45 protein-coding genes (2 of these 45 running past the window's edge) are annotated in these 57,671 nt (G+C 41.2%); 5 read left to right on the plus strand and 40 right to left on the minus strand.

Translation table 11 applies throughout. The features are described from left to right. The 5 genes from AC0NJP_RS11005 to AC0NJP_RS11025 all read right to left on the minus strand — a co-directional run. Window positions 1-969, minus strand: the 5' portion of a protein-coding gene (locus AC0NJP_RS11005) for a LytS/YhcK type 5TM receptor domain-containing protein (protein ID WP_474699805.1). 732 nt of this gene lie to the left of the window's left edge; the window shows 969 of its 1,701 coding nt (coding positions 1-969); its start codon is at window positions 967-969; its stop codon lies off the left edge, out of view. A 240-nt stretch (window positions 970-1,209) separates the two neighbouring features. Next, window positions 1,210-1,947, minus strand: coding sequence for an L-2-amino-thiazoline-4-carboxylic acid hydrolase (locus tag AC0NJP_RS11010; protein WP_474699806.1), 738 nt, complete (start codon window positions 1,945-1,947; stop codon window positions 1,210-1,212). Window positions 1,948-2,009: 62 nt separating this feature from the next. Further along, window positions 2,010-3,686, minus strand: a complete 1,677-nt coding sequence (locus AC0NJP_RS11015; RefSeq protein WP_474699807.1) for a methyl-accepting chemotaxis protein — start codon at window positions 3,684-3,686, stop codon at window positions 2,010-2,012. 229 nt (window positions 3,687-3,915) lie between these two features. Then, on the minus strand, window positions 3,916-4,233 hold the full coding sequence (locus AC0NJP_RS11020; protein ID WP_474699808.1) for an AzlD domain-containing protein: 318 nt from the start codon (window positions 4,231-4,233) through the stop codon (window positions 3,916-3,918). Further along, window positions 4,223-4,954, minus strand: a complete 732-nt coding sequence (locus AC0NJP_RS11025) for an AzlC family ABC transporter permease (protein ID WP_474699809.1) — start codon at window positions 4,952-4,954, stop codon at window positions 4,223-4,225. Before AC0NJP_RS11025 ends, AC0NJP_RS11020 begins: the two co-directional genes overlap by 11 nt. A 106-nt stretch (window positions 4,955-5,060) precedes the next feature. Here AC0NJP_RS11025 and AC0NJP_RS11030 point away from each other — a divergent pair, with 106 nt between their 5' ends. Beyond that, a complete protein-coding gene (locus tag AC0NJP_RS11030; protein ID WP_474699810.1) occupies window positions 5,061-6,455 on the plus strand; it encodes an aminotransferase-like domain-containing protein in 1,395 nt (464 codons plus the stop codon). A 90-nt stretch (window positions 6,456-6,545) separates the two neighbouring features. Here the strand turns inward: AC0NJP_RS11030 and AC0NJP_RS11035 are convergent, their stop codons facing one another. From AC0NJP_RS11035 to AC0NJP_RS11060, 6 genes are all read right to left on the minus strand, one after another. After that, window positions 6,546-6,947: a pyridoxamine 5'-phosphate oxidase family protein gene (locus tag AC0NJP_RS11035; RefSeq protein ID WP_474699811.1), complete on the minus strand. Its 402-nt coding sequence runs from the start codon at window positions 6,945-6,947 to the stop codon at window positions 6,546-6,548. 211 nt (window positions 6,948-7,158) lie between these two features. Continuing rightward, a complete protein-coding gene (locus tag AC0NJP_RS11040) occupies window positions 7,159-7,581 on the minus strand; it encodes a MarR family winged helix-turn-helix transcriptional regulator (RefSeq protein WP_474699812.1) in 423 nt (140 codons plus the stop codon). A 144-nt stretch (window positions 7,582-7,725) separates the two neighbouring features. Beyond that, window positions 7,726-8,664 (minus strand): carbamate kinase, encoded by a 939-nt coding sequence (gene arcC / locus AC0NJP_RS11045; RefSeq protein WP_474039910.1) that lies wholly within the window; start codon window positions 8,662-8,664, stop codon window positions 7,726-7,728. A gap of 14 nt (window positions 8,665-8,678) precedes the next feature. Then, window positions 8,679-9,464 carry a (S)-ureidoglycine aminohydrolase gene (gene allE, locus AC0NJP_RS11050; protein WP_474039911.1) on the minus strand — a complete coding sequence of 262 codons (786 nt, stop codon included), beginning with the start codon at window positions 9,462-9,464 and terminating at the stop codon, window positions 8,679-8,681. 23 nt (window positions 9,465-9,487) lie between these two features. Continuing rightward, entirely contained in the window at window positions 9,488-10,360 is an 873-nt protein-coding gene (locus tag AC0NJP_RS11055; protein ID WP_474039912.1) for an oxamate carbamoyltransferase subunit AllH family protein, read from the minus strand. Further along, complete coding sequence (locus AC0NJP_RS11060) at window positions 10,353-13,352, minus strand: bifunctional FdrA/YlbE family protein (RefSeq protein WP_474039913.1); 3,000 nt, start codon at window positions 13,350-13,352, stop codon at window positions 10,353-10,355. Before AC0NJP_RS11060 ends, AC0NJP_RS11055 begins: the two co-directional genes overlap by 8 nt. A gap of 148 nt (window positions 13,353-13,500) precedes the next feature. Here AC0NJP_RS11060 and AC0NJP_RS11065 point away from each other — a divergent pair, with 148 nt between their 5' ends. Then, window positions 13,501-15,129 carry a PucR family transcriptional regulator gene (locus AC0NJP_RS11065; protein ID WP_474039914.1) on the plus strand — a complete coding sequence of 543 codons (1,629 nt, stop codon included), beginning with the start codon at window positions 13,501-13,503 and terminating at the stop codon, window positions 15,127-15,129. After that, the gene (locus AC0NJP_RS11070) at window positions 15,122-15,985 is read left to right on the plus strand and encodes an alpha/beta hydrolase (RefSeq protein ID WP_474699813.1); all 864 of its coding nucleotides are present in this window, start codon (window positions 15,122-15,124) and stop codon (window positions 15,983-15,985) included. Before AC0NJP_RS11065 ends, AC0NJP_RS11070 begins: the two co-directional genes overlap by 8 nt. Window positions 15,986-16,035: 50 nt before the next feature. On the opposite strand, the gene allD is transcribed toward AC0NJP_RS11070, so the two are convergent. The 6 genes from allD to allC form a co-directional block, all read right to left on the minus strand. Further along, window positions 16,036-17,115: an ureidoglycolate dehydrogenase gene (gene allD, locus AC0NJP_RS11075; protein ID WP_474039916.1), complete on the minus strand. Its 1,080-nt coding sequence runs from the start codon at window positions 17,113-17,115 to the stop codon at window positions 16,036-16,038. Between the two features lie 246 nt (window positions 17,116-17,361). After that, a complete protein-coding gene (locus AC0NJP_RS11080; RefSeq protein WP_474039917.1) occupies window positions 17,362-18,759 on the minus strand; it encodes an NCS1 family transporter in 1,398 nt (465 codons plus the stop codon). 52 nt (window positions 18,760-18,811) lie between these two features. Further along, window positions 18,812-20,164, minus strand: coding sequence for an allantoinase AllB (gene allB / locus AC0NJP_RS11085; RefSeq protein WP_474039918.1), 1,353 nt, complete (start codon window positions 20,162-20,164; stop codon window positions 18,812-18,814). A gap of 75 nt (window positions 20,165-20,239) precedes the next feature. After that, a complete protein-coding gene (gene allB / locus AC0NJP_RS11090) occupies window positions 20,240-21,616 on the minus strand; it encodes an allantoinase AllB (protein WP_474699814.1) in 1,377 nt (458 codons plus the stop codon). Window positions 21,617-22,191: 575 nt separating this feature from the next. Then, on the minus strand, window positions 22,192-23,787 hold the full coding sequence (locus AC0NJP_RS11095) for an L-lactate permease (protein ID WP_474699815.1): 1,596 nt from the start codon (window positions 23,785-23,787) through the stop codon (window positions 22,192-22,194). A gap of 279 nt (window positions 23,788-24,066) precedes the next feature. After that, window positions 24,067-25,305 carry an allantoate deiminase gene (allC, locus tag AC0NJP_RS11100; RefSeq protein WP_474039923.1) on the minus strand — a complete coding sequence of 413 codons (1,239 nt, stop codon included), beginning with the start codon at window positions 25,303-25,305 and terminating at the stop codon, window positions 24,067-24,069. Between the two features lie 402 nt (window positions 25,306-25,707). Here allC and AC0NJP_RS11105 point away from each other — a divergent pair, with 402 nt between their 5' ends. Continuing rightward, window positions 25,708-27,387, plus strand: a complete 1,680-nt coding sequence (locus AC0NJP_RS11105) for a PucR family transcriptional regulator (protein ID WP_474039924.1) — start codon at window positions 25,708-25,710, stop codon at window positions 27,385-27,387. A 126-nt stretch (window positions 27,388-27,513) separates the two neighbouring features. On the opposite strand, the gene AC0NJP_RS11110 is transcribed toward AC0NJP_RS11105, so the two are convergent. The 20 genes from AC0NJP_RS11110 to AC0NJP_RS11205 form a co-directional block, all read right to left on the minus strand. Next, window positions 27,514-28,743: a pyridoxal-phosphate-dependent aminotransferase family protein gene (locus AC0NJP_RS11110; RefSeq protein ID WP_474699816.1), complete on the minus strand. Its 1,230-nt coding sequence runs from the start codon at window positions 28,741-28,743 to the stop codon at window positions 27,514-27,516. A gap of 263 nt (window positions 28,744-29,006) precedes the next feature. Continuing rightward, on the minus strand, window positions 29,007-30,164 hold the full coding sequence (locus tag AC0NJP_RS11115; RefSeq protein ID WP_474699817.1) for a helix-turn-helix domain-containing protein: 1,158 nt from the start codon (window positions 30,162-30,164) through the stop codon (window positions 29,007-29,009). 125 nt (window positions 30,165-30,289) lie between these two features. Continuing rightward, on the minus strand, window positions 30,290-30,595 hold the full coding sequence (locus AC0NJP_RS11120) for a BMC domain-containing protein (RefSeq protein ID WP_474040071.1): 306 nt from the start codon (window positions 30,593-30,595) through the stop codon (window positions 30,290-30,292). Window positions 30,596-30,617: 22 nt separating this feature from the next. Continuing rightward, window positions 30,618-31,406 carry a glycyl-radical enzyme activating protein gene (locus tag AC0NJP_RS11125; RefSeq protein ID WP_474039927.1) on the minus strand — a complete coding sequence of 263 codons (789 nt, stop codon included), beginning with the start codon at window positions 31,404-31,406 and terminating at the stop codon, window positions 30,618-30,620. Window positions 31,407-31,449: 43 nt separating this feature from the next. After that, window positions 31,450-33,984: a glycyl radical protein gene (locus AC0NJP_RS11130; protein WP_474699818.1), complete on the minus strand. Its 2,535-nt coding sequence runs from the start codon at window positions 33,982-33,984 to the stop codon at window positions 31,450-31,452. A 20-nt stretch (window positions 33,985-34,004) separates the two neighbouring features. Then, window positions 34,005-35,126 carry a 1-propanol dehydrogenase PduQ gene (locus AC0NJP_RS11135; RefSeq protein ID WP_474699819.1) on the minus strand — a complete coding sequence of 374 codons (1,122 nt, stop codon included), beginning with the start codon at window positions 35,124-35,126 and terminating at the stop codon, window positions 34,005-34,007. Window positions 35,127-35,138: 12 nt separating this feature from the next. After that, window positions 35,139-35,402, minus strand: a complete 264-nt coding sequence (locus tag AC0NJP_RS11140; RefSeq protein WP_474039930.1) for a EutN/CcmL family microcompartment protein — start codon at window positions 35,400-35,402, stop codon at window positions 35,139-35,141. Between the two features lie 14 nt (window positions 35,403-35,416). Further along, window positions 35,417-36,871, minus strand: a complete 1,455-nt coding sequence (locus AC0NJP_RS11145; RefSeq protein WP_474699820.1) for an acetaldehyde dehydrogenase (acetylating) — start codon at window positions 36,869-36,871, stop codon at window positions 35,417-35,419. 33 nt (window positions 36,872-36,904) lie between these two features. Next, window positions 36,905-37,672, minus strand: a complete 768-nt coding sequence (locus AC0NJP_RS11150) for a hypothetical protein (RefSeq protein ID WP_474699821.1) — start codon at window positions 37,670-37,672, stop codon at window positions 36,905-36,907. A gap of 79 nt (window positions 37,673-37,751) precedes the next feature. Then, on the minus strand, window positions 37,752-38,381 hold the full coding sequence (locus AC0NJP_RS11155) for a phosphate propanoyltransferase (RefSeq protein WP_474699822.1): 630 nt from the start codon (window positions 38,379-38,381) through the stop codon (window positions 37,752-37,754). Between the two features lie 36 nt (window positions 38,382-38,417). Then, window positions 38,418-39,038, minus strand: a complete 621-nt coding sequence (locus tag AC0NJP_RS11160) for a BMC domain-containing protein (protein WP_474699823.1) — start codon at window positions 39,036-39,038, stop codon at window positions 38,418-38,420. A gap of 30 nt (window positions 39,039-39,068) precedes the next feature. Then, complete coding sequence (gene pduB, locus AC0NJP_RS11165; protein ID WP_474039935.1) at window positions 39,069-39,860, minus strand: propanediol utilization microcompartment protein PduB; 792 nt, start codon at window positions 39,858-39,860, stop codon at window positions 39,069-39,071. Between the two features lie 18 nt (window positions 39,861-39,878). Continuing rightward, window positions 39,879-40,163 (minus strand): ethanolamine utilization microcompartment protein EutM, encoded by a 285-nt coding sequence (gene eutM / locus AC0NJP_RS11170; protein ID WP_474039936.1) that lies wholly within the window; start codon window positions 40,161-40,163, stop codon window positions 39,879-39,881. Window positions 40,164-40,429: 266 nt separating this feature from the next. Further along, the gene (locus AC0NJP_RS11175; RefSeq protein WP_474699847.1) at window positions 40,430-41,167 is read right to left on the minus strand and encodes a response regulator transcription factor; all 738 of its coding nucleotides are present in this window, start codon (window positions 41,165-41,167) and stop codon (window positions 40,430-40,432) included. 13 nt (window positions 41,168-41,180) lie between these two features. Further along, window positions 41,181-42,389, minus strand: coding sequence for a sensor histidine kinase (locus AC0NJP_RS11180; RefSeq protein WP_474699824.1), 1,209 nt, complete (start codon window positions 42,387-42,389; stop codon window positions 41,181-41,183). 273 nt (window positions 42,390-42,662) lie between these two features. Then, window positions 42,663-46,169: a pyruvate:ferredoxin (flavodoxin) oxidoreductase gene (nifJ, locus tag AC0NJP_RS11185; RefSeq protein ID WP_474699825.1), complete on the minus strand. Its 3,507-nt coding sequence runs from the start codon at window positions 46,167-46,169 to the stop codon at window positions 42,663-42,665. Between the two features lie 31 nt (window positions 46,170-46,200). After that, window positions 46,201-47,409: a threonine ammonia-lyase gene (ilvA, locus tag AC0NJP_RS11190; protein WP_474699826.1), complete on the minus strand. Its 1,209-nt coding sequence runs from the start codon at window positions 47,407-47,409 to the stop codon at window positions 46,201-46,203. Window positions 47,410-47,421: 12 nt separating this feature from the next. After that, window positions 47,422-47,808, minus strand: coding sequence for a RidA family protein (locus AC0NJP_RS11195; RefSeq protein WP_474039940.1), 387 nt, complete (start codon window positions 47,806-47,808; stop codon window positions 47,422-47,424). A 166-nt stretch (window positions 47,809-47,974) separates the two neighbouring features. Beyond that, window positions 47,975-48,661 (minus strand): helix-turn-helix transcriptional regulator, encoded by a 687-nt coding sequence (locus tag AC0NJP_RS11200; protein ID WP_474039941.1) that lies wholly within the window; start codon window positions 48,659-48,661, stop codon window positions 47,975-47,977. A 256-nt stretch (window positions 48,662-48,917) separates the two neighbouring features. Then, the gene (locus tag AC0NJP_RS11205; protein ID WP_474039942.1) at window positions 48,918-50,315 is read right to left on the minus strand and encodes an amino acid permease; all 1,398 of its coding nucleotides are present in this window, start codon (window positions 50,313-50,315) and stop codon (window positions 48,918-48,920) included. Window positions 50,316-50,913: 598 nt separating this feature from the next. Between AC0NJP_RS11205 and AC0NJP_RS11210 the strand changes: the two genes are divergently transcribed. Then, a complete protein-coding gene (locus AC0NJP_RS11210; protein ID WP_474039943.1) occupies window positions 50,914-51,678 on the plus strand; it encodes a GntR family transcriptional regulator in 765 nt (254 codons plus the stop codon). A gap of 130 nt (window positions 51,679-51,808) precedes the next feature. Here the strand turns inward: AC0NJP_RS11210 and AC0NJP_RS11215 are convergent, their stop codons facing one another. From AC0NJP_RS11215 to AC0NJP_RS11225, 3 genes are all read right to left on the minus strand, one after another. Beyond that, window positions 51,809-52,642 (minus strand): nitroreductase family protein, encoded by an 834-nt coding sequence (locus AC0NJP_RS11215; RefSeq protein ID WP_474039944.1) that lies wholly within the window; start codon window positions 52,640-52,642, stop codon window positions 51,809-51,811. Further along, window positions 52,614-55,082, minus strand: a complete 2,469-nt coding sequence (locus AC0NJP_RS11220; protein ID WP_474039945.1) for an HD domain-containing phosphohydrolase — start codon at window positions 55,080-55,082, stop codon at window positions 52,614-52,616. Before AC0NJP_RS11220 ends, AC0NJP_RS11215 begins: the two co-directional genes overlap by 29 nt. Before the next feature lie 470 nt (window positions 55,083-55,552). Continuing rightward, a protein-coding gene (locus tag AC0NJP_RS11225) for a hypothetical protein (RefSeq protein ID WP_474699827.1) crosses the window boundary here: on the minus strand, window positions 55,553-57,671 show its 3' portion. Its footprint extends 461 nt past the window's final position; only the last 2,119 of its 2,580 coding nucleotides appear in the window; its start codon lies off the right edge, out of view — the gene reads right to left on this strand; the stop codon is at window positions 55,553-55,555.

A 57,671-nucleotide genomic window follows, 5' to 3' on the forward strand; every position in this document is an offset into this window, starting at 1 on the left:
AGTTACTTTGTAAAAGCCCAAAGAACCGACTATATTTCCTCGTTCAACTAAAGCTACAACGATTTTCGATTGTAGTACACATTGAGGATCCTGGCAGCCAATTTCCTCCTTGCTTACAGCTAATTCATAGTTTCCTTGATTTAATACCTGCATCGTACTCGTCGTCTGAATGACGCCTTTATGATGATCCGCTCCCTCGCCGATAAAAGCTAATACACGGTCTAGCGACGTTATCACTACAGCATCTAACGTCCCAACGACTTCATAAATCGTAAGAACGGTATCCTCAGCACTTTTTTCATTTAAGCCTTTCTTCAGAAAAACCAGCGTTTTCTCAGCAATTTGCAAGGCAAGCTGGGCGGCTTTCCCCTCCACTTTTTCCCGTTCATCGTAAATCGTATCTAAAATTGCGATGATCATCGCAATGCCCAAAGGGTTCACAATAAGCATAGAGGTGCTAATCGTCTGCACGAGTTGCAAGGCCCAACTGAAAGGAGAAGAGAAAAACAATAAAATAAGCATATGCAGAGATTCGAGAAAAAAACCTAGCCCCAAAGCAACCGGCCAGCGATTATGCATACTGCTAAATCGCTGATAAAACAGCCCGGCAATAATTCCTTGTATAATCGTAGAAGCGGCACTGGCTGAAGCGCTGATTCCACCTAAAAAGTAGCGCTCCACACCTACAATAATTCCTGAGCCAATGCCAACCCAAGGTCCGCCGATTAGCCCAGCTGTAATAACAGCCACAGCCCTTGTATTGGCAATTGCATAGGTAGTTTGAAACCCAGCATGAGTTCCAGCGATACCAATTACCCCAAAGAATATGATATAGCCAATCTTGCCCCAAAAAGACGATCCTTTTTGCAAAATGGCAGCGCGAAAAACTTGGGCCTTTGAAAGTAGAAAAATACAGCTTAGTATCACAATCAGAATCATAAACAAATGTTGAAAAACATACCCTTGCAAAGGCTCCGCTCCTTATTTTACGGCAAAAAAAACAGGAGGAATCCGTTTGACAGACTCCCCCTAGTAAAATGCCCCAAATATTTATTTGTTAGTTTGCTACAATAATCTACTGAAAATATTATAGGGGATGAAATACTATAAGTAAAGAAATTTTTATTACCCTTTATTGGGATTTTATAAACTATCTACAACCCATTATTGAAGAGCTATTTCCTACTGCCGCAGGCCTAATTACAAGCGTTATGCAGGAATGATATGGTGTGATTGGGGCAGATCGTTAAAGTCTTGATTCATGAGTTCTAATATCTGCCCTACTGCTCCTTCTCCATACCTTTTAGCAAATAAATCAAGTGATTCCTGCATTGCCTGAAGTCCGCTATAGCCAAATCTGGCAATAACGACTTCCCACAAAGCTTTAAATAAGTGCCCACAATGATAGTTCCAGGGCATCTTGGCTTTATTGCCTAAAAGTCGTACTCGTTCGGCAAATTGCTCTTTTTCCATGCTCGATACGTTTGCCTGCAACAGCCGCATATCACAGACCGCATCCCCTAAGCCACGACATTCTACAATATCAAAAACAAGGTCTGAATTATAACCTGCCGCAATGGCTACATCTACATACTTACAATATAAATAGCCGTATGCTTCTAGCCAGCCTTCTTCTTGCCATAGATCGTGCCAAGGACATTTCTTAATAAAAAACTGAATATCGGGGTCCTTAGTTGGAACAGAAAAGTCCATCTCTCCTTCTCTAGCGCTCCATTCCCCATAGGCAATATAGTTTAAAGCGGTAAGTTCAACACCATCGGCCTGGGCTCGTAAAGCCATCCGTTTGCCTCGCTGTCTGCCATAATGAACAACGCCATTGCCGACTGCTTCAATTCCCGCCTCACCAAACGTGTCAATCACAGTCTTGGCAATAGCGCCAAATAAATAGGCATGACTGCGCGCATCTAACTGCTGCTCTTCAATCATTGTTTCACTCCCTTACGATATCATGATCGCCTCAGATAAAATAATATCTATATTTTAACTCGTTACATTTTAAAAGCACTGACCACCTCGGTTAAATCCATTGCCATATCAGCAAGTTTCTGACTGGACGTAGCAATTTCTTCATTCGTTGCAGAATGTTCTTGCGTAGCAGCAGATACATTCTGAGCCTGGCTTGCCGCTTCTTTGCTAATTCCATTAATTGCGTCCACTGACGCCACGACTTGCTGACTTCCTTTTGCCATCTGCTCAATAGCTGCTGTAATTTCACGCATTCGCGAAGCCGCATCATTAACAGTCCTGTGAATATCTGCAAATGACTGCCCTGCAGCATCTACTGCTTCAACCCCAGCAAGAACTTCTTTGGAACCTTCAACGATTGCCGTCATTGCAGTGCCTGTATCATACTGCACTTCTGAAATTAGACCTGTAATTCTTTTAGCCGACTCTTGCGCTTGTTCCGCTAATTTACGCACTTCCTCGGCAACTACAGCAAAACCACGGCCATGCTCACCAGATCGAGCCGCCTCAATCGCCGCATTCAATGCTAATAAATTTGTCTGACTGGCAATGCCAGATATGTCATCAACAATATAGCCAATCGCCTTTGATCGTTCCTCCAAGGTTGTCATCACCTGTGCCGATCGCGCTACGGCACTTTGAGCACTTTCCATTTGCGCGATTGCTTTCTCTATGGCCTGGCTTCCTTTTTGGGCCGTCGCCGACGATTGATCTGAAGTATCTGAAGCATCCTTAGCGTTAGTTGCAATATTTTGTATTCCTGCTGACATCTGAGCAATAACAGCAACTGTATTTTCAATAGCTATCATTTGTTTTTCCGTACCGCCAGCCATACCAGCAACAGTTTGCGCCACTTGATTCGCTGCTTGCGCGGACTGTGCTGCGCCGGCAGTAAGCTCTTCCGAAGAAGCAGAAAGATCACTCGCAAAGCTTGTTACCTGCTTAATAAATTCTTTCACTTGATAAACAAGTGTATTAATAGAATCTGCAATTGTTCCGAATTCATCTTTCGAATATAGCGGGATTTCCTGAATAGTAATATACCCGTCCTTATCTTTTTGAATTCCCTTTGTAATCATATTAAGAGAGGTAATGATTTTTTTAGCAACAAAAGCACAAACTACTATACTGACTATACCGCTAATCAAACTTATAACAAAAATCATCTTAATTAAAGAGTCTACTTTTCCTAAATCAAAGGCAATATCATTTTCGCTGGCTTTTTTTATCTCTTCCGTAAAATCAGCAAGCTTCTCTGCCTTATCATCAAAGTCCGTCATTAATTTATTGCCGCCAGCGGGTCCAAAATTTACGTATTGTTCAGCCATTTTTTTGCCCAATTGATAGTATTCATCAAAGGCTCGCTCATACTCACGAAGTTCCTGTTCCTTCTCCGGTTTAAGTAGTTTATACTTCGTTAAAGCTTCTTTGAACATTACAGCGCTCTCTTCAGCATTTTTAAAGCCGTCATCTTTGCCATCTTGTGCCCTCGTTGCACTTATGTCGCTTAAATATTGCTGAACTTGAACAATAGACAATTCCATCTGATTCGCCAACGATGTTACAGGATATGTCACACTATTTACCCGTGTATTAAATTGAACTGCTTGAGAAATAATAACTAAATTAATAATTACCGTAATACCTATTATCATGCCTAATAAAACTATTTTGCCGCGAGAAGAATATAAATAGTTCATGCTTACCACTCTCACTTTACAATAAAATAGGTATTTTTACATCAAATTCCAATTAACCTAAATATTTATATTTTTACTATCATCTTATAGAATTGGTGATTCTGCGTCAAGATAAAAGATCTGAGTCATTAAATAGAAGTAACGTAAACAAGAACAAGCCAATTAAGGTCCTTTCTGCTGTGACCTCAATTGACTTGTTCCTATTTACGTTTTAGAGGCTTTAAGCATCTTACAACAGCCCTAAGCTTAACATAGTTCCCATCCCCAAAACCAGAGTAACAACTATATTACGACTTTTGTAGGCCGCAGCGGCAGCTACTAATCCTGCTAATAAATAATGATTTTGCAATGAAATATCAACTTCGCCTTTTGGCAAAATTAAAGCTGGCACAATCAAAGCAGTAAGAATCGCCGTCGGAATATGTTTTAACCAGCGCTCTAGCCAAGTCGGCATTCCGGTTTGACGAAATAGAGCCGCACAACTAAACCGCGTGGCAAATGTTACGGCCATCATACAGAAAATAATAAAAAGAATTTCACTGCGCATGCTTCTTCGCCCCTTCCAATAAACCACCAACAAGTACTGCGCCAAAGCAAGCGGCTATCATATACCACTTTCCCGGAAGATAGACAGCGCCAAGCACGGCAATTATAGCTGATACAACACATACAATAAGGCTGATTCGATCTGTTAGCCGTGGGAAAAGCAACACCAAAAAAGTAGCAGGCATGGCAAAATCAAGACCCCACACTAACGGATCAGGAATATATCCTCCAACTAAGACCCCAGTCAAGGTAGACAAGCCCCACGTCACATACATACTAAGGCTGGCGCCCAGATGATACGCCGAGCTATAGCCACTTTGATAGATACGGCTGATCGTTACTGCATAAGCTTCATCGGTCAGCAAAAAAGATAATATAAGCTGCCGTGAAAGCGGCTGTTTCACTAGATATTTTGCCAAAGAAGCGCCCATTAGCATATGGCGTAAATTGACTAGCAATGTGGTTAAGGTAATCACGCTCCAACTAGATAATCCCGCCCCTAGCATGGTGATTGCAATAAACTGACTAGCGCCGGCAAATACCAAGAGCGACATCAAAACTGTTTCTACTGGCGTAAGCCCTGCTGTGAGTCCCATAATCCCGCAGGTAATACCAAAAGGAATTACGCCAAGTAAAATAGGGCCACTAGCAATAACGCCGCGACGAAAATCAGGATCAAGGATTAGATAGTTAGATGGCAATACGGCGTTTTTACTATTCATTTGGTCACCCTCGCTTTTTGCTTTCTTTTACAGAATTGTAACATTGTAAGACGATACATACAATGTTATAATTGTATGCAAAACAATTTAAAAGCGAGTGAATAATATGCCAGTGAATTCTTTTGATAATTATCCCATGAGCTGGAAGCCGGAATTCAATGAAAAAACAGGCCCACTCTATAAAGCAATTGCCGAAAAATTAGAAGCTGATATTAGAAGCGGGCTACTGACGCCGGGAACAAAATTGCCGCCGCAACGTGAACTAGCTGATTTTCTCGATATTAATGTAAGCACCATTTCGCGCGCCTTCAAACTTTGCGAACAAAAGGGAATCATTTGTTCTACTATTGGTAACGGAACCTTTGTTTCTTCTGATGCTGCGGCGAATCCTTTTTTGCTACACGACGAAGACTCTTTAGAGGTTATTGAAATGGGTCCGGTCTTCCCTGCAAAAAGTGCCAACCGACCGATTGTAACCCAGCTGAAAAAAATGATTACAGAACCGGATTTTGGCGAACTGTTTCAATATGGTAAATCAGGTGGAACACTCTGGCAAAAAGAAACAGCAGCCAAACTGATAGGAAAAGCAGGCTATAAGGTACCTTCTGAACAACTGCTATTATCGAATGGCGGGCAAAATGCAATCACTGCCGTATTAGCAGGTCTCTTTCAACCAGGAGATCGCATTGGCACAAATGAATTTACCTATCCTGGCATTAAAACAGCCGCCAATATGCTGGGAATCCGCTTAATCCCCATTCAACAAAAAAATAATGAAATGACAGCTGACGGAATTTTATATGCTTGCAAAAATGAAAATATTAAAGGTCTCTATATCATACCTGATTTTCATAACCCAACAACTCATACCTTGTCAGACACAGGTCGAAAAACTATAGCCGCCCTCGCCAAACAAGAGGACCTCATTATCATTGAAGATGCCATTCATAGTCTCCTGACAGAAAAGTCTTGTCCCCCCGTTGCCGCTTATGCTCCTGAACACGTCATTTATATTTCCAGTCTTGCCAAAGTCGTTTCACCAGGACTCAGAATCGCGTTTCTTGCTGTACCAGAAGTGTATAAGCAAAAACTAACCGAAGCGCTCTATAATATGAATATCTCTGTAGCTCCCATGATAGCCGAACTCGTCTGCCGTATGATCATTTCCGGCGATTTAGAAAAAATCATCGAAAAACATCGCTTAGTAAATAAGCAAAGAAATGAAATTGTTGATACCTATTTAAAAAATCATAAAGTTTGGGGAAGTCCCGAGGGCATTATGCGCTGGCTTCTTTTGCCGAAAAAGATGACCGGCGAAGAATTTGCCGCCAATGCCTATCAGTTAGGAGTCCGAGTCTACGGCGCTGAGCGCTTTGCCGTAGGAAATCCAAAAGCCGTAAATGCGGTGAGACTTGCCATTGCCGCCCCAGAGAATGATGCCCAGTTAGAGAAGGCTATAAAAATCATTAAGAATCTATTAGAACAAAAAAGCAGCCACTAATCTATATTCAAAGTTTGAATAACAAATCAGCAGCTGCTATTTTACGATAAGATTATTACGATGCGGTTACGATACAATCAATCTTAGCCATTAAAAAGTAAATGTTTTAGGCGGCTCTCCTGAAAAATCAGCAAGAATGGCTGTTCCATGTTCGACATAAAATACTTCAAAAATGGGATTATCGGCACTTTGATAAATTGATTTTACCAAGCCGCTAGTAGTTAATACTTTCTCTTTATCAGACAAGCTGCTGCTAAATTTAACTTGACCAGCCAAACGAACCCAAGCAAATTTCGGCGAGGTACTAGAGAACTCTATATATGGATTTGCTTGTAATTGCTTAAAGACGTCCTTGGTATTATTTGTACAAAAGAAAAACTTCCCATCTGCTTCATACATGAATTGAAAGGGCCTGGCCTTTGGTTTTCCTTCTGCCACAGTGGCTAATACCCCTGTAACATTCTCTTGTAAAAATTTAATAACCTCTTTCATTTTCTGTTGTCCCTCCAACTTTTATTTATAGTGCATCAGCACACTACAGGCAATGACTAGGCCCTATGCAAATACAAATTATATGCCCTATGCAAATACAATTTAATTGATTTTAGCGCTTCAATATAATTCTACCCCAAGAGCCCCATCAAAATTAGATATCTAACTATTATCCGAAAAAAATTTCAATTTTAATTCGCCTGCAACAAATTTATGAAGTATATTCTCTAAGATTGCCAATCACTTTGGCTAATAGCCTTTCAACATTCTCAGCTTCCTCTTCCGCCAGATCTTTATAAACAATTGAATTAACGTAAGCTGAAATTTCAGCTAAACTCGGCTTTAAGTCTTCGCCTTTCTGGGTAAGTCGAATCCAAGTAACCCGACTATCTTTACTGCATTTTTCTTTTGTCACATAACCCAAGCTAATCAGCTTATCTACCAAGACCGTTACGGTTGGTTTCGTACGATGAATTCTTTCGGCTAATTCCTTCATTGTAAATGTATTTCCATGACAAAGCTGCATGAGAATCCCGCCATGCGACGGAACAATTCCCTCGATTCCACGCGCTCTTAATTCACTAACAATTAATTTGTGGGCTTCTTCTGCTAATCTGCTTGATAAGGCAATCATATTATTTCTTCTCATGGTTTTTATTATAGTTAGATATCTAACTTTCGTCAATAGTAAATTTTCTCTCACATACAAATCTTACACCAAAAAGCCATCGCACTAATTTCTTGATGCGATGGCCTTCTCTAGTAATATTTACTTAGCTCATTTCCGGCAGATAATTGTACCATTATTTTCAGTGACTGCCTGGTAGGCATTCTCTAACGATGTGATAATAGCTTCCCTGCCTGATCCAGATTTAACAAATTTAATAGCCGCCTCAACTTTAGGCAACATAGACCCAGGAGCAAAGTGTCCTTCTCCCATATATTTTTCGGCTTCTTCCACAGTAATACGTTCTAGCCACTTTTGATCAGGCTTGCCAAAGTTAACAGCAACACGGGGCACTGCCGTTAGAATAATGAGTGTATCGGCATAAATAACATCTGCCAACTTTGCTGCCGCTTTATCTTTGTCAATCACTGCATCAACACTATGAAGCAGGCCATTTTCCCGATATACAGGGATACCGCCGCCACCACAGGCAATCACAACATCGCCATTTTCCATGAGACAACGAATCGTTCCCTTTTCTTTAATATCAACAGGATCAGGTGAAGGAACAACGCGCCGAAAACCTCTGCCTGAATCTTCAACAAAGGTGTAACCACGTTCTTCGCCGATCTCTTTTGCTGCCTCTTCTGAGTAAAACAGTCCAACGGGCTTAGTTGGGCACTGAAACGCTGAATCTTTGGGATCGACAATAACCTGGGTAATCGCTGTAGATACGTGTGTTGCCATGCCCTGCTGCACAAAGGTATTCTGCAAAGCATTTTGCAAATGAAATCCAATATATCCCTGACTCATAGCATTACATTCAGCAAAAGGCATGGCGGAAACATTGGAATTTTGCGTATAGGCCAGTTCAAAAGCCAAATTAATCATACCGACTTGCGGCCCATTCCCATGAACAATAACGATTTTATAGCCATCCTTGACGAGGTTCACAATGTGACTGGCGGCAACCAGAACGGCTTGTTTCTGTTCTTCAGGAGTATTGCCTAGAGCATTCCCGCCTAAAGCGATAACTAATTGTTTGTCCATTTTTATTCTCCTCTTTACAGTATCACATCACGATTGCAATCTTTGGAATAAACATAGGCAAAGTTCTCGTCGCGCCCCACAGCATAGCAGGCTTGCAAACAATAGGCGCCCATAAAAATATAATCTCCTTTTTGAACAGGAATCCAGTCATTATTCAGATTATACATTCCCTGTCCGCTCAAACAATAGGCACCATGTTCCTGCACATGTGTTTCCACATAGCCATGGGAAGCGCCAGGTTTGAAACTAAGAATATGGAAATTACAATCAAAGGCCAAATCTTTTGGCAAGAAGTCTTTCACTAAAACATCTTCCATGCCTTCATAATTAACCCATTCCATAGATTCCGTATTGCCTGTAACGATATAAGGCTCATAACCATCTAGTGGCGTATAAACACGTTTATACATGAATGCTTTTACTACTTCACCGCTTTTGTTCTGAAAATAGAGTTTCGTTCCGGGAGGACAATAAACAAATCCACCCTTTGTTAAAGAATAAGCTTCTTCTCCAGCTTTAACAGCTAGGCTGCCTTCTAACACATAAAATAAAGTTTCAATTCCCGCTTCGCCAAAACCGAGTTCATTTTTGCCATCAGCGCAAATCGTAACAAGATAGTCAACAAAACTAGCACCTAGCTTGGGAGAGCTAAGAATCGTGATATCGCAATTTTCAAAACCTGGAAGAGTATTTTTAACTAAACCATCCGGTTCAATCAGTGCATAGTTGTCTTTCTTGATCACTGATCGATTTATTAAAAGGTCTTTTCTGTATCCTGTAACATTATTAAGATAGCTCATAACGAATCTCCTTATCTATTTTTTTACTTTTTACACGGTAGTACTGGCAACTGATGAATTAAAAATTTCAGTCCTACGAAGAAGCCAAACAATGTATCATTGCCTGAAGTATGACCAAATGACTGTACTGCTTTGACTGCTTTTTCTATCTCAGCAGACGCTGCATCATCAAGCATTTCTACCAGTTTTATAAAGTACTCGCTTACATACCCTTGCAGTAACGCGTTAAGATAAGCCACGCTGACCAGCGTTGTTCTTTCCTTAGTAACCTCTGCTGCAAGAACTTGTTGCCATTCCTGGTAATGATCAAAGTTTAGAAGCGCCAATGTAAAACCGAGAAGGATATCATCACCGCTTGGCGTCAATCCTTTCCCCCTGCCAACAAAAAATTTTATAATTGTAGAATTTAATTTCATATCAGTTTTATCGGAATATAACAACAATTCTACTTGCTTGCGAGTTCTTTCATCTAAATAGAGCCCTATATTTTTCTCTAAATCCATATTTGTCAAATACTTATACAGCTTAGTATCAACAAGTTCTTTTATCGTACATTTTACTTTTGGAAGCCTTAGATCTATTTCTTCTAGATCTTTATAATCAATCACGATTACGCCATCAACGCTATAAAAAAGTAATCGATTCCCTTTGTTTACGACCATATCATCACTTTTTACAGAGTTGAGTATATTTTTAAGCTGCCCCTCATCTACATTCAGCCCAAGAACAGATAGAGGGGTGCCAGTGCAGCCAACATATAGTAAAAAGTCATCAAATTGTACGTTGAGACCCTGATTAAATTTGCTATGCACCTTACCCACTCTATGTGTTTTCAGATAGAGTGGCAAAAGATTGCTCCTCGCCGCTCTATCTTTTTTACATTGTTCTTTACTCAATTTCTATCCCTAGTTTTTTCGCATAAGCAACGATCGCTTTTTCAAAGCAGGCCAGCGGCGCACGCACTGTTCCAGCTCCAATCTGACCGACTCCTGCGTTTTTATGAGCGATGCCCGTATTGATTAGCGGCGTAATATTGGTTTCCACTACTTTTCTAGCATCAATTCCCAGACATGCCCCCTTGAAATCCCAAGTAGGAATACTCCAGTTGGAGTTATGGGAAATGCAGATTTTTTCCATTTCATTGGAAACTTTAAGTGCATCATGGAAACCGCCTGCTCCGACAAATCTAGTAACGCCAGGAGCAGCAATCATAGCCATGCCGCCAACCCCCACTGTTTCAGTGATGGCACTGTCGCCAATATCGGGATTTGCGTCAGCTTCTGAATAGCCGGTAAAGTACAGCCCATTTGGTGTATTTACTGGTGCAGTAAACCATTCGTCACCCATACCACTTATTTTTACGCCGAAATCCTGACCGTTTCTAGCCATTGTGGTAACGACTGTTCCACTCGTAGTTTTTCTAGCACAATCTACAATGGATTTACTTGCTGCCATCATGATGTTTAAGAAAAACTGATCCGTATCTGCTAAAAACTTAATTACGGTATATTTTTCTTTTTGGTCAATGTCAAGCTCCGTAATCAGCGGTGCTAGTTCTTTTTGGAAGATCAGAGAAGCCGCAATATTTCTTTGGTGGAACTCATCTCCCATAGTAATAGCCTTCGCAATAAGTACATTTAGGTTTAAGCCTTCTTCTTTTTGCCGCAAAGCTTTCGATAATACAGGTCCTAAAGAATCACGCATCCATCTTAATCTTGTTAAAACTTCTTCGGAATAAGCGCCAAAACGAAGTACTTTTCCGATGCCTTCATTCATAATGCAGTAACCAATCGATCCATCCAGTTTATTTTTGACGACCAATACAGGCATGTTGCCTGATGTAATTCCGCCCATAGGACCGACTGCATTTACATGATGACAAGGTGTGAATTTCACGCCACCCTGTTCTAGTAGCTCTCTGGCGCTCGTTTCGTCAGCTGCCCAGCCTTCGAATAATACCGCCCCAATACAAGACCCCTGCATTGGACCTGTCATGTTTTTATATTCAATCGGCGGCCCTGCATGCAGTAATACTTTATCGTTTAAGATTTCAATCACTGATTTTGCTGGCACTACATCTACCAAAAAGGGCTGTGAGTTTTTCATCTTGCCAATGACTTCCTGATTGGCTGTTTCAATTTCCTCAATTTTGGCAAGCTGATTTAATATTTTGATCAACTTTTTATTACCGCCTGCCGCCGGTCTCCAATCATACTGCACGGAACTGCCGCCATAGGCCATAATTGATTCGGTAAAGCTGGCAAGGCCGATATTGATAATCCGCGGTTTAGAATTTAAAAGATCGATAATACTATCGCTGATTTCAGGTAGTGCTTTTTTGGCAACGGTACTTGCTACTACGTGCTTATCCGCTTCTTTCAAATCAATTCCTTTTAATTTAAGCGCAAGTCTTATGGCCTTGGCATTGCTCTCTTCTACTAGTACACCGCAGCCCTTCAAAGTATCGATAGCGTCCTGATAGCTTTGAGGATCCTGCTGTGTGCCGCAGACAGAACCGACGAAGTAGAGCTCCCGACCATCTGCTTTTGCTGTTGCAATGGCTGCTTTGATCGCCTCTGATAACGCTCCAGCCATATCAGGATGTGAACCATACCCTAACACGCAGTCAAGCAGTATAATCCCAGTATTTTTACCGGCTGCATATTCTCTGATTTTATTAATTCTAACCTCTGGGTCGATCATCGGATGCGGTTTCCCTTGTGTGTAGATATCATCGCCCAAATCCATCACTTCGTAGCCATTAGCATTAAGGATATATCCCTCTTTTTTGATCAATTTACCAAGTCCTAAAGCCTCAGTAATCAGCATTGCTGCTTCAGCCGCCAGTGTGCCGCCGGAATATAAACCTTTTACTGTCTTATCATTTGCCAGCGGCGTTTTCACTTCATATTTTATGTCTTCCATATAATTCGGCTTCACCGGTCTGTTCTTAGCAAGATCTACAGCAATCATCGCCGTTTCTTCCAGCGTATGAGCCAAATATACATTGCCCTCATAGTGGTCTGGTTTTTCGCCTAAGAAAATAGCGACTACAGGTTTTGTAAGACTATGTAGCAATTCTACAATCTCATCTCTAACTTTCGGCGCTGGCGGTTTGGAAATAACCACAATAACATCGGTAGGATCATGAAGTTCCAGTCCAAGTATTGCATCGCGAACAGTTACCGCATTAACCTCTTCACTCAAATCTCGTCCACCTGTGCCAATAGCATGTACGACACCACCGCCAAGACGGTCAATAATAGTCGTCACTTCCTGTATCCCCGTTCCAGAAGCTCCTACTATACCAATATTTCCAGGTCTTACCACATTCGTAAAAGCGATAGGAATACTAGAAATAATTCCGGTACCGCAGTCAGGCCCCATCAATAAAAGGCCTTTTTCATGAGCTTTATTTTTAAGTCGCACTTCATCTTCTAATGAAATATTATCAGTGAACGAAAAAACATTCAGCCCCTTATCAAGTGCTTTTTCGATTTCATCAGCCGCATATTCCCCTGGAATAGAAAAGAGAGCTAAGTTTGCGTCAGGCATTTCTTCTAGTGCTGCATCAATGCTTGTTACGCTTACAGCCGTATTGGCTTTGCGTTTAACAGCAAGATCATTTAAAAATTTATCGGTTTCACTCAGAACACGATCAACAATCGTTTCGTCTTCTGTCTCGACGGCAATAATCATATCACTGGGAGCTGCACTTTCCGCTTCAACGGTAAGAAGTCCACTATTTCTAAGGATATCTTTATTGGCATCAGTCCCCATCATAATTGAGCATTTTGTGATACCATCAAGAGTATTTATCGAATTCGTGAGTAACATAAGATTGATAGAATCTTGATAACTATTTTTCTTAATTACTGTATATAGCATTTCCAATTCTCCTTTACTGTGTTAATATTGTGTTAATATTTTGTCAAATGAATTACCGTTATTATATCATTATTTTTTTGGATTATCATTGGTATAAAATCGTAAAAATCACGTTTTTTTTATACTTGGAGGATAAAGGAGTAGCAAATTGAATATCAAAGACATATTAAGAGTAAAATCGCTTTGTGGCGCACAATTAATAGCTGGCAAAAACGGAATTTCCAACGAAATAAATGGCGTCAATATCTTAGAGGCAACCGACATCGCCAATTGGGGACGTGCCGGTGAGGTAATTCTTACTAGTTTTTTTGCCCTGCAAAATTTGAACGATAGTGAATTAGACGTATTCTTTGAAAAACTCCATAATATCGGCATCAGCGCAATCATCATGAAAATTGATCGACTCGTTCCGCAAATCCCCAATAAAATCATTGAACTTTGCGACAAACATTTAATCCCCTTAATCCAAATTGGCAAAAATGTGAAGTATGACACTATCATCCTTGAGATATTAGGTCCCATTGTAAACAAGAACTTAAATTTGTTAAATAAGTATTATGAGGTACATAGCGAGCTCACTAGTCTTGCGCTGAAAATGCCTTCCATGGATAAGATTCTCTGTGAATTTAAAAAAATGATCTTACGCGATGTGAGTCTCATTGATTCTACCAAGGGAACTGAAATCAGTACAAATCCCAAACTTTGCAATGTAACAGTTATTGGCACAAGTGAGGTTTCCACAGAAAAATACGTCCATTTTAAATATGAGCGCAAAGAAGTAGTCTATAATAACTTGGAGCCTAAGTTAGTAGGTAAACAAATTCGTGTCCGTATACCCTATCTCGGCTATGATGACTACGAACTAGTGATTCACGAGCTACTCGATCAAATCAGTTCAGAAGATTTTATGATCATCGAAAATGGCGTAAAGTTTCTACAAATGGAATTACTAAAGAATTATGTAATCTCACAAAATCTCTTTCAGCAAAAAAACAATATCCTAAGCGACTTACTCAATGATAGACTCTATGAAGAAAAAGCAATTGATGAGGTATTAGAGTCCCTTAATATACATAAACACCCATACTATCAAGTAATTCTCATAAAACTCTATCAGCAAGATGAAACCAAAAATATAAACAAGCCGCTCATGGCGCAAACCTTACGAAAGATCCGCCTCAAATTCAAAGCCAGTTTTAAAGATATTGTTTTTCTAGAAAAGCAAGATCGAGTCGTTTTTATTCTCAATTTTAGTAGTTCGCATTCTGGTCTTACTGCGGCTGTCATCGAAAAGATTATGGATTCTTTCGTTGAAAATAATCTATTTAAAGAATTTCATTACTACGCAAGTATCAGCTCTAAAGTAGAAAAATCCGGAATTCCCAAGGCCAATAGAGAGGTTGTCGATACCCAAAAGGTGCTGCGCCTATTCCATAATTCCAATAAAATACTCCCCTATGAAGAACTGGGAATTTACAAGTTATTTTTGGACTCTAATAATTTAGGCGATCTGAAAAAGTTTATTTCTCCTCGAATCGCTAATTTCAGATCTGAATCCCCCCTGCTGTTCGAGACTTTAAAGACCTTTCTGGACACTAACCAAAGCTATAACCTCACTGCTGAAAAGCTGTTTCTTCATCCCAAAACAGTGCGGTATCGAATTGACAAAATAAAAAATGTGTTGGGAATCGACTTTGCAAATCCAGAGGAACTACTGCAAATTCAAATCGCTTCAAGATTATTTAAACTGATTGATGGGAGAAAAACGGATGAGTAAACCAGAAATATTTAACTTTACAACCAAGCAAAATATTAAATTAGCGATAAATCTCTATCGAGCCAAAAACGATAGAAAAAACATAACCATATTATATTTTCATGGTGGCGGCCTGCTTTACGGTGTAAGAGATGATCTACCGCAAATATATATCGATAAATTTCTAAATTCAGGCTATGATTTGTTAACCTTTGATTATCCCTTAGCCCCAGAATCAAAATTAGATATCATTTTAAATTCCACTTTCGAACTGCTCGACTTTTATCTAAATAACCGTGATGAAGTATTCGATTTGAAAAATAATCAATACGTGCTATTTGGTCGATCTGCCGGAGCATATCTCGCTTTTATGATGTGTGATCGTTTAATAAAAACTAACGTCTTACGTCCCTGCGCTCTTATCAGCCTATACGGTTATGCCCGCCTTGACGAAGCCGCTTTCGCCACCCCCAGCAAATATTACAATAAACTGGCAGCCATCTCAGACGAAAGCATCGAAAAAATCATTTCGGACACCCCGGTGGTCTATGGACCTATGAATGTAAGATTTTCTCTTTATATAAAAGCAAGACAAGATGGAACGTGGATAAAATCTCTTTGCGGCGAAGAAAATCCAGCTGCCTATTCTTTAACTGAAGAAATTCTGCAAGAATTCCCACCGACAATCTTGGCGGCAGCAACCCTAGACCCTGACGTTCCCTATCGAATGACAAAGACATTAAGCAGGCAAATTCCCCAGTCCCAGCTCATAACCGTCTACCAAGAAGCTCACGATTTCGATCGAGATATAAGTGACCCATCAGGAAAAACAACTTATGACTCAATCCTTGAATGGTTACATAATCAAATCGGATAACCCAAAAGGGTCTGTCACACTACATAGCGCGGCAGACCCTTCATTCCTGTTTAGTCTAACGTGTCAGAAGCAAAAGCGCTTTTTCCTTCATAACGGTTGTAATGAATATCATCACTGACAAGATAATCGTAAATTTCCTTTACTATAGGAATTCCATTGCGTTCATAGTTCTGGGCCTTCTTTTCTGAAGACTCGCCAGGAACCAGCACTTGATCAAAACCAGCAGCTGGACGAAGCACATGAAGCTCATCTACCATTTTACTTACATTATTTTTAAAGGTATCAATGGACGAAAAGTAGTCCGGATTGATTACCAAATGGATTTGTCCCAATTCCCGACCGGCAGAAAGATCAGCATACATAGAGCTTACATGCTGTCCGAAGGGAACGCCCAGTAAGGAACCGCACAAAATATCAACCATCATCATCAAGCCATAGCCTTTAGAACCAGCAATAGCTAAAAGACCGCCAACAGCAAAAGGATCTGTCGTAGGATGTCCTTTCGTATCTACCGCCCACGTATTAGGGATCGGATTGTTTTTGGCCCTAGCATCTAATATTTTGCCCCAAGCGCCTACAGTAGTAGCCATATCAAATACAATCGGAGGACGGCCCGCACAAGGAGCGGCAAAGCCAATAGGGTTTGTCCCAAAGTATGGATCGGCCGAGCCATAGGGCACTACCATCGGGTCGGACTGACACATCGATAGGGCAATCATATTTTCATCAGTTGCCATTCTCAGAAAATAAGAAAGAGTACCACAATGTCCGAGTTCACGCATGCCGACAAAACCAATACCATTTTCTTTAGCCATTTTTATGGCTTCAAGCATACCATTTCTGGCCACAACCATTCCTATGGCATTATCCCCTTCATAGATCCCAGTGCAAGGACCGGTTTTTCGGAAGGAAAATTTAGGATTTGTATTGCTGCCGCCTTTGGCGATTCGCTCTGAATAGTATTCAACGCGCACAGCGCCATGAGAATGTACCCCGCGGCTATCGGCATAGGTCAAATGATTCGCTAACTCCTGAGCATGGTCTTCAGGCAAACCAGCTTTCATCACTTTATTCTTGATCAACTGGTGCAATTCCGTTTTACTTACTAATACCATTTCTTGATCACTCACAATAAAACACTCCTTTTAGTCTGATTACGTCAGAATTTTCAGGATCCTTTACATTCATTGTACTTTTCTTTCTTTCCTTTTTCATCATCCATACAGGATAAATTGTCCAGTAAATTTTATCATTTTTTAGCAAATAAGTAGTAAACATCATACAATACTCCCCTAAAAGGGCCAAACAAAAACAGAAGTAACTGTAAACTGAATCAGTTAACTTCTGTTTTTTGCTGTTTTATTGAAACCTAATAATTATTTTTCAAAGATTGTACCATGTTTGAATTTCGAATCTTTAAAGGCAGTCTTCATTAGAATGTAATAAGAAATGCCTGCCACAACAAAACCAATGATCCAGGCTAGCTCCACTTTCATGAAAGCAGCACCGGCGCCAATAAGCATGGCAATGATCGCACAAGGATTATAGCCGGCAAAAGAGCCTTCTTCCTTATACAAATCGATAATGTCGATTTTTTGCTTTCTCAAAATATAGTATTCAACTAATAAAATAGACACAATCGGCCCTAAAAAAGCTGAATAGATAAGGATAAACATGCCAAGCCCTTCTGCCGAAGAATCCTTTACAAGAATCCACGGGCATGTAGCTAAAGCAAGTAGTCCCGTTATGGTAACTGCAGCTTTATATTTTAATTTTGTAATCAATGTAATGACATAGGTTGGCGGAATAATATTAGCAACCATATTTACAGCAACAGCGCCCATAACTATAAAGGACGATACAAAGAATGTAATATACGAGTTATTTATCACGATGGCAAAGGCTTTTACAGGATTAGAAATTCCTGTTGTTGCAGCAAGCATTGCACCAATGCACAGTACAAAGCCGTAGGCTAATACAATTGGTAAGAAGTACAAAAAGCCACGTTTGGTGCTTGAAATTCCGGTCTTTAGTTCTCTTGAGTAATCTGCAGCGCTTAAAAAAATAGCTGCATAATTTCCCATAAACATCATAATAAAAGCAAAGAACGGTAAGCCCCACGTGCCACTTGCATGAACCCACTTTTCTGCAATCACATCACTATGAGAGGTAATCAAGATGCTAAATACATAGAGCAGCGCCAGCATAATAACGGTAGATATAATAGACTCTACCCATTTAATCGCATGGAAGCCATACATAGAAAGCACGATCTGCACCAATTGCAGCACGATAAAACAAATCGCTATATTGTCAAAGCTACCGCCTGTAACAATTTTGGCAATTTCATTTAAGGCCGTACCACCAATCCAACTCTGAAATCCATACCAAATAATAGCAGGAATACCACGTAAAAGTGATGATACAATGCAACCTTTAATCCCAAAAGACATTCTAAGCTGTACAACATAAGGTATGCCGGTTTTGTAACCCAGCCGATCGTTTAAGGTAAACACCGTAGAAATAATGCCAATTGCTATAATGGCTGCCGCAAAGGTTTGAAAAATATTTAATGTTGCTACGCCTGCTACAACCAAACTAGATCCAAGCGTCATATTGCCTAAATTGACGCCGTCACCAAGCCACATAAACATATAGTCTATGGGACCTACTGTCCTATTTGCATCCGCTTTCGGATTTAGTGACTCATCCACGCCCATATTGGCTTGAACCGGCGTCGTTTCCGTGCCACTTTTTTCTAATATAGTAGACATACGCACCCCAACTCCTTTTTAATGTTTGCCCTATTTCTAATAATATATTGGGTTATAAGTTAGGTCTTAAATGTTTACCCATCGGTTTTGCTACAATTTTTCCATCTTTAAAGATTGTTGTCCCTCTAAGAATGGTTTGTGTCACTGTAGCCAAGAAGGTATCGCCAACATACGGACTTACCTTGTGTTTATAGAAAAGATCCTCTGCCTTTAATGTCACTTGTTTATTCAAGTCTACTAAAGCAAAATCTGCATCGTAGCCGACTGCAATTTTGCCTTTCCCGGAAATTTTAAAGATCTCATTGACATTTTGCGAAGTCAATTTGGCAATAGCGTCAAGCGAAACTTTTCTACCATAATAAGCATGCGTAAGCATTGCGGAAAGAGTCGTCTGACAAGCTGAGATGCCGCCCCAAACTTTTAAAAATTCTCCATCCTTTAACTTAGGATCACAGGGAGAATGGTCAGAAGAGACAAAATCAATTTCGCTATTTAACAGTTTTGCCCACATTTTCGCTTGATTTTTAGCATCACGAATCGGCGGCGAACATTTTGCCACGGTTCCCATCCGTTCTACATCATCATCGGTAAGAATTAAATAATGGCCAATTGTTTCGCAGTATACGTCAACCCCTCTATTTCTTGCCTGAGTAACAAGCTCAACAGCTTTTGCTGTGCTAATATGGGCAATAATGAGTTTACAACCGGTCTCTTCGGCAAAAGAAATCATACGCGAAACATTTTCAATTTCCGTAATTGGCGGACGAGCGGCAAAATAATCTCTCACGGTCGTCTGATCATTTGCAAGCGCCAGGGCTGTTAAATCTCTCGTAATTTCAGCATTCTCACAATGCACCATCAGCGGTAGCCCTAGCTTCGCTAATTTTTCCATGCCGACAAGGGCCGTATAATCATCGGCTCTCTCAAATTCATCAATACCGCTAAAGCAAGAGAATGCTTTAAATCCAATTACGCCGCACTCGGCAAGCTCTTCAAATTTATTTAAATTTTTAGGAGTAAAGCCACCCCAAAAACCATAGTCAACTAACGAGTCTCTTTGCGCCACAGCAAGCTTTGCATTAAAGTTTTTCGCGTCAAGTGTACAGGGACTACAATTAAGCGGCATATCAAAATAGGCAACACCGCCGCCTGCTGCAAGAGCACTACTGCCTGTTGCGATTGTTTCCCACTCTGTTCTGCCGGGATCATTAAAATGTACATGTCCATCAGTCGTTCCAGGGAATACATATTTTCCGGCTGCATCAATAATTTCTGTTGCATCACCAGCGATCTCTTCGGCAATTTCTACAATCTTCTCATCACAAACAGCAATATCGGCTTTTTTTACCTGATCAGGACAAACAATATTTCCATTTCGAATGATTACATCATAACGCTTACTCAAGAGAATCCTCTCCTCATCTACTAATATTTGCATTCTTAATCATAAACTTATCACTTATGATAAATAAGCTGCTTCTTAGCTAGAACGCGTACTTTTCTGTAATTTTTTCACGAAACTTCCAAAGCCTTTCTGACCAACGACTTTGCCATTTTCGGCCACAACCTGTCCTCTAACCAACGTGCATACAGGAAGTCCGACCCCTTTCAAGCCGACAAATGCAGAAATTTGATTCACATAATAAAGTGATTCGGGTGTAATTTCCCATTCCTTTTTCGGGTCGAGAATTACTAAATCCGCATCAAAGCCAACTTCAATTGCGCCCTTCTTACCGTATATTCCGAATGCCTTTGCCGGTCCTTCACTTAGCGCTCTGGCAAGTATGGTCGGACTATAGCCGCGCTTGGCGACACCTTCACTAAATACGACCTGCATGGTATTTTGAATGCCGCTAATTCCGCCCCAGGCACCAAATACGCCATGCTTTTCTTCGCTTTTTTCACTGAGTTCGCAAGGCGAATGATCCGAACCAATACAACTCAATGTGCCATTATCTACATATTCCCACATTTCTTCTATCGCTGCAGTTTCTCTCAGTGGCGGTGCGCATTTAAATAAGCTGCCATTTTTAATCACATCGTCTTCCGAAAAAGTAAGATAATGACCACAAGTTTCACCAGTAACGTCAACACCGTCAAGTTGGGCATCTCTGATAATCTTCGCCACTTGCGGATGACTTACATGACAAATATGAACCTTAGCGCCAATCTCCTTGGCAAGACTGATAATATTTTGAGTTGCAATGAGCTCCGCTATAACGGGTCTTGAATTCAAAAAATCTCTCCAGTCATTTTTCGCCTTCCGTTTTGCTCTTTCCTCTTCCCATTTAATAATTGAGTAATCTTCACAATGAAAACCGGCACGAGCATCAACGCTTTTTAAAATCTCCAAAGCTTCTTTTGCTTGGCCAATAGAAAGAGATACATAATCAGGCGAAACGGGACCAATGAATGACTTGAAAGCAACACAGCCTTTAGCATCAAGTTCTTTTAAGCTTGCAAAATTATAATCTACAAGTCCGCCCCAAAAGCAATAGTCCACATAAGCATTGGAAGAAACATGGGCAAGCTTCTTTGCTAGAATCTTTTCATCAGTAAGTGCAGGTTCATTCTGCAGCGGCATATCTACAATGGTAGTAAACCCGCCCACTCCCGCAGCGGCTGTACCATGGGCATAATCTTCCCGCCAGTTGTACCCTGGATCGTTCAGATGTGCATGACTGTCGATGGCGCCAGGGAATACATAATTCCCCTTAGCGTCAATTACATCAGTTGCTTCGACAGCAACACTTGGTTCAACGATTGCGGCTATTTTGCCGTCATTAATACATATACTTGCCGCAAAAATTCGCTCTGATGTTACCACCTTGCCGTTTTTAATAACTAGATTAAACATTATAAGCCCCCCTCTTATTAACATGCTCAATCTTAAACCGTATTGATCACTGCGCTTTCTCTAGTAAAGCACTTTGATTCCCTCTACTCCTTTCTACATGTTTATCGGATTTTCCTTATGCCGATTTTTCCGCATCTATATTTGTTACCTTTACATGTTAATTATACTGATTTTTTCGATTTTTCCACCAGTGCATAATTTGCAAATAAACACAAAACAACTATGCGTATTGCACACTCTGACGACCATTTATTGCACAATTGCGAATTACTATTTTCGTCGGAATCGCAATTGTGCACACTAAAACTACACGGTATGTAAAAGGTACACAAAAAGGAACTGCAGATAGGTTTCCCTTTCTGGCAGTTCCTCTCATAGAACTCTTTATTTAATTATTACATAAGCCACCTATTACTTTAATGCTCGTTTTATCAATGGCCCCGCCATACCTAAAAGCAATACGAGGATTCCAGCTATAGAACACAAACTATTACTAGACTGACCACCGTAATACAACATAGGAAAGGCTATAACAAGAAGGATCGGTAAATACACTACCAACTGCTGCACTGCTATCACCACCCCAATTGATAAGATACAAAAATAATCACGCCAAAGATCCCACATAACAACATGGCTCTTAGTAAAAACGCATTAATAACATCGCCCTCTTTACCAAGAATACCAGCTGCCGTTGTACCAAGCAGGACCTTACTCGGAGCAATAATGCTACCAATCGAACCACCAACCGTTTGCACTGCCAACAGTTGGGCTTTATCTACATGTAACATTCTTCCCACTTGCTCCTGAAAACTACCGAAAAGAATATTCGATGACAAATTACTACTGGTCATAAAGGTACCAAGCAATCCAATAAACGGCGAAAGAATTGGATATGCTCCGCCAGTTACGGCAGCAACCCCTTGCGCCAATACGGTTGTCTGTCCTGTCTCATCCATGACTTTCGACATAGCAATCAGACCAATGACGGCAATGGCAGAAGGTATCGTTTTCTTTAAAGCATTCGTCGTAATCCGTTGTAATCCGCCGCTTTTTATATATCCGACACTTTGATAGGTTCCGTAGCCAACGACAGCAGCTAGTAATAAAAAGAATCCCGAATTCAACAGGGGCACTAGCGGTGCATAGGCTGCATAATCATGCGTTGCAAAGCCAAGCAGCGTTGTTTTGCCAACGAAAGGCAACGATAGCTGCCACTGTCCAAACAAACTCTTAATCGAACTATTTAGTAGTACCACAACAGCTATAACTACTAAAAAAACATACGGAATAAAAGCTTGTTTAATGCTCATAGCATGAGTAGACGAACTATCTTCGCGCCGTTGTTCAATCGGATCATGAAGTTCTACAGCTTGACGATAATAGGGGATTTTTCCAATGAAAAAAATTAACCCTAACGAAACAGATGCTACAACAAAATTAGAAAGCATTGGATTTAAGAGAGCCAACCACATTTGCCCGCCACTTTGGAAAAGTGCTAAGAGAATTACCATGACGGCATTTCGTTTAACGCCTTTATATCCACCTGCTAAACCAGCAATAACCAGCCCTGATATAACATTAACAACGCCAAGCATCCCTGTAGTCCAGAGAATGGTATGTTTGAGAGTCACCGGGTCGCTTAAATCCACTTGGCTGACAAGACCATCCCAAGCAATTCCCAGTGTACCAAAGGTATTCCCCCAAGCCTGTCCTAGTAGGGTAATGAGTACTGCGGTGATCGGCCTTACACCCATACCAATCAGCAGCGGAGCACACACTACAACAGGAACACCAAAACCTGTAATCCCTTGCAAAAACCCAACAAAAATCCAGCCTACAGCGAGAACTTGCAAAACTTTGTCGGGCGTAAAAGTTTGCATTCCTTCCCGAATAACAATAAAAGCTCCCGACTCGCGAGAAACCTCATAAATAAGCAATGCGGGAAATACCACCATAATGATCGCAATGGAATACCACATTCCCTTGGCAACAGCCAGGGCAAGCATATCCATTCCACCACCAAATACAAAAAAACCAATCAGTATGGAAATAATTAATCCACCTGATGCTGCCTCATCGCCACCCCATTTACATTTCAATAACAGAAATAGCAAAAATGCAATCGGCAAAGCAGCGGCAAACCATTGTATCGCACTATTTGACATCATACATGACCTACTCTACTTAGTTTTTAGCAAACGCTATGAACACTTGATTCAATTCCAAAATGAAGAACAACATTCCATGTTCACATATATATTATATCGTATAATATATCACCTGCCTTAGTTCAATTATATAGAATTTTCGAACTTCACGTATAGTGCATCGGTACCAAATAAATAAACCGCTCCTATGCACTATGCATAATAAGTGCCACCATCTCGATATTGGAGCGGTGGCATTTATTATGTATGATTCACTTTCATAACTTATGAATTTGAACCTTATTTCTTATAAGCTAACTCATACAAAGCTCCCACTAACGCCTTAACGCCTTCTCCCAAATCTCGCGGATCAGTATATTCTAATGGAGAATGACTAATCCCTTTATGGCTTGGCACAAACAACATTGCCGTAGGCACAAAAGTTGCGATAATCTGTGAATCATGCCCTGCCCCGCTATGCATCATTTTATAGTTAAGCCCCGCATTTTCACAGTGTTCTTTTAAGACTTTTACGATTTTTACATCCATAGGAACAGGAGCAGCATCCATCCACATATCAATATGGATACCAACGCCCGTTTTTTGAGCAATTTCTTTTATCTTAGTAGTTATTTCTTCCGTAAAAGCAACTAGTACGTCTTTATGGGTATGACGAGTATCTAATGTAAATAAAGCTTTACCTGGCACAACGTTTACAATATTAGGGGTTATTTCTACTTTCCCAACAGTAGCTACTAAAGGATCTCCATATTGATTGGCCGTATCAATAATCGAACAAATCATGCTACTTGCTGCATACCCAGCATCGCGTCGATAGCCCATTGGCGTTGTTCCGGCATGATTTGCTTCACCGGTAACTTCAATGGTAAAACGGCGTTGCCCAACAATATGCTCGACAATACCTACGGATTTTTGTTCGCGCTCCAGTACGCCGCCTTGTTCCACATGGACTTCTAAAAAGGCCTTTAAATCATTACGAACTGGCGTAGTTGCTTCTCTAAAAGCAAAACCGGCTTTTCTCATAGCCTCAGTAAAAGGAATCCCTTCAAAATCCACCATAGCTTCTACATCTTCTCGTTTACCAAGACCAAATATGTTTTTCACTCCCCAAAACACATAAGGAAAGCGACTACCTTCTTCTTCAGCCATTGATACCACTTCGATATTACGCAAGGGCGCGCCATAAGTTTCCTTTAAATATTTAAGAGCAATGATGCCAGCGATGATGCCGAATTGCCCGTCATAGAGACCGCCATTTTTTACAGTGTCAACATGGGAACCGGTTAAAATCGTTTCATCTTTATATAAAGTACCTTCCAATCTGCCAAATAAATTACCTACCTCATCATATTTGGCAATCAAACCTTCCTCGTTCATAAGCTTTGCCAATGCATTCTGTGCATCTACCCACTCGGGTTTATAAAGGAAACGAGACACTCCGCCATTTGGGTCTTTGCCGAATTCTCCTAGCCATTGCAATAGTTTCTCTGTTTCTTTACCAAAATCAAACCCCTTCATGTTTTACCTCCCTCAATACACTCTATTTTTCTTCATTTTACTGAATAGCTTGGCTATATACGTCTCAAAATTGACCATCTTTCACTTCTATTAGAATGTTCTATTTAAAACATTTACAAGAACATCTAATTTTTTTCAGAAGACAGCTTCAAGTTCACATGGTACTATCAAGTATTTTTTACTCATTTTCATCTAAATACTACGTCCCAATTATACTGAATATTTGATCTTTCATCCAGTGCAGCAATCGTAAAGAAGCAACGGATAAATGTGCAATATGCATATTTATCTATTACTTCAGAAATAAAACTACAATTAACAAGGAAGTTATAACTGTTTAGCGAATTTACTCTTCAATAATAGTTAAATCATGAAATTTATGCAAATTTGAGGAGAATGACTATGCACCTCACAATTAAAGATATTTTTCAATTTTTCCCAGATAAAACCTTATCTTTGGTGACTGGTTCTGCCGGCCTAGACAATATTATTCTATCTGTAAATATAATGGATGCTCCTGATATCTGGAATTGGGTAAAACCAAGTGATTTAATACTAACCACTGCCTACACCATCAAAGACGATCTAGTTTTACAGGAACGTCTCATCAAAGAACTTTCTGCCTCTGGCTGTGCTGGTCTCGGAATCAAAACCAAGCGATTTCTGCCCGAAATTCCCCCTTTAATGATCGAATTAGCAAAGAAGCTGAATTTCCCCATTATTGAACTTCCCCTGCAGCTATCACTCGCAGAAATTAGCAATCCGATTATTAATAGCATCGCAGCACGACAATCCTATTTATTACATCGTTCCAATGAAATTCATAAGACATTAACAACGGTGGCTATTAAAGGTGGCGGCTTACATTCTATCATTACTTGTTTAGGTGAGCTTACCAACTGCCCAGTTGGCTGCTATAGTAATAACGGCTTGCTTCTTAGTTATTGGTTTCCAGAAACAATGCCAGGAGTAAGCGCCAAAGCGAACCTTCAACTAAACCTTCTTATCACCAAAAAGACGATTTTAAATGACTACTCGCAAGAAATTTTAGCACAACCTAAAGTTCCCCACACTAAATGGTTACTTATTGAAGATCATAAATTTCTCGTAATTTCTCTGGCCATCATGTCTAACAATGAGTACTTTGGTCATATCTCTATATTCCAATCTACTACAACCTTCTTAGACATAAATCAGATGGCCTTAGAACATACCTGTACAGTAGCAACACTCGATTTCTTGAAACAAAAAGCAATCGCTGAAAGTCACCGACTTTATTCGCGAGATATGCTAGAACATATTCTCTTTGGCGACCTAAGCAACCAAAACACAACTGAAATCATCTCTAAATTTGAACTAATGCAGGGAAATTTCTTTGAGTGCTCAATTATCGAATTGGATGAAAACGATCAAGAAACAAATATTGCCGCTATCTCGGCTCGCCTCTATAAAACAACCCAACAAGTTGTTACAGAAAAATATCCCTTATCACTCATCTCGGAACAAGCGGGCAAAGTAATAGCCCTTGTCGCATCGACCAGACCATTAAGTACACAGGAATCAGATCTATATAACAAACTACAAACGGCTTTTACATATATGTTCCCAACCTTAAAAATTTCCATTGGCATTGGCACACTCGCTTCGGATATCAATTCCGTTCGTCAGAGCTATTATAATGCCCTATCGTGTCTACAATTCGGCCGGACTTTAAAAGGAAATGGCCATGTTACTTCTCCCCACGAAGTGGCCAGCTATGCCTTGTTAGCGAATTCTGACACTTCTTCCATGCTTACTTATGTTTGTAATTCCATACTTTCCAAATTAGAAAATGCTGATACTCATCATAAAACGGAACTATTAACAACCTTAGAAAAATATCTTGAATGTGATAAAGTTCTAACCGATACAGCAAAGGAATTATACATTCACAGAAACACGCTGACCAATCGCCTCGAAAAAATCACTGACATCACCGGCTTAGATTTCGGTAACAAGGAGCTACTATTCAATTTACGCCTATCTTTCCGCCAGAAAAAAATCTTGAATGCCAAAAATAATTTCTTTAAAGCCTCCGAATGAAAAAATCTATCATTAAATAATGTAAAAATCAAAGGGTACACAAAAATAACGATTATTTTTGTGTACCCTTGTTTACTGTAACACGATACATATTTTATTGCTCAAGCAGCTATACATAGACCGAACTTACTTTCCAGCCTGTTTATACACTTTCAAAGCAGCTTGGACGGCACTGCCTACCTGAATCTTGGCTCCATGCCAAATTAAAGTGGCTTCTAAAGCCCCCAGAACATGCAAAATATTTTTCTTACGACAACTATATCCCATCGTTCCAATGCGCCAGATCTTTCCTTTTAACGGACCAAAGGAGCTAGCAATTTCTATTTGGAACTCTTCTAAAAGCATGGACCGAACGGCTTCCCCATCAATTCCCGCAGGAATCGAAACAGAAGTAACAACTGGTACTTTACAGCTTGGATCGCCATATAACTGAAGTCCCATAGCACTAAGCCCTTCTGTTAAAGCTGCTTCATGCAGTTTATGCCGTGCAAAGCGAGCTTCAAGCCCTTCTTCTAAAACAATTCGTAAGCCTTCCCGCAATGCATAGACCATGGTAGTTGCTTCCGTATGATGATTCAATCGTGCCGGACCCCAATAATCCATTAACTGGCTCAAATCGAAATAATTACTGCGGATCATACGTGACTGATTGGCTTTATACATACTGGAATCAGCCAGCCCACGTTCAATCCTCTTGCGTTCTAGCAATACCGCTTCAACACGAGAGTTGAAAGTAATAGGCGCCATTCCCGATGGAACTGACAAACATTTTTGCGTACCGCCAATCGCTGCATCAATTTTCCACTCATCAACTTTGACATCTACACCGCCAATTGTTGCTACAACATCCACAACAAACAGTATATCAAGCTCACGACAAGCTTCTCCAATTTCTTTCAACGGTTGCATACAACCAGTGGAAGTTTCGCCGTGAACCATCGCTACAATCTTAGGCTTCACTCGGCGAATTTCTGCAATCACTGTTTCAGGGTCAAAAACAGTACCCCACTCAGTTTCTAAATTGACAACTTCAGCACCATAGCGCTCGGCGATTTCTGTTAACAAATGACCAAATCTACCATAGATGGGAATTAGGACAGAGTCACCTGTTTCAATTAGACTGCTTAATACTGCTTCAATCCCGGCTCGTGAAGTTCCGTCTATTGGAAATGCCCATTTGTTTTTTGTTTGAAAAAGTTCTCTTAGCATTTCCATAGTCTCATTCATGATCTGAGTGAATTCCGGATCAAATTGTCCCAGTATAGGCGTTCCCATTGCCCTGAGCACTCTAGGCTCTGCTTCAACTGGTCCTGGCGTCATAATTGTACGCAATGAAGTATTCAGTTCTTTGTACATAGTATCAGTTTCTCCTTTACGAATCCGTCAAATTGAATTTATAATCTTCTATTTATTCCTCCATAAAAGAACTTGCTGTTATCATTATAATAAATTTTCCCAATAGAATCATTGGTTATTTTGAACATTTTAACTGCCGTTTTCTGTGCAAAATGAACTTCCTGACTTATATATTCCTTTTATAAAAGCAAAATCCTACCTTTTCTCAATGATTAATAAATTGCAGACTGGGGTAAATACAGTTGTTAGAGTTTATCCTCTTATTATAACTTCACGCAAAATGCACCATCCACTCGACTGGCATTGCGATACTGATTCGGCGTCATTTCAACCGTCTGCTTAAAGATCCGAATAAAATAACTCGCATCTTTGTAGCCAATAGCTGTAGCAATTCGCACAGTCGTATCATTAGAATTTCGCAACATCTTCTTAGCTGTTTCGATTCTTACTTTTGTCAAAAAATCAACAAAATTATAGCCTCGTTCTTGTTTGAATAAGCGACAAAAATAAGAAGGACTTAAATGAACTACTTGTGATACTTCTTCCAGTGAAATATTTTTAGAATAATTCTTAATGATATATTGGCAAGCCTGCTCAATGGCATACCGATTCATCGTCCCTTTATACTCTTTCATACGACCCATAATCCGATGAAAAACACGGTTTATCCAGGATATAATCATTTTTTCATCATAACAGGCCTGCAGATCTTCCAAACAGGCACAATCAAGAAGAGTGATCTGTTCAAACTCTGCTCCCCCTTCCATAGCCGCGCGCGATGCAACAATAACCAGCTCAAGCAGACACATTTTTATAAGCTCTAAATGGATAGGTTGAGAAAGGATTTCTTTCAGTAATATCGCGAGGATTTCTTGCCCTTTTTCCCATTCACCGCAACGAATGTGTTCCAAAAGCATACTTTCATAGCGAAAAGGATACTGAATTGCATTTTCTGAAAGTGACGAAGTTTTTGTTGTTTTAATAGATGCTACTTGTCTGGTTAAACTAGCATGAAGCCATTCATACCCATAAATTCGTTTTTTTCTTTGCTTTACTTGTTCACGAGCCTCTTTAATCAGTGGAAGAACATCGGCAGCACATCCTGGTTTTGGCACATGCCTTAGAAAATTTCTTTTCCTGACTAGACTTTTAGTAAAAAAAGTATCGCAGGCCGCAAAAATAACGAACCAGAGATCCGGACAAAGCGAAAGGATCTTTTCCACAGTCTGACCCGCTTCTAAAGTTAAGGTTTGTATGTCAAGCAGAACAATATCAGGTCTGTACTTTAAAACAAGCTCACAGGCTAAACCTTCATCACCAACTTCCGCTATAATTTCTATATAGGGATCATACATTTCAATCATTTGTTTCATAAATTCTTTTTCGATTTTTTCATCAGCAATAAGCAGCAAGGTTTCCATTGTATACTCTCCTAAGCTTATCATGTAAGTACTCAACGATCTGAAAAAAGCCCAACGTAGCATTATTACTATACGTTGGGCTTAGAATAAAAAGCGATTTCCAATTATCTGAATAACCCCGTTGTTCAAAGAGGGGACTTTTTACTTTTTACAGCCTCCAATGCTATTTTTACAGCTGATAGTTCACCTAAAACGGCAATCAAGGTAATATGCTGCGGACAAGATCCTGCAATCTCTGAAACAATCACATTAGCAGCTTTTTCGGCAATATCAGCAGCTGCAATAATTGGTGCAACAGGGCCTTGAATAAGGCCAACTGCCTCTGCCGGTTTGTCAGCCAGTAAATTAGCAGCTATCTTATCGCAGGCTTTTCGCTGTAAAATAGCAAGGGCGCTCTTTGAAGGACGACTGATTAGCTCATAGGTTAACAGAAGCGTTCACTCCCTGTGGGTTTCATCCGCCAATTTGACAATTCAATCCCGAATATTTGGCAACCTCCAACAGTTCCTCCATCATGACTGGTTGCAGGGGCTCTATACCAGAAAAGGCATAGTTTTTTCCTAGACCATTATATTTACTTTCCCCCAAGCGATGATACGGAAGCAGATGTAACTGCTTAACGCCTGGAATCGTGGCAGCATACAAAGCGATTCTTGAAATTTCATCTTTTGTACTGTTAAAGCCCGGCACAACAGGAACACGAATCACGATACTCGTTCCAGAAAGACCAATCTTACGAAGATTTTCCAGTATCATATCGTTAGGCCGCCCGGTATATTGGAGATGTTTTAAGCCATCAACATGCTTCAAATCACACATAGCCAAGTCAATCCATGGCAGCAACTCGCGAATCACCTCAAATGAGGCAAATGCAGTTGTTTCTATCGCCGTGTGGATACTTTCGGCTTTACAGGCCTGCAAAAATTGCTTAGCAAACTGTGGCTGAAACAAAACTTCGCCACCAGAAAGTGTCACACCACCGCCGGAACGGCGATAATAAATCATATCCTTGCGAATCACTTGCATGAGCTCTTCCACCGTATATTCTCGGCCAATTACTTTCTCCACACCCTGAACCATCATAGTCTGAGGCTCTCGTTGAATATTTTCGGGGTTACAACACCATTGGCAGGAAAGAGGACATCCTTTGAAAAATACCAGTGTTCTGATTCCTGGACCATCATGGACAGAAAATCTCTGAATATCAGAAATAATTCCTTTTCCACTATATATTGTCTCCATAAAAGCCTCCGCTCAATTGCCTTTAACAGAAAAATTACAGCTATTAAAACATCTGCTCGGTACGACTGATAATATCATCTTGCAGACTTTTATCAAGTGACACAAAGTGTGCACTATAGCCAGCAACGCGTACTACGAGATTCTTATACTGATCCGGGTTCTTTTGGGCATCAAGCAAAGTTTCCCGGCCAACAACATTGTATTGAACATGCATTCCTTTTTGGTCAAAATAGCCTCGAACAAGAGCGGCGAGTTTTTCTAAACCTTCCCGTCCACTAAGAGCTGATGGATGGAATTTTTGGTTAAACAACGTGCCATTTGAGGCAATAGCGTGATCAAGAGCCGCAACCGAGTTTGCCGCAGCAGTCGGACCATTCGTATCACGGCCAGACACAGGGGAAACACCATCGGCTAGAGCTTCCCCTTTTTTTCTGCCATCAGGCGTAGCGCCTGTCTGTGATCCCATCGGAACATTGGCCGATACAGGATACAACCCCGGTTGGAAAAGACCGCCACGAGGATTTTTATATTTTTCGACTTCACGGCAATATACGCTGGCGGCATACCGCGCCATTTCATCGGCTTCTGCTATATCATTACCGAATTTAGGAACCGATTCAATAGCCTGTAATAAACTGTCATAGCCGCCAGCAGCAGTACCAGTTGCTATTACGCCATTTTTCATTAAAGCCTGCAGCTTATTAAGTTGTTCGACTGTAATTGTTTTGCCTTCAGTCAACATCCGCCGTACCACTTCTTCAATAACCTCATTGGGAATTGCAGTAGTAACACTTCCGCCAAAATTATGTTCCACTGCTTCTTTGATTTGAGCCAAAGTAAAGGTTTTACGATCAAATACCAATTCTTCAATTGTTTTGAGTGAATCACCCACATTGGCTACACCAACACCTTGCGGGCCAGTAAAGTTATAATGAGCTCCTCCCTCCTGAATGGATTTACCGCGTTGAATGCAGTCATCGACCATAGATGAAACAAAAGGTAATGGTGCCCTTTCCGCATGAGCAATATCAACAGAGTTATCGGCATTTATCAAAAGACTAACGCAATAGGCCATTTGCTTGCTATAAGCAGTTTTCAATTCTTCAAAAGAAGCAAAGGATGTAAACTCACCCGTTTTCGGTCCAACTTGAACACCGTCAAGCATACCATTATAAATAACCAATTCCAAAACTTTGGCAATGTTGAAAAATGCTGCATCATGCCAGCCTTCTGTCTTACCGCCTTTTTGCGGCTCAACACAACCGATAATCCCATAATCACGAGCATCTTCCAGCGTTAAGCCACGATTTACTAATGCAGGAATAATTACTTCATCATTATAGTAAGCAGGCATGCCTAAGCCAAGACGTGATACTTCTGCTGCTTTAATTAAAAATTCATTAGGTGATTTATTCCATACGCGAATCGAAATAGAGGGCTGCGGCAATTTCGTATGAGCGCTAGCTTCGAGGCAAGCAATCGTAAGTTCATTCGTAACATCGATTCCTTCGGAATTTTGTCCGCCTACAATCAAATTCTGGAACATGGGATACCCGCCGAAAGCCTTGGTCGAATCGGCATCTCTGACTTTATTTACATCATTAAATTTAACCCACAGGCAATCAAGTATTTCCTGGGCGCTTTCGCGTGTCAAACGTCCACTTAAAATATCGGTTTGATAATAAGGATACATATATTGGTCAAAACGCATCGGCGAAATTGAATGGCCATTGGATTCAATTTGAATAATAGCCTGCACAAACCAAAACGCTTGTACGGCTTCATAAAAATTACTAGCGGGATTAGCTGGGACTTTGCGACAATTCGCTGCAATGGCGCGTAATTCCAATTCTCGTTTACTATTTTTCGGTTCATTAGCAGCAAGTTGTTCCGCCAATTGAGCAAAACGATTAGCAAAACGAATCGTTGCCTTTGATGTAATCATTACGCTTTCTAAAAACTGTCTTTTCTTAATAAAATCAGGGCAAGTCTGATCCGCACTGGCTAGAGCCGCTTCGGCTTCCTGCAGAATTCCATTAAAGCCTTTTTCCAATACTTTTTTGTAATCAACACTAATATGACCTACGCCATTAAAATAGTAGTTACCAACAGTAAAAACGCCGCGCCCCATAGCTTCCTTTGTTTCCGGATACATATATTCAGTAGCTAATTCGTTAACCGTTTTTCCATCCCAATAAGGAAGAACTTGTGAGAGCTTTTGTTTCACCTCATCACTAATTGTAAAAACATCGCCAGTCCGTTTCGCCAAAGTTTCAAACTCGCCCATGATCCATTTATAGGAAAACTCTGGAAATATCTGCGTGGAACGTGGCGCCGTCGTCAAATTGCCTACGACGAGTTCATCATTACGGATCACAATTGTCATGTTATCTAAAATATGTTCTACGGCTTTAGCGCGACGTAATACAATCGGTAAAGCCTTAGTTTTTTCATAAGACTCGGTAATAAGACTGGCCCGCTCTGCCTCTACGGCCGGCGGATTGGCATACAATGCGTCAATAAGCTTTTGAATCCTGGGGCTTGTTGGTACCGTAGAAATATCGAATACTTTACTCATGCTAAAAACCTCCTATTATTTTAGTGGTTGCCATATACATGATAAAACAACTGTTCCAAATCACCGATTGTCGGCTGAACTGGATTCGTTTCTGTACATTTATCAGCAAGTGCAGTTTGACACAACACTGCCATTTTTTCCTTAAATGCACCATGATCTACTTTCAGCTCGCTTAACGTACCTGGAATACCCGTGTTTTTAAGAAGGGTACGAACTGCTAAAAGTAAAAGCTGTACGCCTTCCTCTACAGTGGCCGGAGAAAATCCAATCAGGCGGGCCAAACGGCTGTATCGTTTAGCCGTTTCCGGATCTGATGAATTATACTCGAGAATCAAAGGCAATAACATTGCATTAGCTCGTCCATGGGGAATATGGAAAGCTCCGCCCAAGGTATGCGCCATAGAATGGTTAATTCCTAAAGAAGCATTAGTAAAGGCAATACCAGCTATACAGGAGGCATCATGCATACTCATCCTTGCTTCTTTATCTTTTCCGTCCTTTACCGCACGAGGCAGATAGGAGAAAACCAAAGAAACTGCTTTTTCAGCTAGGGCATCGGAATAATTTGACGCCCTTGTTGATACATAGGCTTCAATGGCATGAGTCAAAACATCAACACCGGTATCAGCGGTAACTGTCGACGGAACCGATTCGGTAAAAGCAGCGTCAATAATAGCAATATCGGGTAATAGCGTGTCATCTACAATGGGAATCTTTTTCCCATCCATAGTAATAACCGAGAAATTTGTCACTTCCGAACCAGTCCCACTTGTTGTCGGAATCGCAATAAAGGTCATTTTTTTCTGTTCATGCTTCATCGATCCTGTGCAATATAAAATACTTTTAGCAGCATCAATCGTTGATCCGCCCCCAAAGGCAATAACCAAATCAGGCATCCAGGACAAAAAATCTTTTACGCCTGCTGAAACCAAGGCGGTATCGGGATCGGGATAAATATCAGAAAAGATATGATAGGATTCTTGGTCTCGCAATTGGCCGAGAAGCTGCTGCAGCATAGCACTTGATTTCATGAAAGGATCTGTAATAATCAGAGCCCGCTCGTAGGAAATCGTGCTAATCACATTCGCAGCATTGATCCCATAATGAATAGCTGGTTTTAACTGAAAAGTACTCTGCTTCATAAAATTCGCACCTCATTCGAACTCAATGCGGTCAACAATGCCAACAATAGACATGTCGCCTACCATACGGCAATCATTATCAACACTTCCGCCCCAGTCCACCAGAACACAATCCCCTACACCAGCGCCTACACTATCTACCGCAACGTATAATGGTTCATTGTCAACAGTATTCTGGTCTGTATCTATGGCTCTAATAACCAATAATTTGCCGCCTACTAATTTATCAATCTTTTGTGTCGCAACAACCTTCGCAATCACTTTAGCTAAATGCACACCTTACACATCCTTTATCGCGTGCCATTTAAAATATTTCTTACAATTGCTTCAATATCAAAAGGATCCGCTATAGGTTCTTGTGGAGCGGGTACATCTGTTGTCAGATCAGCCAGTTCGCAACTTCCATAAGCCACTCGGCGAATATTGATGAGATTCATCGGATTGACATTATCAGAGGTTGAACTTCCGCCTACAGCGCCACACCCTAAGGTTAAGGCTGGCGACAACTGCGTCGTTGCACCGATACCGCCCAAGGCGGCAGCAGTATTCACAAGTAAACGAGATACATTTTTCTTAAGAGCAAACTCACGAATAATTGCTTCGTTTTGTGAATGAATTGTCATCGTATGCCCTTTGCCTTCATTATTCAAAATTTCAAGACAACGCAAGCAAGCTTGTTCCCAATCAGCCTCTGTATAAAAAGCCAGTACAGTTGTCAATTTTTCACGGCTATAAGGGTTATTATGGGAAACCGTATTTTGATAAGAAACTAAAACTTTCGCATCAGCAGGAACTGAAATACCCGCAAGAATTGCCAACTCCTGGGCGTTTTTCCCAACGATTACCGGATTCATCGTCTTATTCGGTCGCAATAATAGCCTTCCTAATTTTTCTGAATCAGCTTCATTCAGAAAATAGAATCCTTGGCGCTGCATTTCAGCCACAACAGTTTCTTTCATACACTCTTCAACTACGACAGACTGCTCCGACGCACAAATAACGCCATTATCAAACGTCTTACTTTCCAGAATCTGTCTAACAGCTTTTGGTACATCAGCAGAACGTTCGATAAATGCCGGGCCATTACCAGGTCCAACGCCAATCGCTGGTGTTCCTGAGCTATAGGCTGCACGTACCATCGCTTCGCCGCCTGTAGCTAAGATAAGATCCACGTCCTTGTGAGTCATTAATTCGTGCGTCCCTTCCATCGTAGGAACATCAAGACAATTTATAAGCCCCTCAGGCGCACCACTTCGCATCGCAGCCGCCTGTAAAATCCGGACAGTTTCACGAATACACGCTACTGCGCTAGGATGAGGCGAAAAAATAATAGAGTTTCCTGCTTTAATAGCGATTAAAGCTTTGAAAATAACAGTAGACGTAGGATTCGTCGATGGAATTAATCCCGCAATAACTCCAACAGGAACTCCGACTTCCATAATCTTTCTGGTCGGGTCATCGCAAAGAATACCAACGGTTTTCATGTTTTTGATGGATTCATAAACCGTTTTTGCGGCAAAAGTATTCTTAATGACTTTATCCTGCCACTTACCAAAACCAGTTTCTTCTTTTGCCATTTTAGCCAAGGAAACAGCATTCTCCAAAGCTGTCTGACACATAGCGGCAACGACTGCATCGATCCGCTCCTGGGAAAATTCCCGGAATTGTTCCTGCGCTCGTTTTGCTAGACTTACCTTATTTCTCACTTCTTGTATACTCTGAAGATCTTTATCAAACTGATTCATTGTCCTGACCTCACTATCTGGATTTTACTACCGCTACTCATAGCGTAGTATCATATGCTGCTTAGTAATATACTCCTGAGCCAAAGGTGTAATCACAACTCTGCCGCTGATCGTAATACCTGTACCTTTCGGAAGATGCTGCAATTCCCGACAGGTAATCACTGTACCATTGCCGAAATATACGTCTCCAGTCTGACAACTTTCTGCTTTTGAAAGTAAAGAATCTCCAAATACACCGGGATATAAAGTCCGTTTCATTGTATCCGAAAACTCTGCGCTATCAACAAGTATTGCGCCTAATTCAATTAAGTTCTGTTCATACTGCAACAGCATTTTATTATAGCGACTGTTGGCGGCATATCCCTTGTTTCGTGTATGTTCACTATTGGGATGATAGTTTTCCCGCACTCCAACAATTGGAATACAGCGCATAAGCGCCATGGCAATTCCATTTGTCACAAGACTATCTTGAATACCTAAAGAAGCTTTGATCATTGTATTTCGTGTCAAAACAGGTACTACCACAAGATCCGCATTGGTTAAAAAAGCTCGCATAGCCTCGTCATGAAACAAAGTTCGAGCTTGAATTTTCTGCAGAAACTCATCATTGGCGATTCTTTGAAAAGCAGTTGAAAAAGCAATTTTTGCTTCAGTGGCCAATACTTGATCAACCATCTTCAATAAAGCTTCCCCATCTGCTGCTCCACCTGTAAATAAAATCAGTGTTTTCTTATTGAGAACAGGCAAAAGGCTTTGCATAATTTGTCTTACTAATTCGCCATCCATTACTTTGTCATCCAAGATTTCACATCCTCCGTAACCAAGATCGGCTTTGCTGATACTCTCGGTTCAGATAAAACCACCAATCGCTTTCCCCTGTTTATAAAATCTGTACCTTCATTCCATTTTTCAGGTCGGCAGCATTCGCTTCATCGGTATCTATATGCATTTCTAATACAGCAGTCGGGCTTACTCGTACCGCTACATTGTGAAAAGAACATTGTTGTTCTCCGCTGCTAATTACAGAAACGCACTGACCATCCGATAAATTAAGGCGCTTGGCATCACTTGGCGACATATGAATATGACGTTTAGCAATAATCACATTTTCTTTTAAAATGAGCGTTCCCACTGGTCCAATCACACAGATTGACGCAGCTCCCTTTAAAGCGCCTGAAATTCGAACAGGCGCTTTTATGCCTAAAGTAAACGCATCAGTGCGACTAATCTCTACTTGGCTTTCAGTCCGTACCGGTCCGAGAATACGCACATTAGTCAAGCACCCCTTAGGCCCGGCAATGCAAACCGTTTCCTTAGCGGCAAACTGCCCTGTTTGACTTAACGGTTTGAGCAGTGACAAAGCATAGTTACTGCCAAAGAGAACAGCAAGGTCCTGAGCACTTAAATGAATATGCCGATTCGAAACACCGATAGGAACCCCCTTATCCTGTTCAACATTTGTCAGACAGAATAAAATATCTGAAATCATTTGCTCGTTATGGAAGTTCATGACGAACCTCACTTTCTGTTCCTATGGATGCAAAAATCAAGCGCCTGACGCTTTTGTATTTTTTCTTCTGCTAGAATTTTTTTTTGATACTTCTGGTTCCGTCACTGAAATAGGCTGTTCAGCAGTTTCCCGTTCCGCTGTTTCCGCTCTTTGGGAAAATACCTCTGGAGAAATCTCAGAAACAGTCTCTGTAACTGTCTCTATAGCAGTTTCTGAATCAGTCTTTGAATCAGTTTCCGGAGCAGTCTCTGGAATCATCGCTATTGATGGTTCTCTCCCTGTTTCAATAACCGTTTCATTGCCTAGTGCGATTACGGGCTTCTCTGTGATTTGCTCCGATTCTTCCACAGCACCTTCCGATGAAGAATCAGTTCCCTGGACGCCGCAGCTCAACATAGGAGCGATGCCCAAAGCAGGTCGCGGCAAAACAAGAGTTGCAACAATCGTGCCTCCGATTTGAATAACCCGTGCCTTTGCAGCTTCTATGGCCGCTTTGACGGCGCCGACATCGCCACAAAACTTTACGGTGATGAGGGCGCCAGTCGCATTTTCACTTCCAAGCAATTGAACATTTGCCGCTTTCATACCGGCATCAGCCGCTTCAATTGAAGCGACTCTGCCTACTACTTCCAGTAAACCAATTGCATTTCCATCCATAATCCATTACCCTCTTCCTGTACAATCGAATTACAGCACAGGTTTTGATAGCGATACAGGATTTTGTCCCATGCCGCGCAAAACACCAAGACCTACATCACGGGCGGCAAGAACGGACTGACGAACAGCTCCTGAATCACCGCTGAAAGTTACAATAATTTCATTGGAATAACAGGTCCCCACTGAAGGACTAGCGTAAGTCACCACATCGACATTTGCTGTTTTTAAAGCAATATCAGCCATAAGCAGTCCAACAGCAGCTGGCGCTCCAACAGTAATTCCAAACGCTTTACCTACAGGCGCAGAAAAGGCTTTTGCCAAAGCATGGCTCGCTCTAGCGGTATAATGCAACTCAATATGACCTGCATCACAGCCATAGACATCGCCAAAGCCTCTTTCTAAACCAGCAAGTAGGATTTCTACCGCTCTTCTGGCATCAGAAACATCTTCAGCTGCAAAAATAATCGTACTGCCGTGGCCTGCGCCGCCTTTCGTATCACGACAAAATTCTACTGACACAACCTCAGTGTTCGTCGCTTTCACTGCTTCATCAGCTGCCATTACATGAGGAGCCCCACCCGTACGGGAACTTACAATTCCAATGGAACGATATTTGGGATCAAGCTTTATGCTCGCAAGAAGATGGCTATCTAAATTAGCAATAACCAGACCAACTGTATCTCCCATTCCAGTCCCAACAAACTCTGTAATATTAATGCTTTCAAGATTTACAGAACACTTTTTTTCTGTGGGATTCGCACTTTTAGTACTGTCCGAACTCCCCATTTTCTCCATAATCTGTTTTAAAAGTTCCGTATCCATTATTGGGTCCTCCTTTTATTATGCATTAACAAATTTAGGCAGCATTTTTTCCACATCGGTGTGAGGACGAGGAATCACGTGGATCGAAACAACCTCTCCTACTCGTTTTGCCGCCGACGCACCGGCATCAGTTGCAGCCTTAACAGCACCAACATCGCCACGCACCATAACCGTTACCAACCCGGATCCGATTTTCTCATAGCCGATTAAAGAAACATTCGCAGCCTTTACCATTGCGTCAGCTGCTTCAATAGCGCCCACCAATCCTTTTGTTTCAATCATTCCCAACGCTTCTTGTCCCATGTTCTTACCTCCAGGTGTTTTTTTATTTCAATATACAGAACAATCTGCATATATCCATCGGCTTAAGTAGATTAAGTTATTTAAATTATACGAAAAATCAGTCTTGGTGCATGGGATTTAGAAAACCAATAAAAGTAAATTTCCCACATAGAAAATAGTAGTTTGGTAAGATTGCGAAGGCGAAAATTCACCATAATACATTGGCAATTTACTTTAAAGCGCAAAAAAGCAGCTGCCAATTTGGCAACTGCTTTAAATAAAGGATCTTACTTATGTAGTTTGTGTTTTTGACGGAACTGACTAGGAGTGATCTTTTCATGTTTCTGAAAAACCTTAATAAAATATGAGGAATCTGAAAAATTCAAATCAATCGCGATTTTATAAATCGGTACAGTTGTATAAAGCAAAAGGCTTTTTGCCCGGTTGATACGCTGCAGGTTTAAATAGTCTGTAAACGAATAACCTGTCTGCATTTTAAAATAGCGACTAAAGTATTTCTCACTTAAGCCAACTCTTTCCGCCACATCTGATAATTGCATGGTATCAAGATAATGTTCGTCAATGTAACTCAATGCTTCCTTAATCCGCGACTTCTCTTCTAAGCTCTGTTCCTCAAAAGAACGTTTGCCTGAAGTAGTTTCAAGAAGGACTTTATCAATACAGGAATACAGCATAGCTGGGGAAAAAGGTTTTAATAAATAATCATAGATTTTATATTTTATTGCTTCATGGGCGTAGGAAAAGTTATCATGGGCCGTAATAATAATCGTTTTAATCTGAGGATGAAATTTCAATATTTCTTTTTGAGCTAATAAACCACTCATTTCCGGCATTTTTATGTCCATTAAAATAAGCGTGGGCATATAGAGTTTTGCTTTACGAATCGCTTCCGTTCCGGTTTTTGCTTCCTCCAAAACCTGCATAGTAGGATAATTCCGCTCTAACATCTTGCGAAGAGCAAGTCTTTCCAATTCTTCATCTTCACAGATTAGTACGGTATGCATCACAATCTCCTCCTTACTGCTTAGGAATTTTAATACTTACACAAGAATAGCAGTTTGGTTCACTGTCAATAAACAATCCATAATGATTGCCATATAAACGTCGAATCTGATCATGCGTATTCATCAATCCTAACCCAAGACGCGATGAGCTCATAACCCCCTGCTCCTTAAATAAAGCTAAAATCTCTCTTGGAAATCCAACCCCATTATCGGTAACAGTAAGCAGCATCTCTTGACCATCAGAAATTTTCATACCACGAATTTCAACAACTCCACCTTTTTCACGATCTTCAATCCCATGAATAATCGCATTTTCCACAATCGGCTGTAATGTCATTGATGGAATATGCCAGTCAAGTAAATCTGGTTCTATATCAATTAAAAAATCCATTCGGTCACCATAGCGTGTTTTCTGGATTGATAAATAATGGTGAAGATTTTCCAACTCCAAACACAACTTGGGATTTTGATCATTATGTTTAATACTATATCGCAAATACTTCGATAAATCATAAATCAAATGTTCTGTACGAGCAGCCTCTTCCTGAATGGCAATACGAGCAATCGAATTTAACGCATTAAACAGAAAATGAGGATTCATCTGTGCTTTCATTCGCTGCAATTCCTGTTCTTTAGCAATTCTTTGCAAATGCAATCTTTCTTTTGTTTCATTCGCCAATTTTTCCTGGATGATTTTTTTTATACCTGTTTCCGCAAAATAATTAGCCATAAAACTATAAAATTGCAAGCAACGATGCAAATATTCCTCTGTTTCAACTTTAACTTCGAGTAAAGTTTGTGACAATTCCTGTTGGGAAAGCTGAAATTTTTCTGATAACTCCGCTACATTCACTTTGAGTCGATCTTCTTCTTTAATGAGTACTTGACCGCCCAATACGCTCCCTACATGAACACCATTTACAATAATTGGAGCAGTGCAGTCCTTGAGGCCGCAATGGCATGTATACAGTAAAGGTCGTCCGACTTTAAGCGATTGAATACTGGCTTTTCTGTCACATTCTATACACCCCTGATAGCCTTTGGGTGATGAACGTATGAGTTCGCAAAATGATGTGAAATTGCTTAAACCGCCTAATGGAACACCATGGATATCAACAGTTACAACAGAAAAGTCCACGAGTTTCGCCAATTCATTGTGAATCGTATTAAATTCATTAATATCAATTACATTCTCTAATGTTACATCCATTAAATGATCCATCTGTTACAGCCCTCCTCAAATGACATTCTTATATTCGTCTCAATAAAATCGTCAATGTATTGCATAAGCTAACAGTTCTTTCTAGGATTACAAAAACATTATACTATATTTTCAGAATATAAATTATTTTTAATGCATAAACAAAATCAATCAAATTGTGCTAAAAAAGTTCATATTATAACCACAGAGTTGCCTTTTAAGCAAAATAAAAAGAAGTCCGGAAGATATTAAAAATATCTCTCAGACTCGATCTTTACACTTTCTCTTTATAAATTATCTATTATGCAACTGCTTATAATTTTCTAATCTTTCCTTAGCATCTTTTTCCGTCTTGGCAAATAAAGCCTCGGCCGCTTCCGGGAATTGTTTTTGCAGCGCTGAATAACGAACTTCTCCCAGTAAAAACCCTCTAAAATCTGCTGTCGGTTCTTTCGAATCAAGTACAAACGGATTTTCGCCCGCTTCCTGCTTCTGCGGATTAAAGCGATATAAAGACCAATAGCCGCTGGCAACAGCTTGTTTCGCTTCTTCCTGGCTGCAACCCATGCCTGCTTTGAGACCATGATTAATACAAGGAGCATAAGCAATAATGAGCGACGGTCCCGGATAGGCTTCCGCTTCGGCAATCGCTTTTAGCGTCTGATTTTTATCAGCGCCCATGGCAATTTGCGCTACATAAATATAACCATAGCTCATAGCAATCATGCCGAGATCTTTCTTTTTCGTCCGTTTGCCAGCGGCGGCAAATTTAGCAATAGCCGCTGTCGGCGTCGCTTTTGAAGACTGACCACCTGTATTAGAATACACTTCCGTATCAAAGACTAGTACGTTCACGTCTTGGCCTGAGGCCAGCACATGATCAAGACCGCCAAAACCAATGTCATAGGCCCAGCCATCACCACCAAAGAGCCATTGAGAGCGTTTTACAAGAAAATCTCTATTTTCATAAATCGAGGCAAGGAGTGAATCTTTGTCGTTTTCCTTTTCCAAAGCAGTAATGACTCTGTCAGCTCGTTCACGTGTTCCTTCACTGATGTCCTTTTCCTCTAGCCACTTTTGCAAAGCGCCTTTCAGTTCAGAGCTCAGCGATCCTTGCAGCGCTTGCGCCACGTCAGCGGCGACTTTATTGCGAAGCTGCTTCGCTCCCAGGAACATACCAAGACCAAATTCGGCATTATCTTCAAAAAGCGAATTGCCCCAAGCCGGGCCATGCCCGCGGTGATTCGTAGTATAAGGAACCGCTGGCGTACTGCCTGCCCATACGGAGGAGCAGCCCGTCGCATTCGCCACCATCATCCGATCACCATAGAGCTGTGTAACTAGTTTAGCATAAGGACTTTCACCACAGCCAGCACATGCGCCGGAAAATTCCAGCAGCGGTTGTTCAAATTGACTACCTTTAACCGTTTCCTTCTTCATCGGATTGGCTTTCGGCGTTAACCCCATAGCATAATCCCATAAAGGTTCCTGCTGGGTCTGTGTAGCAAGTGGCTGCATGATTAAAGCTTTTTCTTTTGCCGGGCATACTTGCGCACAGTTGCCGCAACCCGTACAATCAAGCGGTGACAATGCCATTCGGAAGAATAGCGCTTTTGCTCCAACCGCCGGTTTCACGGCAAAGCCTTCCGGCGCCGCTTTGGCTTCTGCTTCATTGACAAGCACCGGACGAATGGCTCCATGCGGACAAACATAGGAACACTGGTTGCACTGAATACAATAATCAGCCTGCCATTCCGGCACATTAATGGCAATCCCGCGCTTTTCATATGCTGAAGTACCAACAGGATAGGTTCCATCTTCTACGGCAAGGAAAGCACTGACAGGTACCTTATCGCCATCTTGACGATTTACTGGAATAAGAATATTTTTAATAAAATCGGGAACGTCTTGCTTGGCTGCATCATGCGCTGTTGCTTGGCTCCAAGCAGCCGGAACTGTGACTTTGACACAAGAATCTACACCGCGATCAATCGCCGCCTGATTCATAGCCACAATCTTTTCGCCTTTTTTCCCATAGGATTTCACTACAGCTTCTTTAAGATAGGCGGCAGCAGCATCGACTGGTATTACATCAGCAATTTTAAAGAAAGCGGCCTGCATGATCATATTAATCCGACCGCCAAGACCAATTTCTTGCGCGATTTTGACAGCATCAATTGTATAGAATTTAATATTTTTTTCAGCAATATACCGTTTCATCGCCGCCGGAAGATACGCCTCAAGCTCCGCTTCATTCCAAGCACAGTTCAATAAGAAACTGCCGCCTCGTTTCAAGCCTTCCAACACATTGTATTTATCTACATAAGATTGATTATGACAGGCAATAAAATCAGCCTTATTAATCAGGTACGGCGCCTTAATCGGCTGCTTGCCAAAACGTAGATGCGAAATGGTAACACCGCCTGACTTTTTCGAATCATAGGCAAAATAAGCCTGCGCGTACAAGTCGGTATGATCCCCAATGATCTTAATAGCGCTCTTATTGGCGCCGACCGTTCCGTCAGAACCAAGCCCCCAGAATTTGCAGGCTTTCGTTCCGGCTGGCGTCGTATCAATATCTTTGCCAACAGGAAGCGAGGTGTGATTTACATCATCAATAATCCCTACAGTAAATCCATCTTGCGGCGAATCAGCCTTCAAGTTTGCAAAGACACCTTCAATATGGCTAGGAATAACATCTTTGCCGCCTACGCCGCAGCGACCGCCGACAATGACGGGATGCCAATCGCTGTTATAAAAGGCCGATTTTACATCAAGATAAAGCGGTTCCGCTAACGAACCCATTTCCTTGGTTCGATCCAGTACGGCAATCTTCTGGACTGTTTTCGGAATATATTTAAAGAAATGTTTAATGGAGAAAGGCCGATATAAATGCACTGTCAACAGGCCCACTTTTTCGCCTTGGCTGTTTAAATAATCGACTACTTCTTCAATAGCTTCGCACATAGAACCCATGGCAATAATCAAACGCTCTGCATCAGGTGCGCCATGATAGTTGAACAGGTGATATTCACGCCCTGTCAGTTTGGTAATTTCCTGCATATATTCTTCCACGATATCAGGCAAAGCTTCATAGTAGCGGTTTGTCACTTCGCGCTGCTGGAAGTGAATATCAGAGTTTTGCACCGTACCACGCAGTACTGGATGGTCAGGATTTAGGCCGCGACGACGAAAGGCCTGAATCGCATCCTGGTCGAGGAGCTCGGCCAGTTCTTCATATTCAAGCACTTCGATTTTCTGGATTTCATGAGATGTCCGAAACCCATCAAAGAAATTGAGAAATGGTACACGCCCTTTAATGGCTGATAAATGAGCTACGGCCGCCAAATCCATAACCTGCTGCACGCTGCTTTCCGCTAGCAGGGCAAAACCAGTTTGCCTTGTAGCCATAACGTCAGAATGATCGCCAAAAATACTGATCGCATTAGCGCCAATTACGCGAGCGCTCACATGAAAAACGCCTGGTAACAGTTCACCAGCAATTTTATACATATTCGGGATCATCAACAACAAGCCTTGTGAGGCTGTATAAGTTGTCGTCAAAGCCCCAGATTGCAGCGAGCCGTGCACCGCACCAGCAGCACCGCCTTCTGACTGCATTTCCACAACTTCAACCGTTTGGCCGAACAAGTTAGTTTTCCCTTGCGCCGCCCATTCGTCAACACTTTCCGCCATATTCGATGACGGCGTAATCGGAAAAATTGCCGCTACGTCGGTAAAGGCATAGGAAATATAAGCTGCTGCTGTATTGCCGTCCATGGTTTTCATTTTTCGCGTCATAGTTTTCGCCTCCCCATTTTCACTCTAAGGATCATACGATTTTTGCATAGTACTGATGTTGTTCCATCAGTTGTTCAATAAACTGAATTTGCTCGTGATCCGCTGTTTCTAATTCTAAGTCCACATTCGCGTGACCTAACGGCACGTGGCGATTTTCTCTTTGATGGGTCACATTTAAAACATTAGCGCCTGTTTCGGCAATCAATTTTAACAACTGCCACAATTCCCCGGGTTTATCAGGAATAATAATATTAAAGACAACCTTACGACCTGATTTTGCCATTCCTTTATTAATGATGCGTGACATCATCGTTACATCAATATTGCCGCCGCTCACAATCGCAGCAATTTTACGATCTTTATAGTGGCTCAATCGATGAATTACAGCAGTGGCAGCAGCAGCTCCCGCTCCCTCCGTAATCGTTTTAACACGTTCTAACAGCAACAAGATCGTGCTGGCAATTTCTTCTTCATCCACTGTCACAAGTTCATCTACATACTGCTGGATAAGCGAAAAAGTTACATCACCAGGCGTTTTTACAGCAATCCCATCAGCAATCGTCGGCTTCCCATTATAAGTAATAATTTTCTTTTGAGCGATTGATTCTACCATAGAAGGCATATTTTGAGTCTGCACGCCAATAATTTTGATCTTCGGATTCACTTGTTTTACGGCTGAAGCAACCCCGGCAATTAAGCCGCCGCCCCCCACAGGAACAACGATCGCTTCTACGTCAGGCATATCTTCTAAGATTTCCAAACCAATCGTTCCCTGACCGGCAATTACTTGTGGATCATTAAAAGGATGAATAAAGGTCAACTGATTCTCCGCTTGAATACGCTGCGCTGCCGCAAAAGCTTCATCATAAACAGTTCCTTCCAGTACCACTTTGGCTCCATATCCCCGTGTAGCATTCACCTTAGATAAAGGAGCTGTTTTCGGCATAACTACCGTTGAAGGAATCCCTAAAAGAGTGCCGGCCAAGGCGGTTCCTTGCGCATGATTTCCTGCCGAAGAGGCAATAATGCCATGGCTGCGTTCTTCCGCGCTCAAATTTGCAATTTTATTATAAGCGCCTCTCAGTTTAAAGGAACCTGTGCGCTGTTGGTTTTCCATTTTTAAATAAACACGATTGCCTGTCAAATCACTTAGTGTATTCGTATAAGCTAACTCAGTCCGTACGGCAATTCCCTGCAGCGTTTCCTTAGCCCTTTGAATCGCTTCTAATGAAACAGTCATTGTACCCTCTCCCTATTTTTTATGACTTCCGGCTATTAATTCTATTTCAACCAAGACGCCTTTAGGTAAAGTAGCGACACCAACACAAGAACGAGCTGGCAATTTTGCGTTAAAATAGCGGCCATACACAGCATTCACAGCAGCAAAATCGCTCATATTCGTAAGAAAAACAGTCGTTTTCAACACATCATCAAAGTTCATTTCAGCGGCTGCCAGTACCTGTTTTAGATTTTCTAGCACCTGAACTGCTTGCGCCTCAACATCGCCACTAACAACCTCACCTGTTTCAGGCTGAATCGCAATCTGTCCTGAAGTAAACAAAAAATCGCCAAACCGTCTAGCTTGTGAGTAAGGGCCAATCGCCTGTGGTGCTTTTTCTGTTGCAATAATTTCTTCCATTTTATCCTCCCTATAATCATAAGTAATTTTATTTTATAAGATGAAAGCATCTTATAACTTCTATCCAATAAAAAATTATTATAATAAAAAATTTTTACTACTATTTCATAAAAAAAATACGCTACGCCGGAACCAAAGCACTTCTAGCATGATTTGACTTCTAACACTATTTTGCTGCCAAATACCGATAAATCGTGCTTTCCGACACTTGCAGCCTGCCAGCCACTTTACTAATAGCACCTTTTATTTTAAAAATACCATTCATATTCAATTTTTGCACAATAGTAACTTTTTCTTCTATAGACATCCGATCCATAGGAATATCATAAGTATTAATAATTTTATCGACAGCAGATTCTACTACATTTTCTATAGAAGAATGCAGCGACTCTACAATTTTTTCATTTTCGTGAACAAAGTTGTGCTCTTGTACCATCGTCTCACTGCCTTGATTTCCCAGTAGCGTTTTAATCACACGATCTGTCATATCTTTTACACTGGGTTGATCGGAAGAAATTAAAATATTGACACATAACATACCAATCAATGCGCCATTGATATCTTTTAAAAAATAGGTAGACGAGCGTAGCTTTTCGCCACTATCAGTACAACTCAGATAATTCACAACAGCATTTTGCTTCAGATACGCCTTGCTTTCCAGCATTTCCAGACCAAAATCTGTCAGTGGACACCCCAAATAACGACCACTTATATATCCATTGCGAACGGCAACTACTGAATTTTGTACGTCTCCCGTATCGTGAAGCAACACTTCACAGTGAGGACCGATAATATCAGCTATAAAATTCACCAATGGAATATACATATCAATTTGTTTATTTGATTGCATCATATTCGCTCCAATTTAACCACATTTTAGAATTTCATTCCATAGAATTCTATTCTAAGAGAACATTATTCTATTCTAAGATGAAATAACCCTCCTTGCAACGAAAATGTGTTGTGCAAAAAAACAAATATTTTCACGAATGCTTATAATAGAAGAAAGCAGAGTTGCAGCCTAACTGCAAAATCAAGTCACGAGCCCCGTTTTACTAAAATCAAAGCTGCAACTCTGCCAAAATCAAGAAATCGCTGTATATTGCTACTTATTTTTCAACAGTTTGTACTTTGATTTCGCCTCGTTCAGGAACTTGGCGCTTGCCAATTCCCAGGCCAAAATAGAAAGCAGTCATGATTGTACAGAACACCAGACCAGCAATTAAGCCGCCTCGCGTATCATTATTGATCCACATGCCCACAAGAACTAAGCATAAGAAGGCAATAGTCACATAATTACTGATAGGAAATAATGGCGATTTAAAAGGATGCGACCCCATTTCTTTCGCCCATTTTTTTCTAAACTTCAACTGACTGATACAAAGAACAATCCATGGAGCCATACCTGGCAGAATACTGGCACTGTAAATATAGACAAACAATTTAGAGTTAGGATAAACATAGTTAAACAATACACCAAGTAATAAACAAGCAATCGTAATTTTGATACTATTAGCAGGTACACCGCTTGGCGACACCTTTTTCAAAAATTGTGGCGCTTGGCCATTTTCCGCCAAGACATATAACATACGGCTCGCACTGTAAATACCACTATTACAGCCAGATGCAGCAGCTGTGAGTACAACAAAATTAATAAGACCGGCGGCAGCTGTAATACCAATTTTAGCAAAGGTAACAACAAAGGGACTACCGATTGTTCCAATCTGATTCCAAGGATAGATGCAGACAATAACAAAAATTGCACCTACGTAGAAAATTAAAATTCGCCAAATAATATTTTTTATGGCACTTCGTAACGTTTTTTGCGGATTTTCGGCTTCGCCAGCCGTAATGCCAACAAGTTCTACACCCTGATAAGCTGCAGTTACTAAACATAAAGCAAATAAAAATCCTTCCAAACCACCTGGGAAGAATCCACCATTATCAAATAAATTACTAATCCCAATTGCTTGCCCGGCATTGCCAAAGCCAAAGAAGATCATACCAAAACCAATGACTAACATAACAACAATCGTTACTACTTTGATAATAGCAAACCAAAATTCAAACTCACCATAAAACTTAACAGCCGCCAGATTTGCTCCAGCTACAATAGCGACACCGACTAAAGCAGGTATCCACTGTGGCAAGTCAGGAAACCAATAATTCATATAAATACCAAAAGCTGTTACCTCAGACATCCCGACTGTAACCCAGAGAAACCAGTAACACCAAGCCGTAATATAGCCAGCCCAGGGACCAATATACTTATGACCATACGTCGCAAAGGATCCGGTAACAGGTTCTAAGTACAGCATTTCTCCCATGATCCGCATAACCACAAACATAGCAAGACCAGCTAATGCATAGGCCAATAGTACTGATGGACCGGCCCATTTAATCGTGCTAGCAGACCCCATGAACAAACCGACTCCGATTGTTCCCCCTAGTGCGATTAATTCAATGTGGCGCGCCTTTAGCCCCCTGGTTAGCTCTTTTTCTTCCATTGCTTTTCCTCCCATACAATTAGTTAACCTAAAATTCCCTTTAGGCTTTTATATTTGCGATATGGTAGTATCGCGAAATATCGCTTAAAAACAGCTTTTTTATGTGTTACTCTGTAAACTATTTTCAGAATATCTTTTATATTTAAAATTATTCTATTAGTATGATAAAATACCTCTTCCTATAATAAAAATTTTTTATTATCTTTAATTACAATAGAAGATAAGAAAAATCCTCTCAAAATTGCTGAGAGGATTTATTTTACTAAACGCACCATGTTTACAAGGTTTTGTTAAACTAATCCCAACCAATGCCAATAAGTAAAGATAACCAAAACAAGCACGCCTAACGAGATAATAGTAAGGGGAATCTCCACTTTTCCTAATAATCCAGTTCCTTGTCAACTCTCTATGTAGGAAAAAATTAAAAATGCTAGTCCTTAATGCAGGATAATTTTCCGATCCTATTGAACTAGCAAACTAATAAATCTTTTCCGTGTTAGTTTGAATTTCCAATACTACACTTCTCCGTAAAACAAACAACTCTTTTAAATTTATTGTTGTTTGTTTAAAATTTTATTTTTGCAGAGGATGATACATCATGAAAAGGTCAAATGAAGCAACCTATAAAGTCATTGCTCTGGATATTGCTAAAAAGATCATGACCGGCGAATATCCTATCGGAACTAAAATCTCTGGGCGTTCTATCCTGTCTAGCCAATATAACGTTTCACCTGAAACAATTCGCCGGGCAATTATTCTATTAAAAACAGAAAAAATCGTAGATGTGTCGCGTGGTAAAGAAATTATTGTTATCTCATCAGATAATTGTTCTTCCTTCATTGAGCAACATCACACCCAAACGTCCACGGTTTCGTTGTATCAAAAACTTGATACAACTTTCAAGAAAAAACAACTGATTGATCAGGAATTAAAAGATACCTTAGATCAAATAGCAACGTACTTGAAGTACATGAAATACTCAGATCTGTTAAATCCAGTTGAAGTCACGATTCCGTTTCGCTCCCCTGTCATTGGCAAGACAATTCAAGATTTAAATTTTTGGAAACACACCAAAGGAACTATTGTAGCTATTGTACAAAACAATATCGCCACGACTTCGCCTGATCCTGATTTGATCTTAAATGCAGGCGATAGCATCGTCGCTATTGGCCCCGGAAATTTAAAAGAAGTGATTTCTGCTTTTATTTCCCCACCGCCTAAGCCGAAACAAACTTACTTGAAAAAAGCATTTTCTGTTCTTAGCACAGCTTTATTAGTAACCGAAGAGTCCGCTCTCCTCGGAATAGATTTTGGCGAATTTGGTAGTTTATCTTATCGGTTCATCAATGGCTTTATCTCTTAAAGCCTTGGCTATACAGACAAAAAGTTAGGCCTCACCGCAAATTGCTGTGAGGCCTAATTTTACTAAAAAATCTATTCAATAAGCGCGTATTGTATGGATAAGTTCGATCTCCCTATCAGCCTTGCTTCCCTTAAGATTTTTGTGAAACAAAACGGATGTCCAGCGGATTTCGATCTACGAGTCGCGCATAGCGATATTTAGGATATCCGACCATAATGGCCCCAGTGAATGTTTTACTTTCGGGCAAATTTAGCAACCTTAACAAGGCAGGATAGCCTGATAGTGCACATAGTTCAACTAATCCGGCATAACAGCTTCCCAACCCAAGAGTGGGTGCATATAATTCCGTATAAGCAAAGGAGAAGTGCGTATTGTCTCGTCCATTTGCGAAACCCTGATCAGCGACTGCAATGATAAGACAGGGCGCTTCTCGCAAGATAACATCTATCCCGGTATCACGGTAGCTCCTCACATAACCCTGGAAACGTTTCGCTCCTTCATAGTCCTGCTGAATCCGTTCTTCCATCCAGTCAATGGTAAGAGCACTAATTTGTTGCAGTGTTTCCTTATCTTCAATGACAATATAAGAAACCCCTTGAGAATTACTTGCTGTTGGTGCAAACCTGGCAATATCCATAAGGTTTAGTAAGAGATCTCTGGGTATCGGTTCTTGTTTATAACTGCGGATGGAACGTCTTGACCTAAGAAATTGATAGGCCGTTTCCCTATTAATTACCGGAAGCTCCTGTAACGAAATCTGGCCGGATAGCGGCTTCGTGGCATGTTCAAGTGCTACCGTGGGGCAAATAGCGACACACTGACCACAGTTCATACAGTATTCAGGGTGAACTGCTTCAGGCCATTGTGGATTCATTTCGATGACACGCCGCGGACAAATCTCCCTGCACATGCCACATCTCACGCATTTTTCCAGATCAACTTTGATTAGTTCCAAGCTTATCATCCCCTTCTTTCGCCTTAAATCGTTCTTCCTCTATCATCGCTATAAATAGTTTGACTAACTTTAGATCGAATTGAGTACCAGCGCAACGCTCCAATTCTTTTATTGCATATTCAATGGAATGCGCTTCTTTATAATTGCGTTTATGAATAATAACATCAAACGAATCAACTATGCTAATGATTCGTGATAAAATAGGAATCTCTTCTCCCTTAACGCCTTGGGGATAGCCCGTTCCATCGAATCTTTCATGATGACATAGTATTTCTTTAGCAACATGGGACAAACCAGGCGTGGCCATAGCAATCCGATAACCGATTTCAGTGTGCTGTTTCATAATTTTCCATTCGTCCTCGGTCAACGGTCCTGGTTTTAACAAAATATTCTCTGGGATTCCTATTTTCCCAATATCATGAAGTAAGCTCAGTAATTCCAACTCATTTAATTGATTCTGCGATAAATTTAATTTTTTCCCTAATTGAGTTGCTAATTCTTTAATTCTCCGTGTATGAGCTTCCGTTTCTGCATTTTTCTCATAGAGAGTTTGTTCTAGCGATACAATCGTCGCATTACGCACACTTTTTTCTTCCAGTAATTTATTACGATACATTCTTTCTTCTGCTAAATTCATGACAGCTTCTACATCATCTAGCTCTTGACTGGATGCATAGCCTAAAGCCATCGTAATTTTAAAACCGAAATTTCTTATTAATGAGCATTCCGCTTGAAATTTAGCAATGATCGCATCTACATAAAAATCATCTTTATTGCAAATCAAGATAATAAATTCGTCGCCACCCCATCTAGCTATACTATCATCATGATTACATACACTTACTAAAAGCGCTGCAATCTGTTGAATCAATTGATCTCCTGCTTGATGACCAAAGGTATCATTGACAAGCTTCAAGCCATTTACGTCACCCATAATAATATGATATTTTAACCTATTATTAGTTTTAATCGCATCAAACTTTTCCTCGATATAAGCTCGATTACGAAGATTTGTCAATTTATCATAGTAACTTAAATGAAGTATCTTTTCTTCGTATTCCATTCTTTTTGTCACATCAAAAAACATACTGACAATTCGAATAGCCTGTCCATTTCGGTCTCGCTCTATTACCCGACTTTTATGAAGTACCCAAAACTCCCTTTTTTCAGCATTAATAAGTTTATATAAAGCCTCAGCATAGTTTTGCTTTCTACGAATTAATTTTACAAATAACCGCTTCACAGTTTGCTTAAAAGCAGGATGAACCGACTTCATGTATTGCCCAAGGGGATCTCCCATATTGTGTTCATTTGCACAAATAAAGTGACTCCATTTCGGACTTATATAGTACTCTTTAGTCTGCAAATTATATTCAAAATATCCTTCATTTGTTGCCTCAAAAATTGATCGAATCCTTTCATTTATTTTATTTTTCATCGCATTTGCCACTGCAATTTCAGCCAACATATGATTGATCGCCCAAGCAATTTTAGCAATTTCATCTTTTCCAGAAATAGCTAAGCGCGACTTATATTCTTGTTTCTTTGTCACCCCATCAATAAATTGGTGAATTTGATTTAATCTTTTCAAAAAATACTTATGTATCACCAAAATCAAAACTAAAAAGACCAAACTTACCAATGCAAATACAATAGCGGTGAAGATTAATATGTAATGCTTTCCTAAATGATAGTCATACCGCGGCATAATGACTTTTACTAAAATATCCGGCTTTCCTAAAAGATCTGTTATCTGCCGATAAGCAGTAATAAAATCCTCATCTCGATCAATGTGGTCTTTCTCTTTATATTTTCCCGTATAATCATACATTTCTATTTTCGCTTGACTAACTGAATTAATATAATAAAAAAGTGCATTGTCGAGCACTCGCCCGACAATTAACATTCCATTACTTAAGCTTTTCTCATCTGTTGTAGTAATTGGCGAAAAGGAAACTAGAAAAATTTGTCCGCCTGCGCTCAAGATGCCTGAACGCACATCAGAATTATTTACAGGAATAAACAAAACATTTCTCTGAAAAAGAATTTTACTTATGATTAAATCTTCTAATTCAGCTGTCATGTTTCTATTAAGATTCTTTCTAATTTTCCCCTGTGCATCAATGAAAATCATAAAATTCAAATGTAAGTGCTGCATTGTCTCTGCCTGTAAATTCGCTTTTTCATACTCTGCTACGCCTTTACCGTCTAGATAAGCATAGGTATCATCCCATTGAGCCCAGTCTAAATTGGTTCGCTTTAGATCTGATTCCTCATGATTCAAAATTAATTCAAGATTCTTATAAGTAACATCTATGTGCTGCGACTCCATATCTTTCACATAATCCTGCACAATAAAGCGCATTATCCCTGCAGTCAAAATACTAACAAGTAAGCAGCCAATAATTGAAATAGCAAGCATTTTATGATTAATACTGATAAATTTCATGGACTCTTTCCCCCAGCAGATTATTACTTACTAAATGGCGCTTAAAGTAAGAATAAAGTCGTTACTGAATAGAACCAGCCCATAAACAAGATTTTCAATAAAAATCACAGATCGCAAACTTTTTTTGTTTTGGTCGATTCTAAAATAAAGTTAAATACAAAAAAATTCGTAGTGACTTTTCTGTATATGCAAAATGGATTTTCCAAAAACCATAAGCAAAGCTACGCGAATCACTAAGAACTGCCATCATTATATCAAAATAGATTCTGAACGTAAATGTATCCAACCTTTAGAAGTGATGCTATAAATTGGCAATTTTCTAATACACAAACAATAATCCCAGTTCTAAAGAAACTTAAAACTGGGATTATTCCTATTTATTATTTAAATACTCTCGACACACCAAGCTCACAAATCAATAGTCCATCCTGAACGCCCCGACTGAACCTTGCACCATATCTCATATCGAGTTATGGAATAGAGAACAAAATTGTCGCTGCTACGCCCGATGCAAATGCTCCACCGCCAGTATTAATCTGTACTGAAATTAGATTACCCTGGTTGACAACGAGACTTGAAGCTACCGATGCGGAAAAATTAGGGGGGTTAGGCCCAGTTATTGTAGCCACAATACTAGTTGCCGAAAAAGTAGCGCCGCCATCTGAACTAAGAAATATAGTAGCTGTCGCTGAAACACCTGCAGCTAAAGCATTATTGCGAATATTAAAAGTTAACCCCGCCAGCGTTGTAGTCTGCGGTATAACCAGACTATTTCTGACAAAGCTTGACGATGAAGTACCTAATCCCAAAAAATCATTATTACTAAGTGATTGATCAGTACCTAAATAAATTGTGCTTCCGCCCGGCCCGGTGACACCAGTTGCTCCTGTTGCACCTGTTGCACCTGTTGGCCCTGTGGCACCAGTTGGACCCGTGGCTCCGGTGGAACCTGTTGCTCCGGTGGAACCTGTTGCTCCGGTAGGTCCGGTTGGACCTGTTGGCCCTGTTGCTCCCGTTGCTCCTGTGGCTCCCGTTGAACCCGTGGCTCCTGTTGAACCAGTTGGGCCGGTAGCACCGGTGTCTCCTATATCTCCCGTTGGACCGGTCGCTCCCGTTGGGCCTGTCGCACCTGTTGCTCCAGTGGCTCCGGTGGAACCTGTTGCTCCGGTAGCTCCTGTATCGCCTGTATCTCCCGTTGGTCCTGTGGCTCCCGTTGGCCCAGTGGCTCCTGTCGGTCCTGCGGCCCCTGTCGGACCCGTTGGGCCTGTGGCTCCCGTGTCTCCCGTATCTCCTGTTGGTCCAGTAGCTCCTGTAGGTCCAATGGCTCCAGTGGGTCCGGTTGCTCCGGTGGAACCTGTTGGGCCCGTCGCTCCTGTTGCTCCTGTTTGCCCAGTTGCACCGGTAGGGCCGGTGGCTCCTGTCGAACCGGTTGGGCCTGTTCCGCCTGTATCTCCTGTATCTCCTGTTGGGCCAGTGGCACCAGTTGGGCCTGTTGCTCCTGTCGGACCTGTGGCCCCAGTCGAACCTGTGGGGCCTGTAGCTCCTGTGTCACCTGTATCTCCGGTTGGTCCTGTTGCGCCAGTTGGCCCAGTCGCTCCTGTCGGACCTGTTGACCCAGTCGAACCCGTTGGGCCAGTAGCTCCAGTATCCCCTGTATCTCCGGTTGGTCCGGTCGCACCAGTTGGGCCTGTGGCTCCTGTCGGACCTGTTGACCCAGTCGAACCGGTTGGACCTGTCGCTCCCGTATCTCCTGTATCTCCGGTTGGGCCTGTCGCTCCTGTTGGCCCCGTGGCTCCTGTCGGACCTGTTGCTCCGGTCGAACCTGTGGGGCCAGTAGCTCCAGTATCCCCTGTATCGCCTGTCGGTCCTGTGGCCCCCGTTGGTCCCGTGGCTCCTGTCGGTCCCGTTGCCCCAGTCGAACCCGTTGGGCCTGTCGCTCCCGTATCTCCGGTATCGCCTGTTGGTCCTGTTGCACCTGTTGGGCCTGTTGCACCTGTCGGACCTGTGGCCCCAGTCGAACCGGTTGGACCTGTTCCTCCTGTGTCCCCTGTATCTCCGGTTGGTCCGGTCGCTCCCGTGGGGCCAGTTGCACCGGTAGGGCCGGTGGCTCCTGTGGAACCGGTTGGACCTGTGGCTCCTGTGTCTCCTGTATCGCCGGTTGGTCCGGTCGCTCCCGTGGGGCCAGTTGCTCCTGTCGGTCCGGTGGCTCCTGTCGAACCTGTTGGGCCTGTGGCTCCCGTATCTCCTGTATCCCCTGTTGGTCCTGTGGCACCAGTTGGGCCTGTGGCACCGGTCGGTCCGGTCGCTCCGGTCGAACCTGTTGGGCCCGTATCCCCTGTATCTCCCGTTGGTCCTGTGGCACCAGTTGGCCCCGTTGCACCAGTCGGTCCGGTGGCTCCTGTCGAACCGGTTGGACCTGTCGCTCCTGTGTCACCTGTATCGCCGGTTGGTCCGGTCGCACCAGTTGGGCCTGTGGCACCAGTCGGACCTGTTGACCCAGTCGAACCGGTTGGACCTGTCGCTCCCGTATCTCCGGTATCGCCTGTTGGTCCGGTCGCTCCTGTTGGACCCGTGGCTCCTGTTGGACCT

This window comes from Pelorhabdus sp. sgz311002 (assembly GCF_056134285.1).

Coding starts and splice junctions, on each gene's coding strand:
- AC0NJP_RS11080 (WP_474039917.1), bottom strand. CDS start 18,759: ATGTCTACTATATTAGAAAAAAGTGGCACGGAAACGACGCCGGTTCAA.
- eutM (WP_474039936.1), bottom strand. CDS start 40,163: ATGGGACAAGAAGCGTTGGGAATGATTGAAACAAAAGGATTGGTGGGC.
- pduB (WP_474039935.1), bottom strand. CDS start 39,860: ATGGATACGGAACTTTTAAAACAGATTATGGAGAAAATGGGGAGTTCG.
- arcC (WP_474039910.1), bottom strand. CDS start 8,664: ATGGACAAACAATTAGTTATCGCTTTAGGCGGGAATGCTCTAGGCAAT.
- AC0NJP_RS11015 (WP_474699807.1), bottom strand. CDS start 3,686: ATGAACTATTTATATTCTTCTCGCGGCAAAATAGTTTTATTAGGCATG.
- AC0NJP_RS11200 (WP_474039941.1), bottom strand. CDS start 48,661: ATGATGCAATCAAATAAACAAATTGATATGTATATTCCATTGGTGAAT.
- AC0NJP_RS11030 (WP_474699810.1), top strand. CDS start 5,061: ATGCCAGTGAATTCTTTTGATAATTATCCCATGAGCTGGAAGCCGGAA.
- AC0NJP_RS11105 (WP_474039924.1), top strand. CDS start 25,708: ATGCACCTCACAATTAAAGATATTTTTCAATTTTTCCCAGATAAAACC.
- AC0NJP_RS11155 (WP_474699822.1), bottom strand. CDS start 38,381: ATGAACTTCCATAACGAGCAAATGATTTCAGATATTTTATTCTGTCTG.
- AC0NJP_RS11145 (WP_474699820.1), bottom strand. CDS start 36,871: ATGAATCAGTTTGATAAAGATCTTCAGAGTATACAAGAAGTGAGAAAT.
- AC0NJP_RS11020 (WP_474699808.1), bottom strand. CDS start 4,233: ATGCGCAGTGAAATTCTTTTTATTATTTTCTGTATGATGGCCGTAACA.
- AC0NJP_RS11115 (WP_474699817.1), bottom strand. CDS start 30,164: ATGGAAACCTTGCTGCTTATTGCTGATGAAAAAATCGAAAAAGAATTT.
- nifJ (WP_474699825.1), bottom strand. CDS start 46,169: ATGACGCGAAAAATGAAAACCATGGACGGCAATACAGCAGCAGCTTAT.
- AC0NJP_RS11135 (WP_474699819.1), bottom strand. CDS start 35,126: ATGAAGCAGAGTACTTTTCAGTTAAAACCAGCTATTCATTATGGGATC.
- AC0NJP_RS11110 (WP_474699816.1), bottom strand. CDS start 28,743: ATGTACAAAGAACTGAATACTTCATTGCGTACAATTATGACGCCAGGA.
- allB (WP_474699814.1), bottom strand. CDS start 21,616: ATGTTTAATCTAGTTATTAAAAACGGCAAGGTGGTAACATCAGAGCGA.
- AC0NJP_RS11160 (WP_474699823.1), bottom strand. CDS start 39,038: ATGGATGGAAATGCAATTGGTTTACTGGAAGTAGTAGGCAGAGTCGCT.
- AC0NJP_RS11175 (WP_474699847.1), bottom strand. CDS start 41,167: ATGCATACCGTACTAATCTGTGAAGATGAAGAATTGGAAAGACTTGCT.
- AC0NJP_RS11010 (WP_474699806.1), bottom strand. CDS start 1,947: ATGATTGAAGAGCAGCAGTTAGATGCGCGCAGTCATGCCTATTTATTT.
- AC0NJP_RS11205 (WP_474039942.1), bottom strand. CDS start 50,315: ATGGAAGAAAAAGAGCTAACCAGGGGGCTAAAGGCGCGCCACATTGAA.
- allE (WP_474039911.1), bottom strand. CDS start 9,464: ATGAGCTATCTTAATAATGTTACAGGATACAGAAAAGACCTTTTAATA.
- AC0NJP_RS11035 (WP_474699811.1), bottom strand. CDS start 6,947: ATGAAAGAGGTTATTAAATTTTTACAAGAGAATGTTACAGGGGTATTA.
- AC0NJP_RS11215 (WP_474039944.1), bottom strand. CDS start 52,642: ATGATAAGCTTGGAACTAATCAAAGTTGATCTGGAAAAATGCGTGAGA.
- AC0NJP_RS11025 (WP_474699809.1), bottom strand. CDS start 4,954: ATGAATAGTAAAAACGCCGTATTGCCATCTAACTATCTAATCCTTGAT.
- AC0NJP_RS11210 (WP_474039943.1), top strand. CDS start 50,914: ATGAAAAGGTCAAATGAAGCAACCTATAAAGTCATTGCTCTGGATATT.
- AC0NJP_RS11125 (WP_474039927.1), bottom strand. CDS start 31,406: ATGGAGACAATATATAGTGGAAAAGGAATTATTTCTGATATTCAGAGA.
- AC0NJP_RS11095 (WP_474699815.1), bottom strand. CDS start 23,787: ATGATGTCAAATAGTGCGATACAATGGTTTGCCGCTGCTTTGCCGATT.
- AC0NJP_RS11130 (WP_474699818.1), bottom strand. CDS start 33,984: ATGAGTAAAGTATTCGATATTTCTACGGTACCAACAAGCCCCAGGATT.
- AC0NJP_RS11060 (WP_474039913.1), bottom strand. CDS start 13,352: ATGCTATATACAGTAATTAAGAAAAATAGTTATCAAGATTCTATCAAT.
- AC0NJP_RS11180 (WP_474699824.1), bottom strand. CDS start 42,389: ATGGATCATTTAATGGATGTAACATTAGAGAATGTAATTGATATTAAT.
- ilvA (WP_474699826.1), bottom strand. CDS start 47,409: ATGACTGTTTCATTAGAAGCGATTCAAAGGGCTAAGGAAACGCTGCAG.
- AC0NJP_RS11040 (WP_474699812.1), bottom strand. CDS start 7,581: ATGATTGCCTTATCAAGCAGATTAGCAGAAGAAGCCCACAAATTAATT.
- allC (WP_474039923.1), bottom strand. CDS start 25,305: ATGAAGGGGTTTGATTTTGGTAAAGAAACAGAGAAACTATTGCAATGG.
- AC0NJP_RS11195 (WP_474039940.1), bottom strand. CDS start 47,808: ATGGAAGAAATTATTGCAACAGAAAAAGCACCACAGGCGATTGGCCCT.
- AC0NJP_RS11220 (WP_474039945.1), bottom strand. CDS start 55,082: ATGAAATTTATCAGTATTAATCATAAAATGCTTGCTATTTCAATTATT.
- AC0NJP_RS11070 (WP_474699813.1), top strand. CDS start 15,122: ATGAGTAAACCAGAAATATTTAACTTTACAACCAAGCAAAATATTAAA.